The sequence below is a fragment of the Paenibacillus rhizolycopersici genome (genome assembly GCF_014947195.2).
Taxonomy (GTDB): Bacteria; Bacillota; Bacilli; order Paenibacillales; family Paenibacillaceae; genus Fontibacillus; species Fontibacillus rhizolycopersici.
On record NZ_JADCNN020000021.1, the window covers coordinates 1 to 57,671 of the forward strand.

The window sequence follows — 57,671 nt, forward strand, 5'->3', positions numbered from 1 at the left end:
TAAAACGCACGGCGTAACGAACAGTAACCAATCAGAAGGGCTCTCCTTGAGAGCTCTTCTTTTTGTTAATATGACATTGATATGTCTCATTTCTCGGGTATACTGATTTCAAAGGAGAGGGTACACGTGCAGATGAACCGGCTGTTCCAGATCGTATATTTGTTGCTGGAGCGCAAAACGATGACCGCCGCCGAACTGGCGCAGCGGTTCGAAGTATCCACCCGTACGATCTACCGCGACATCGATACGTTAAGCGGTGCGGGCATCCCGGTATACGCCAGCAAAGGAAAAGGCGGAGGAATCGGCTTGCTGCCCGACTTTGTGCTAAATAAATCGCTGCTGTCCGAAGACGAACAGAAGGAAATCCTGTTTGGTCTGCAGAGCCTGGAAGCGACGAACGCCCTGCAAACGAGCCAGGTGTTGTCCAAATTGAGCACTCTTTTTCGAAAGGACGAGGTCCATTGGATCGACGTCGATTTCTCCGGCTGGAACAGTGGGGAGGTGGAGCGCAGCAAATTTGGACAGTTGAAGACGGCCATTCTGGAGCAGAGGGTTGTGAAATTCGTTTACTATAGCTCTTACGGCAAGCGGACGGAGCGGCAAGTCGAGCCGATGAAGCTGCAGTTTAAGAACCGCTCGTGGTATTTGCAGTGCTATTGCCTGCAGAGCCGGGAATTACGCACGTTTAAAATCAGCCGGATTGAGGAGCTTGAGACCACCGATAGGTTGTATGAACTCCGGCGGGATATTCAACTAATGCCTGTGGATATCGCCGCGTCGGACGATCATTTCACCTATGTTGACCTTGAGCTCTTGTTTCCGCCGCATCTAGCATACAGAATCTTTGATGAGTTTGAGCGGACCCGCATTCGCAAGCAGGAGGACGGCCATTACCTCGTTACGGCCAGCTACCCGGAGGATGATTGGGTATATGGCTATCTGCTGTCTTTTGGCGAGGACGTTAAAGTCCTCTCACCGTCACATATCCGGGATATTTTAGGAAGCAAAGCAAAGAAAATAGCCGAAATGTATTCCGATCCTTCTTAATATGACAGACAGATGTCAAATTCACCTTGCTACAATGAGGGCATCTTAAGAAGGAGGGATTGATTATGAATATGAATCAGATGGGGAACGAAACGTTCTGCCAAAGCTGCGGGATGCCGCTCTCGAACGAAGAATTGCTGGGAACAAACGGGGATGGCAGCAAACATCAGGAGTATTGCGTTTATTGCTATGACGGTGGACAGTTTACGAGTGAGGTCACGATGGAGGAAATGATAGAGCAATGCTTGAAGTATGGCGGGGATTCCGGCATGTTTGCGGATAAAGCCAAGGCTAAGGAGACTATGTTGGCTTGGTTCCCGACGCTGAAGCGCTGGAAGCAAGACTAGGATGGAGCGTGGGATCATGGTAGATAAGCTGGATTTCAAAAAGAAATACAAGGACCTGTATCTACCGGGGACAGATCCGGTTTTGGTTGAGGTGCCGCCGATGCGGTTCCTCATGGTGGACGGTAAAGGTGATCCCGATGGAGAGAGCTATCCATTGGCTGTGCAGAAGTTATACACCTTATCGTATGGAATCAAAATGAGCAAAATGGGAGAAGACAAGCCGACCGGATACTTCGAATATGTCGTTCCTCCGCTGGAGGGATTATGGGATTCGGAAGAGGTCGGGTTTGATCCGAATCGGGACAAGTGGGTTTGGACCTCGATGATCCGGCAGCCCGATTTTGTTACTGAGGAACTGCTGGACCGGGTGAAGGAACGGACGGCAAAGAAGAAACCCGAGCTCGATTTAAATGACGTAAGATTAGCCGTCTTCGAGGAGGGGCTTTGCGTCCAAATGATGCATATCGGCCCTTTTAAGACCGAACCGGAATCGGTGGCCCGGATGACTTCGTTTCTTGAGGCGAATGGTTTAACCGAGAATTTCAATGACCTTCGCAAACATCACGAAATCTATTTGTCGGACCCGCGCAAAACCGCGCCGGAGAAGCTGAAAACCGTGCTGAGGCATCCGGTAAAGCGGCTATAGCTTTATCGCCGCCTTGCCTATTCGGTTTGGCCCGGGAGGATGGTTTTCACCCGGCCCACCTGACCGTCCTGCAACCGGACCTTGATGCCATGCGGATGGGTAGCGGAATTGGTCAGGATATCCTTGACCACGCCGCGGGTCAGCTTGCCGGTGGGCTGATCTTTTTTTAATACGATGTCCACGGTGAGTCCAGGCGCGATGTTCTTTCGTTCGTTGCCGTTCATAGGTGTGTTCCTCCTTGGCGTTTAAGTTGATGATCCAAATAACCTCTTTAAGATACCATAATTTCACGGCGGCTTGCCAACGGCAGCCGGTTTAGCATATAATAGCAGATAATTATGACATGAAATGCGTTGATGAAGAAGAGTAAGCAGAGAACCGACCAACAGGGAAGGGACGCCAAAGATTGAGAGCGTCGCTAGGGAGACGGTGCTGCTGAAGTTCGCTTCGGAGCAGTTCCTTGAACTGTCGCTGCAAACGGTAACGCCGCAAGGTTTATCGGGCTGGTCGGCACATTAGGGGATACCGGTTACGAGCCGTTATTTCGTTCAAGTGAGAGCGGCGTACAATCTATGTGCCTTGAAGCTGAGGAAGGTTATGCGGCGCGCTAACAAGGGTGGTACCACGGTCTTTTCGTCCCTTACGGGAGAGAAGGCCTTTTTATTTTGTCTTAAGAGGTTGTTCAAAAGTCATCTTTTGTTCACCTGACTTTTTGAACTGACGCTTGGGACTCGGAGCGGGTTTGAAACCGAATCGAGAAGCAGCGCTCACAACATTTTTAGGAGGAGCTATTCATGAAAGAACGTCTTGAAGCACTTAAAGCAGAGGCGCTCAAAGAGCTGGCGGGAACAACGGACGCTGGGCATTTGAACGACCTGCGGGTCAAATATTTGGGCAAAAAGGGTGCGTTGACCGAAATTCTGCGCGGGATGGGAGCTTTAAGCGCGGAGGAGCGTCCGGTGATCGGCCAAGTAGGTAATGAGGTAAGAGGCGCCATCGAAGCGGTGATCGAAGAGAAGCAGTCTTTCTTCCAGCGTCAAGAGACCGAAGCGCGGCTGGCTGCCGAGAAAGTGGACGTGACGCTGCCCGGCCGTCCGCTCAAGCAAGGGAGCATTCATCCACTCAACCAGGTGATCCAGGAGATCGAGGATATTTTCATCGGCATGGGTTATCGGATTGCGGAAGGCCCCGAGGTGGAAACCGACTACCACAATTTCGAAGCGCTGAATTTGCCGAAGGACCATCCGGCCCGCGATATGCAGGACTCTTTCTACCTGACAGAGGAGCTGTTGATGCGCACGCAAACGTCACCGGTGCAGGTACGGACGATGGAAGCGATGCAAGGCGAGGTGCCGGTCAAGATTATTTGCCCGGGACGCGTATTCCGGCGGGACGACGACGATGCGACCCACTCGTTCCAGTTCCATCAAATCGAAGGGCTGGTTGTTGGGAAAAGAATCCGGATGAGCGACCTGAAGGGTACCTTATTGGAGTTCACACGCAAAATGTTCGGACCAAACACACAAATCCGTCTGCGTCCAAGCTTCTTCCCGTTCACCGAGCCAAGCGTCGAAGTTGACGTGACATGCATGAAATGCGGCGGCGACGGCTGCCGGGTGTGCAAACAGTCCGGCTGGCTGGAGATTCTCGGCAGCGGGATGGTGCATCCGCGCGTGCTGGAGATGAGCGGCTACGATCCCGAGGAATACAGCGGCTTCGCGTTTGGGATGGGCGTAGAACGGATCGCCATGCTGAAGTACGGCGTCGACGATATCCGCTACTTCTACAATAACGATCTGCGTTTCCTGCAGCAGTTTGCCAGAGTTTAATTTATCGTAAAGAGGGAAGGGAACTGACAATGAAAGTATCAACCGAATGGTTGTCCGACTATATTTCCCTGGACGGGGTTAACATTGAAGAGCTGGCTGAGCAAATCACCCGTTCCGGGATCGAAATCGATTCGATCGAGAACCGTAATCAAGGCGTCACCAATGTCGTGGTTGGTTTTGTAAAGAGCAAAGAGAAGCATCCTGATGCCGACAAGCTGAACATTTGCCTTGTCGACGCCGGGCAGGAGGAAGAGCTGCAAATCGTTTGCGGCGCGAAGAACGTAGCCGCTGGCCAGAAGGTCCCCGTAGCGCTGGTTGGCGCGAAGCTGCCGGGCGGGCTGGAAATCAAGAAAGCCAAGCTGCGCGGCGTTTTGTCGCAAGGGATGATCTGTTCGGCCAAGGAGCTTGGTATGAACGACAAGCTGTTGCCGAAGGAACAGCAGGAGGGAATTCTCGTGTTGCCCGAGGACGCGGAGATCGGCGCACCGATCACTGGCCTGCTGGGTTTGGACGACAAGGTGCTGGACTTTGACCTCACGCCGAACCGTTCCGACTGCTTGAGCATGCTCGGGGCCGCTTATGAAGTTGGGGCGATTTTGAGCCGCGACGTGAAGCTGCCGCAGCCGGAGCTTGCTGGCTCAGGCGAATCGGCCAAGGAGCGGATTCAAGTGAAGATTGACGCGCCTGAACTGTGCAGTCGTTATGCGGTGCGCTACATCGCTGGCGTGAAGATCGGCCCTTCGCCGCTTTGGATGCAAAATCGGCTGATGGCGGCGGGGATTCGTCCGATCAGCAACATCGTCGACATCACGAACTACGTGATGCTCGAGTATGGGCAACCGCTGCACGCGTTCGATGCCGACAAGATTGCGGGCGGTACGCTCGGTGTGCGCCAGGCTAAAGCCGGCGAGAAGCTGGTGACGCTGGACGGCCAGGAGCGTGAGTTGGAAGCAGGCGCCTTGTTGATCGTAGACGGTGAGGATCGTCCGGTTGCTTTGGCCGGCGTGATGGGCGGACTGGATACGGAAGTGACGGATCAAACGGTCAATATCGTGCTGGAATCGGCGAAATTCGCCGGTGGGAGCGTCCGCAGAACATCGCGGATATTGGGGCTTCGCTCGGAGGCTTCGCAGCGATTCGAGAAAGAGGTGGATCCGGCGGCCGTTCTCCCGGCACTGGATCGTGCGGCTGCGCTGATGGCTGCCCATGCCGGAGGCCATGTGGCCCAAGGGATCGTGGAAGTCGTTCATCGCGAGCCAGAAGAGAAGGTCATCGCCCTATCCCTTGCAAAGCTGAACGATTACCTGGGCACGAGCATCTCCTCGCTGGAAGCCAAAGCCATTTTGACCCGACTTCGCTTCGAAAGCGCAGGCTCCGAAGAGGTGATCGAGGTTCGCGTGCCGACACGCCGTGGCGATATTACGCGCGACGTTGATTTGATCGAAGAGGTGGCTCGGCTGTACGGCTACGACAACATTCCGACGACGATGATCGAAGGAGTCACAACGGTCGGCGGCTATACGAAGCCGCAGGCGTTGCGCCGTACCATTCGCGGTCTGCTCGGACATGGCGGATGGCAGGAAGTGATGGGCTACTCCTTCATCCGTGAAGGTGTGAGCGCGAGCTTCCCGCAACTAGGTGAAGGGGATCGGGAAATCCGATTGGCCATGCCGATGAGCGAGGACCGCAGCGTGCTGCGCGGCAGCCTCCTTCCGGGGATGATCGACATCGCTGTTTACAATCGCAACCGCAAGCAGGACAATCTGGCGTTGTTTGAAATCGGCGGTGTTTTTCGGACCTCGGAAGAGAAACTGACCCAACAGCCAAGCGAGCTGCCTGTGCTTTCTTTGCTGCTGACAGGCGATCGGGCGGAGAAACGCTGGAATGCACCGGCGGAGAAAGTCGATTTCTTTGACCTCAAAGGCACGCTGGAGAGCCTGCTCCAATACCTCGGCTTAGCTGATCGAGTTTCGTTTGAAGCGGATCGGCCGCAAGGCTACCATCCGGGTCGATCGGCTTCGGTCTTCTTGAACGGGACAGCCGGGAAGGAGCTTATCGGGACGCTGGGTCAGCTTCATCCGGAGCTGCAGCGTGAGATGGATCTCGATGATACCTATGTTGCCGAGCTCCGGCTTGAACCGCTGTATCGTTACGCCGGTGAAGCTTACGTCTACCAAGAACTGCCGCGTTATCCGGCAATGCAGCGCGACATCGCCGTCGTCGTCGGCTCTGAAGTGGAATCGGGCTCGTTGATCGGGGTGATCCGCGAAACGGCGGGCGAGCTGCTGGAGTCGGTGGAGGTATTCGATGTGTTTACCGGATCCAAATTAGGCGAAGGAAAGAAGAGCGTGGCTTTATCGCTCGTGTATCGTCACATGGAACGGACGCTGACGGACGAAGAAGTGGCTGCGGTTCACGACCGGGTGGTCGATGGATTGTCGCAAACTTTTGCGGCTGAGCTTAGAAAATAGCAGGAATTACGCGAAGTCACATCGAATCATTTGAAAGACGACCGATTCGATGTGACTTTCGTGTAATTTTCAGCATCTTAGAGACGACACACAGGACCGAAGGAGGCACATAGCGTTGAATAACCAAGGCCGAATTAGCGTAAACGTGGAAATCTACGGAACTTCCTATAAAATCGTCGGCAGCAGCTCGGAGTATATGAAACAGGTGGCGCGCCGCGTGGATGAACATATGCGCAGCATCTCCCAGGCCTACCCCCATTTGGACACGCCGCGGCTTGCCGTACTGGCGGCCGTGCGCATGGCCGAGGAAGCGATCCGGGTGGACCAGCTGCAGAACGATTTGCAGAACGCCAAACAGGAAAAAACGGTGCTGCTTCAGGAAAATTCCGTCCTGCAGGATTTACATGCGAAACAGGAAAACATGTATAAGGCATTACAGGAGGAACAGCAACAGCTAAAGAACGAAAAACGCGAGCTTGCTGGACAAACGGAAAAGCTGGAAGCCTCTTTGCTGGGGCAGGAGGAAGAATCCCGCAAGCTGCGTACCCGGTTGCAGGAGCTGGAGCGCCAATTGACGGAGCAGCGTGGCAGCAACTCGCAGCTCCAGACCAAACTGCGCCAGGTCGAGCAACAGACGGCGAAGGAGAAGGAGGAAGCCGCTAAGCTGCAGAAGCAGGTGAGCGAGTTGCAGCGGCGAGAGCAAGACGCCAAGGCGGCCGAGCAGCGGGCGCTGCAGCAAAGCGGCAAACTTCAGGAGCAGACGAAGCAGCTTCAGGGTTCGCTCCAGACCGCGGAAGCGGAGACGAAGCAGCTGCAGCAGAAGCTGCAGGAAGCCGAGGAGCGGGAGGACAAGCTCCGGGCCGATGTATCTGCGGCGCAGCAGAACGAGAAGTCGTGGCAGAAGCTGGCCGAGAAACGCAACGAGGAATTAAGCCGCGTGGAAATCAGCTTGCTCGAGGCCGCCGACAAGAGCGAACGGCTCGCCGAGCAGCAGGCAGCCGAAGCAAGCCGGCTGGAGGAAGCAAGAGGCGAGCTGCAGGCCGAGCGAGACCGGGCCAACGCATTGGCCGCTGAGCTGGATTCGTTGCGTTCCCGATTGGAGCGGGCCTCCGATGAGCGGGAACAAGCCCGTCTTGCGGTAGAGACCGCCGGAGAAGAGAAGCGGCAGCTGGAGCAAGAACGGGACGAGTTGACTCTGCGATTGCAGGAGCTCGAAGACGGTCGCAAGACGGTTGCTGAGTTGGAAGCCGAGCTGGATCGCTACAGCGAGGCAGCGGAGAAGCGGGAACAGGAGTGGCGGAAGCAGTGGGCTTCGGCCGAACGCGAGCTCAGCTCCTGGCGCGAGAAAGAAGCCGAGCTCCAGCGGCAGCTGGAAGAATGGCAACAGGAAAGCGCAGCCGGCAGCGAACGGGTATTGACGATGGCCGGCGATGTAGAGGCCATCGAGGAAGATAAACGCCGATTAGCGGAGCAACTGCAGGAGGTCACGGACAGCTATGAGCTGATTTCCCATCAATTCCGTCTCCTACAGCTCGAACGGGAGAAAGAGCAGGAGCAGCAGGCTGAGCGGGACGAGGAATATCGACGCCTGAAGGACGATTATGCGAAGCTCCAATCGGAATATAACGAATGGATTGAATTGCTTGAACAGGATCCATCGTAAACATGGTTCAAGGATCGCTTCATGCACAAGAGCCCCCGGCAGGCGCCGAGGGCTCTTGTTGCTTGAGTGATTCGCTTATTCGACGATAATTTTAGAAATCATGCCGCTGTGGCCGGAGCCGCACATCACGGAGCAGGACATTTCGAATTCGCCCGTTTCGGTGGGGACGATCACGGCGGAGTCGTTCTTGCGGTCGAGCTGCACCTTCAGGCCCGGAATGAGGACACCATGATTGCCTGAGGCATTCTTAAAGACGATTTTAACCGGAACATCTTTCTTTAAATGGTATTCGGTTTGATCAAATTGATAATTGCTGGCTTCGATGACCAATTCGGCTTCCGGTTTGAGATTACTTTCGGCAGCAGACCCGCCGGACTCCGTCGCATTCCCGCTGCTGCAAGCGGTAACAAGAAGCAATAATACGGAACTTGCGACGATGGCTATGCTTTTTTTCACAATCATCCCTCGCGATACAGTATATTTGTGACAATTTTAAGAATATCATACCGTATTTTGCGGAGGGCGGAATGCCCAAGGTTTGAAGAATTGTTGAACTTCCGCAAGAACAGTTGTCGTGAGCAACCCGCCGTCAGATGGTTTCGTGTCCGTGTCAATGAGAAAGAGACCGTTCCTCCGCAGGGTTGTATCTGCGAAAGAAAGGCCTCTTGCCTGGAGCACCGCCATTAACGGTTAGCTTTGTCTTTACCTGCGTCAAAGGGTGTTGCCACAGGGATGAACAGGTCGATAATCCCGATCACCAATGCGGCAAGCAAAGCGCCGATAACGGACACGGATACGCCGGAAATGATGAACTGGGCGAGCCAGATCACGAGCGCACTCGTAAGGAAACCGACAATTCCGCGCCCGAACGGGGTAACCCTCGTTCCGAAAATGCCCTCAATGGCCCAGCCTAACAGGGCGATGACCAAGGCGAGCAGCAAAGCGCTGCCGAATCCGCCGACGCTGAATTGCGGTACAAGCCACCCCACAACCAGCAGAACCAGGGCGGAGACGATGAATCGCACGACGTGTCCCAGAAAATGCATGGTACATAGCCTCCTTTTCAGAAGTAAGTACGTTTGGCTATACGCAATTAGCATGTTCCGCGACTCGCATTCTTATGTGTCCGGTGGGGCAAATGGCGAAAAATGAATGGTTTCGTTATAATGAGATCATAGCCCGAGGGGAGTTGTGAACGTACTTGGACGAGAAAATTTTTAAAACCATGGAATATCGAAAAATTATAGATCAATTGACAGCCTATTCCCAAACGGCGCTCGGGAAAAAAACGGCGGAAGCGCTGCAGCCCGTCACCGATTTGGAAGACGTTAAGCGGCTGCTGCAAGCCACCGACGAAGCTTTTAAGGTGGATCGCCTCAAAGGCGCGCCCGGATTCGGAGGGATTGTGGACATCACTCCGGCGGTCAAACGGGCACGGATCGGCGGGACGCTGAATCCGCACGAGCTGCTGGGCATTGCGACCACGTTGGAAGGGGCGCGCCGGATCAAACGGTATATCGCTTCGATGCATGAAGAGCACGAAGTCCCGCTGCTGTTCAACTTAAGCGACACTTTAAGTGAACAGAAGCCTTTGGAAGACGCGATCAAACGCTGCATTGATGAAAGCGCGGAGGTGCTGGATTCGGCTAGTTCTGAACTTGCCAGCATCCGCCGTGAGCTGCGGGGCGGGGAAGTGCGGATCCGGGAGAAGCTTGACGCGATGATTCGTTCGTCGTCAGTATCGAAGATGCTGCAAGATCAACTGATTACGATTCGCGGCGACCGCTTCGTGATTCCTGTCAAAGCGGAATACCGCGCCCATTTCGGCGGGATCGTGCATGACCAATCTGGATCTGGCGCTACGTTGTTCATTGAGCCGGAATCGATCGTGGCGATGAACAATAAGCTGCGCGAGACGCGGCTGCGCGAGGAACGCGAAATCGAGGTCATCTTGCAGAAGCTTACCGCCCTCGTCGGCGAGCAAGCCGAACTGCTGTTGTATGACGGCGATGTGCTGGGCCAACTGGATTTTGTGTTCGCCAAAGCCCGACTGGCCCGGGAGTTGAAGGGAACGCTTCCGCGCATGAACGACCGCGGCTACCTCAAGTTGAAGAAGGGCCGTCATCCGCTGATTCCGGCGGAACAGGTTGTACCCATCGACGTAGAGCTGGGGAATCAATACACGACGATTATCGTAACCGGTCCGAACACCGGCGGGAAGACCGTCACCTTGAAAACGATCGGTCTGCTTAGCCTGATGGCGATGTCCGGGTTGTTCGTTCCCGCCGAAGACGGCAGCCAGCTTTGCGTTTTTGACGCGATTTACGCCGATATCGGGGATGAGCAAAGCATCGAACAGAGCTTGAGTACGTTTTCCAGCCATATGACGAACATCATCTCGATTTTGAGCCGGATGACGCCTAAGAGCCTTGTATTACTGGATGAACTTGGCGCGGGAACCGACCCGGCCGAAGGATCGGCGCTCGCCATCGCGATTCTGGAGCATATCCATTCGCTCGGGAGCCGGATGGTCGCGACGACCCATTTCAGCGAATTGAAAGCCTATGCCTACGAACGGAAAGGCGTCATCAACGCCAGCATGGAGTTCGACGTTGCAACGTTAAGTCCGACCTACCGCCTGATGGTGGGAGTTCCCGGACGAAGCAATGCGTTCGCCATTGCCGAGCGGCTGGGCCTGTCGGAGCGAATCCTGGAGTATGCCCGCGGCGAAGTGACCGAAGAGGATATGCGCGTCGAGAATATGATCGCCTCGCTAGAGCAGAACCGCCTCGGTGCGGAGCAGGAGCGGGAAACGGCCGAGCAGCTGCGGCGGGAAATGGAAGAGCTCCGCAAACGTCACGAGACGGAGCTGGAGAAGCTGGAGCAGCAGCGGGATAAACGCCTCGAGAAAGCGGAGGAGGAAGCATCGGCGATCATCGCCAAGGCACGGCAGGAGGCCGAGCGGATCATCGCGGATCTGCGTCGACTGGCGCTGGAGGAAGGGGCGGCCGTTAAGGAGCATAAGTTGATCGCTGCCCGTAAGGAGCTGGATGAAGCCGAGCCGCAACGTCGCAAGAAAGCCGGGGCAGCACGCAAGGCCGCGAAACCGCCGCGTCAGATCGAATCGGGCGACGAGGTGATGGTGTACAGCTTGAATCAGAAAGGCCACGTCGTGGAGCTTTCCGGCAGCAAAGAAGCGGTTGTGCAGCTCGGCATCATGAAGATGAAGGTGAGCCTGGACGACATGGAGCTGATCGCTGCGGCCCCGGCCAGCAAGCCGGTCCAACGGACGGTAGCCAACGTCAAGCGTACGCGCGACGAGAACGTTCGCAGCGAGCTGGATTTACGCGGAGCCAACCTGGAGGAGGCGTTAATCGAGGTCGACCGCTTCATCGACGAAGCTTACTTAAGTAATTTAGGCCAAATTTATATCATACATGGGAAAGGCACAGGGATCTTGCGGACGGGGATCTCCGATTATCTTCGCAAGCATAAGCATATCAAGAGCTATCGCCTAGGGAATTACGGAGAAGGCGGTACCGGTGTGACGGTAGCCGAGCTGAAGTAAGAACGAATAGCCTCATGGCAAAGGGGAGAGGGCGCTATGAAGGAAAGCATTGATCCGCTCTTGGAGCAACCGCTGGGGCTGATGATCGGATATTTTTCCGTAGCGGTGTTGGAATTGATTGTGTTTCTTTCCTGCTTCGAACTGTTTGCAAGGTACCGTTGTTGGCAGGAGATCAAGCGCGGCAACATGGCCGCATCGCTGGCAACCGGCGGCAAAATATTCGGGTTAGCCAACATCATCCGTTATGCGGCGGCACATCCGTCCATCTACGATTTCATGATTTGGTCATCGGTCGGTGCCTTGCTGCTGTTTGCTGCCTATTTGTTATTCGAGTTCTTAACGCCGGTATTCCGCATCGATGAAGAAATCGCGGCGGGGAACTCGAGCGTCGGTTTTATCGCCATGGCCGTTTCGGTGGCGGTGTCTTTTTTGATCGGCGCTTGTATCGGTTAGGGATCTAAATTGAAGGAGTAGAAACGACGTGAAAAACCTGGTCAAGGTGTTATTTATCGCCTCTATTCTGTTTTTGGCCGCGGGCATTATTTATTTGTGGAATGCTTAATATTTTGATAACGAAAGGACGAACATGGTATGGAAACGACGATTTGCCCATGGTGCCAAACGGAAATCGTTTGGGACGAAGAGCTGGGGCCGGAGGAAGAGTGTCCTCACTGCCAGAACGAATTGAAGGGCTATCGGACGGTCAACATCTCGCTTGGCCAAGATGATGAGTTCGAGGAGAATGATCATCCCTTTCAAGATCGGAAGCATCGTCACGACGAAGATGACGAGGAAATGGATGGCGATTCGCTTTGGGAGGAAGAAGGGGAAGTGCATCTAGGCGCCGTCCGCCGAATCGAGGCGTTTACGGCTTCAGGCGGGGATTTGCTGAAGTACGAAACCGGCGTCGAGAAGCTGCTTGACGGACAGGATGAGGTACCCGAATGCCCGCATTGTCGGGAATATATGGTTTATGCCGGGAAGCAGAAATTGACCGCGCTGGATGGCGGGTTTGTAGCAGCTATCCCAGCCGGAGGCGACCGCCCGCTCCTATCGGAGGATGCTGAGATGAACGTATATGTATGCTCCGCCTGCTTCCACGTCAGCCGGTTTTTGAATGAAGCCTCTCGGATCGCCATGATCCGCACCATCTCCGGCGAGGAAGACAATGAGTAAGCTATAAATAATTGGCAGTGATACGCCCTGTCCTTTACGGACGGGGCTTTTTGGCTTCCAAGGGTCCTCGGGCTTCCCGGGAACGTCTCATGCTTCGGCCATTTTTGGGTATCTTACAGTTGCACAACCTCTTACAGGGGGAAACTCGAAGTTTGGCGGGGGAGCAAATTCATGAAAAAACAGCTGAACAGCCAATCCATCCTTCTGTTGGCAGTGAACGGTCTGTTCGTGCTTGCCGGCGCCTTGTCGGGCACGTTCCTGAACGTCTACATCTGGAAAGTCAAACCGGATTTTAACTTGATCGCCTGGTTTACGTTCAGCCAACAGCTGGCACTGGGACTTGTCTTCTGGATTGCCGGGAAATGGGTGAAGGAACGCGATAAAATGATCTTTCTGCGGCTCGGGATCATCGTTTCAGGCATCTTCTATTTGCTGGTGCTTTGGACAGGCAAGCAGACAGTGGACTACATATGGCCGCTTGGTTTATTGTTCGGGACCGGTTCGGGATTGTTTTGGTTGTCCTTCAACGTCGTTTATTTCGAAGTCACCGATGTCGAGACTCGGGATCGTTTTAATGGCTGGGTAGGAATTCTGGGTTCGGTGATCGGGATCTTCGGCCCGTGGGTATCCGGTTGGCTCATCTCCATGAAACAGGGTGAAGCCGGATACCGACTCATCTTCACGATTTCTTTGATTGTTTATGGGGTCGGGATCCTGCTGAGCTTTTGGTTGAAAAAAAGAAAAACAGGCGGGCCATACAGCTGGTTAGCCCCGGTCTATTACATGAAGAAGGGCAGCCCCTGGCGCCAGGCTGCTCCGGCCTCGGCAGCTCATGGTTTACGCGAGGGCGTGTTTTCATTCCTGATCAATCTGTTGATCTTTATCAGTACTTCGGCAGAGTGGCGGATCGGGCAATTTTCCCTAGTCACGTCCTTGGTTTCTCTGGTCAGCTTCTGGGCGGTGGGGAAATGGTTGAAGATCCGTGCACGCTACCACGGGATGTTGGTCGGAGCCTTGCTGATCACCGTGGTGATCATTCCGTTGCTCTGGAAAGTCAATTACACCACCCTCATGGTGATGGGGGTAGGGACGTCATTGTTTTTGCCGCTTTACCTGATACCGGTCATCTCCTCGGTCTTCGACTTGATTGGCAATAGTCCAGAAAGCGTCGAGGGGCGGGTTGAGCTGATCGTGTTGCGCGAGCTTAGCATGACCGTTGGCCGTTTGGGGGGCACGTTGTTGTTTATTACCGTCTATTCCATGATTCCGCGAATGCCAACGATCACCTGGCTAATGTTCGCTTTGGGAGCTACGCCGGTGCTAAGCTGGTTAGCCTTGCGTCGGCTGTTAAAACGAGGGACCAAGGCCGCCTAAAGGACCTACTGCAGCCGTGCAGGCACGGGCTTGGGTTTCGAACTTCGCATTAGCGAAAACATGGCCATGTCCTCCCGCCGGATTCCGGTCAGTTCATCCACGATCATCTCCGCTGCGATCATGCTGCAGACCGTCCCGTTTCCGCCGTAACCCTCCAGAAAATAAAAGTTCGGATAATTCGGGTGTGGCCCGATAAAAGGAAGGCCGTCCCGGGATTCCCCGAATACGGCGCCCCAGCCAAAGCGAGCGGTCAAGCCCTCCTGATCCGGGAACCGCCGATGAATCTCTGTCAGCAGCCTTTCGCATTGACGGATCTCTCGACCCTCTGGCAGCTTACCGCCAGGCAGAAGCTCATCCAGCCCGCCGGCGATGATCCGTCCGTCGGTTGTTGTCCTCATATAGAGATACGGCCTGGCCGTCTCCCAGATCAGGCACTGTTCGAACCAACCGTTCAGAGAAGCCGCCGGCTCCGTAACGGTCACGTAAGAGGCGCGTAAATGAGCGCCACTCTCCTTCTTAAATTGTTGGGTCTCATAACCGGTTGCCCAAATGACGTGCCTAGCCGTCACCCTCCCTTTGCCGCAGCGGCAGAGGATCCGTCCGTCGTCAGTTCGCTCGCTGCCGTTCATGTTGCTCCGTTCAAAAATTCTCACCCCTAGCTGTGCCGCCTTCTGCACCAAGCCATGAACGAAGGCATAGGGGTTCATCTCCGCATCTCCTCCCGCGTATATCGCGCCGGGGTAACGAAACGGAAATCTTTCCTCGAGATCGGCAGCCGACCACCATATAGCGGGAAGCCCGAAGCGTTGCAACGTGACGCATTCCTCCCGAAGCGCTTTAACGTCCTGCTCGGAGCTCGCCAAGTAAAGGCTGCTGCGTTCCGTCAAACGTGCTGAGCCTTCAAGTCTGTTGGAGATCTCCTTTAACCGTTCCAGAGCCGTTTGGCTGAGCCGGTAAAAATGAACGGCCGGTTCCTCTCCAAAGGTTCGGATCATCGAAGCCAGTGTTTTGTCACTGGCATATTGCAGTAAGCCCGTGCTAGCCATCGTGCTTCCTTCGGCGATCCGGTCCCGTTCCACCAGGATCGCATCGATTCCTCGCTCTGCCAGTAAGTGAGCGCAGAGCGCACCGCTGACACCGCCGCCCACAATGAGCACTTCGCAGTGAAGATCACAGTCAAGCACGGGATATTCAGCCACAACAGGCAGCGTAGAAGGCCAAAAAAGTTTGCCGGTATGAAGTTTCATTGATGCCGGTTCATCCTTTCAATCGTTAGGGATTCCATCATTATATCCAACCGCCATGAACTAAAAACGGCGAATCCTCCTCTATAAGCGCATGTTCAAAAAGTCAGGTTTTCATCTATAACATATCCTCACGGCGGCAGGGCATAATACCGTGAGTAGGATCATTCACCAGGAGGGAAACCCGATGATGTACTCTCAGATGCAACCGTTGTCCATGAAAGAACTGGACTATATCGCCGATTCGATCTCTAATGAGGAAATGCTAAGCAAGCTCTGCGCGGCGGCCGCCGCCGTTTCGCAAAACTTTGAAATCGAGCAGGCGATGCTGGAGCACATTCGCGTACATGAGCATCATCTCCACCAATTGACGGATTCGCTGCGCCAACATCAAATGGCGGCTCCGACGCCAAACCATTAACCACTTGTCTTTAGGAGGAACAGCCCGATGAATCAGACGGACAATCAAGAGCTTCTACCTCAGAACGATTTGTTGAAATCTATCTTGGCCGATTTACGGCGTACGGTCCGGGAATACACAACAGCAACAACGGAGTCTTCGTGTCCAGCCGTCCGGCAGCTGTTTACGGAGTTGACGAATAGCACCTTGAGATTGCAAGGGACGCTATATGAGCTGATGAAACATCAAGGCATCTATACGGCACCGGCCCCAGCGCCGCGTCAATTATTGGACAGCAAGCTGCAGGAAGCAGAAAAAACACAGCAGGAACTGCGTCAGTTTACCGAGCGCCGAACTTCCCGATGGACGCCCCATGCGCATCCGGCTAACGTGGAAGCGCATCGGCCTAATGTGCAGGCGCCCTACTATATTTAACCGCAGAACCGTCCATTCCCAAAGCTCACCTGGAGTGGACGGTTTTTCTATGCAGACGCACAAAATTCATGTAATATAAGTATTAAATTTGTTCTGCAGGCCCCTTGGATTTCAGGGGCTTGTGGAAGCATCGCTGGAGGATGAGGGATGAAACAACTAAGCGAATTGAAGCTCAAACTGCTGGACCTCCTCAAAGAGGACGCCCGCCGGGATGCGAACTTATTGGCGACACTTCTAGGCGTGTCTTCGGAAGAAGTGGCGGAAGCGATCCGGGAATTGGAAGAGGACCATGTGATCGTCAAATACGCGACGGTGGTGAATTCCAGCAAGCTGGATGACGAGAAGGTCACGGCGTTGATCGAAGTGCAAATTACGCCCGAACGCGGGCGCGGCTTTGAAGCGATCGCGGAGCGGGTATACCTGTTTCCCCAAGTCAAATCGGTATTTCTAATGTCCGGCGCGTACGATCTGCTGGTGGAAGTGGAAGGCCGCAACCTGAAGGAAGTAGCGAGTTTCGTCTCCGACAAATTGTCCACCCTGGAGTCGGTGTTGTCGACGAAAACTCATTTTATTTTGAAAAAATACAAGCAGGACGGTATCATTTTCGAGGATCCCGAGGAAGATCGCCGTTTGTTGATATCTCCGTAAAGGAAGTTATGTTATGAGCATTCAATCACAGCGTGCTGAGCAACCGGATAAAACGATGACGTCGTATTTGGCCCCGCGGGTCCGGGAGATTCAACCCTCCGGCATCCGCCGTTTCTTCGACCTGGCAAGCGGAAGCAAGGATATTATCACGTTAGGCGTAGGAGAACCGGATTTTATTACGCCATGGCATGTGCGGGAGGCCTGCGTGTACTCGCTGGAACGCGGATATACGAGCTACACGTCTAACGCGGGAACGCCTGAGCTTCGGGAAGCGATCGCCGAATACTTGGATACGAGTTATCACGTGAAATACAATCCCAAAGATGAAATTCTCGTTACGGTTGGCGGCAGCGAGGCAATCGATCTTGCGCTGCGGGCGTTGATCGAACCGGGCGACGAAATTCTCGTTCCGGTGCCTTGCTATATCTCCTATTCGCCGATCGCTTCGATCGGGGGAGGAGTGCCGGTTGAAATCGAGACTTATGCCCGCCACGAATTCAAGCTGCAAGCTGAAGACCTTAAGGCGAAAATCACGCCCAAGTCGAAGGTTCTTATTTTAAATTATCCGAGCAACCCGACAGGCGGTATTATGACCTACGAGGATTGGCTGCCGATCGCCAAACTCGTGGAGGAGCATGATCTAATCGTCATTTCGGACGAAATCTATTCGGAACTAACCTACGGGCAGAAGCATGTCTGCTTCGCTTCGATTCCGGGGATGAGAGACCGGACGATTCTCGTCAACGGTTTTTCCAAGGCATTTGCCATGACCGGTTGGCGAATGGGGTATGCCTGCGGCCATCCTGATCTGATCTATGCGATGCTGAAAATTCACCAATACACGGTGATGTGCGCTCCGGTTATGGGGCAAGTCGCCGCACTCGAAGCGCTTAAGAACGGGCTTCCGGATAAAGACCAGATGGTAGAGTCCTATAACCAGCGCCGTCGGTTGATCGTCCAGGGCTTGCGCGATATCGGGCTCGAATGCCATGAACCGCAAGGGGCGTTCTACGCTTTCCCGAGCATCGCCTCAACGGGACTGAGCTCGGAGGAATTCGCCCAACGTTTACTGCTTGAGGCCAAGGTCGCAGCGGTTCCGGGCAACGTCTTCGGCGCCGGCGGGGAAGGTTTCCTTCGCTGCTCCTATGCGACGGGAGTGAACCAACTGAACGAAGCCCTTAATCGTATGGAGCAATTTGTCCATAAATTGAAACAAGGCTGATTCGCTGACGATAAAACTCGAAAACCCTCGGAATTTGGAGTTAATTAACATTTCTTTCATTTTCTAATTGATTTAAGTTTTATATACATGGTATAATTTGATTTTGGAAGAAGGTTTTAGTTTCTCAGGGAGGGATTTCTTTTGCGCGGTGAGTACAACTTGCCATACGATAATGCTCTAATCGCTGAAGGCCGCGACATGCACCCATGGATGGATCAAGAGGATCGGCCGCATTCACCGCAAGCCGTAACGCTGGAGGACGAAATTCACTTGCTGCGCAGCAAGATGGAACGGCTCTTCCTGCAGGAAAAATCCTTTACATCGGATATTGTGATTGAAATCAGCAGCTTATTGGACCTAAAGATCAATGAATTCATGAAAACGATGAAATCCAATCCAAAATCAAATAGACGATAACCTGTCTTTATCACTTGGAAGGGGACCCGCATGCGGGTCCCCTTTTGCGGTTCCAGTAGTTCCATGACCAGCCGGGCTGCGATTTATGGTAAGATGGTACGAGAGTATGCCACGGGGAGGAATTTGAATGTCGATATATACGCGCTCCGGTGATCAGGGTCAGACCTCGGTCATCGGCGGTAGAGTGACTAAAGACGATGCGCAGGTGGAGGCTTACGGTACGATCGATGAGCTCAATAGTTTTGTTGGCCAAGCGGTCTGTTTGTCGGACGAGGAAACCTTTGGTGAGCTTCACGAGCAGTTGCTGCAAATTCAACAGGAATTGTTCGACTGCGGCTCCGATCTTGCGTACGTGAAGTTGTCGGAAAGCCGCTATAAGGTCACGTCGGAGTTGGCGGAGCAATTGGAGGCCTGGATCGATCGGTATGAGTTGGAGAATCCGCCGCTGGAGAAGTTTATTTTGCCGGGCGGAACACCGTTGGCTGCGGTCCTTCACATTTGTCGAACGGTATGTCGCCGCGCGGAACGGGGGGTGGTCACGCTGGGTAAGAGCAAGGAGATCAATGCCGAGGTACTGAAATATCTGAATCGCTTATCGGACTATTTCTTCGCAGCGGCCCGTAACGCCAATCACCATGCCAAGGTTGCGGATATCGAATACGTGCGGAGCGGGAAGGTGTTTGGCAACAAGTGAGATCCGAGTATTATGATCCGATTGAATATCAAGTGCCTGCCACGGAAGAAGGGTGGACGGTCAAAACCGTACTCCAGCGCCGGTTAGGCGTATCTCGGAAGCTGCTGTCCCGGATTAAGTTGACGGAGCGCGGAGTGATGCTGAATGGGGAGCGGGTATTCATCAGCGTCCCGGTCAAAGCCGGAGACACAGTGAGCGTATCGCTGGAGAAGGAAACGTCCACCGATATCCTGCCAGAGCCAATCCCGTTTGACATCGTGTACGAAGACGAAGCGCTGCTCATCGTGGATAAGGCGGCAGGAGTGATCGTGCATCCAACGCATGGCCACTATACGGGTACGTTGGCGAACGGCGTCGTGCACTATTGGCAGGAGAAAGGCGCGAAGTTCCGGTTTCGTCCGGTGCATCGGCTGGATCAGGAGACAAGCGGCTTGATCGCCATTGCCAAAAATGCGTATGTGCACCAACATATTTCCGAGCAGTTGATCGCCGGTGAGGTAACCAAGAAATATACGGCACTGGTGCATGGCTGTCCGTCGGTGCCGGAAGGGATGATCGACGGTCCGATTGACCGCGATCCGGAGGAACCTCATCGCCGGATCGTGACCCCGTCGGGTTATCCGGCGCTGACCTATTATAAGGTGGCGGAATCGTATGCGGAGGGAGCACGGGCCGAGCTACGCCTCGGCACCGGTCGGACGCATCAGATCCGCGTGCATATGACGTCGATCGGCCATCCGCTGATCGGCGATAAATTCTACGGGCTGCCGGGCCTCGCAGAACTGCCGGAGCCTGCGCGCGAGGCGATCGCACGTTTAGACGGAGCCATCGGACGGCAGGCGCTGCATGCCTCGGAGCTAGGCTTTCGCCATCCGCTTACCGGTGAAGCGTTGACCTTTGAGTCGAAGCTGCCCGCGGATATGCGGAAGCTCGAGGAGCTTCTGCGCGGAGACAGATTATTTTTTTCTGCAAATGATTAGGAGGAATACCAACGTGAGCAAGTTGACTGTATATCATTATCCGCCATGCGGGACTTGCCGAAATGCGATTAAATCGCTACAGTCCAAAGGGCATGAATTGGAGTTACATCATATCAAGGAAACGCCGCCTAGCGCCTCTGAATTGGATGATTTGGTGAAGCAGAGCGGGTTGGAATTGAAGAAGTTTTTTAATACCAGCGGCGAGGTTTACAAGGAATTAGGCTTGAAGGACAAGCTGGCGGGGATGACGCGGGAAGAACAGCTTGCGCTGCTGTCCTCGAACGGGATGCTGATTAAACGCCCGATCGTGACTGATGGCCAGAATGTGACCGTCGGGTACAAGGAAGAAACCTACGAGCAGGTTTGGAGCAAATAAATTCTGAAGAGAAAGGTGGCTTGGGATTATCGTGAATTTGGTGCAAAGCAGTAAAGATACGATTCTGCTGGTGGACGGCATGGCGCTGATGTTCCGTGCTTTTTACGCTTCGGCTGCCACAGGGTATATCCGCCGTACGAAGGCGGGTGTTCCAACCAATGCGGTGTATGGGTTTATGCGGTATTTTTGGGATGCCGTACAGAAGTTTGGGCCGACGCATATCGCCTGCTGCTGGGATCTGGGGAGCAAAACGTTCCGGACGGAGCAATTCACCGACTACAAGGGCAATCGTTCGGATGCCCCGGAAGAGTTGATCCCGCAGTTTTCGATGATCCGCGAGGTGATGGACAGCTTGGGCATTCCGAATGTCAGCTCGCCGGGCTTCGAGGCGGATGATTGCATCGGGACGTTGTCTTCCCGCTTTGGTCAGGAGATGGACGTGCTGGTGCTGACGGGCGATCACGACATGCTGCAGCTGGTTAGTGACCGGACGAGCGTGATCATCATGAAGAAAGGCCACGGCAATTACATGGTGTATACGCCGGAGGCCTTGATGGAGGAGAAGCAGTTAACGCCCGGACAGATCGTAGATCTGAAGGGCTTGATGGGCGATACGAGCGACAACTATCCGGGCGTGCGCGGCATCGGCGAGAAAACAGCCCTGAAGCTGGTGCAGGAGCACGGCTCGGTGGAAGGGATCCTGGCCAACCTGGACCAGCTGTCCAAGTCGGTCCGCGCCAAAATCGAAGCCGATCTGGACATGCTCCATCTCTCCCGGCAACTGGCCACCATCCGCTGCGACATCGAGTTGGAGTGTGCGGTAGAAGCTTGCCGGCTCGAGTTGAACGCAGCTCAAGTGGTCTCCAAGTTCGAGGAGTTGGAGATGGCCAGCGTCAGCGCCTGGATGGGCGTTGTATAGGGAGGTTTCATCCAAACTTCTCGGTGCTGAAAAGCAGTTTTTTGAACTTTTATTAAATGGAATTTCATTGCTTAATCGGTGAAGTAAGGTTCACCTAGGACTTGGTACAGGAACGTGCGCAGCTCGGAACCTTCCTCTTCGTTCAGGTTATAAATATGCTCGAGGTAACCTTCCTCGTCCAAATCGTCGGTGCCAAGAATGGCCGTGCGTCCGTTATGCAGGTCGGTGACCAGCTTCTTGCCATAAAAACGATTGGTGGTCGTGACCGCGAGGTCAAAGCGTTTCAGGGATCCGCCGATAAAGGTAACGAATCGGGTCGAGGTGCTTTCGGTGCTGTCGGACAGGAAATCGAGTTCTTGATGCGGGTCGCTCATTCTGTATGCCTCCTTGAATTGGGAATGTCTCTCGCTATTATACCGGAAAACGTGAAGCGATGGGACAATGAAAAAATCCGCATTGACAGCTTGGTTAAACATGGTATTATTAGGGATAACAGGTTACGTTTGGGGGAAGCACCTCTTTTGCGAAATTCGCGGAAGAGGTGCTTTTTGCGTTTGCGGTTCATGTAAGATACTCCTTCGTAGCTGAAATTTTAAGGAGGCGACAGGTTGATGCGAATCGTATTTTTAAACAGTTTGGAGAAGAAGGATAGCGGGGCCATGATCCAGGGGGCGCAGGTGTGGATTGGAGAGGAGGAAGGCGTTTGGCGGATGGGCTGGAATGAGCTGTTGGCTGACGGCCAGAGTGAAGATCTGTGGTATGAAGGGTCATCCTGGTCGGAGATGCTGCATGTTTATCGCCATCGATTAGCCGCTAAGCTGGGCGAGGGATTTCGCCCCGTGATGGAAGGTATTTGGGATGAGAAGGAAGGGGTGACCGGGCGCGGCATGGCGGCGCAGAAGCTGTTTTGCTATAGCGAGTTAAACGGTAACGAGCCGGTTTACAACGAATTGACGGCATGGCGCCGGAAGAAAGCTTCAGCGGAACGCAAAGCGCCTTATCTGATTGCCAGCAACCGATTGTTGCGGATGATCAGCGTATTTTTGCCGCAAACGGCGGATGAACTGCTGCAGTTGCCGGGCGTCGGGGAGAACAAAGCCGGCGAATACGGAGCTGAGCTGCTCGAAATCACGAAAGCGGTGGAGCGAAAGCGGACGTTCCCGCTGGATTGGGTCGAGCAGGAGATTGATGGCGAGGTATTCCGTACCTGGCTGTATAAACAGAAGGAAGTCAAATACCGGGCCGAGATGGAGAAGTTCAGCATCCGACGGGCTGCGCTGCAGGCGTTGGCGGAAGGGCTAAAGGTGGAGGATATTTGCATGCGAACGGGCATTGAGCGGCGGGATGCGGTCGAGTTACTGGAGAATTTGGAGAAGGAAGGCTACAACACCGATGATTTGGTGAGTGCAGAGCTGGAAGAGATGTCTGAAGCTGAGCAACAGGCCGTTTGGCATGCTTACGAAGAGCTGGGTGATGCACTCCTGAAGCCGGTCTTGCACAAAGTGTACGGGACCGAAGTCGCAGAAGGCAGCAGTCTCGATACGTTATATGAACGATTGCGCCTGATTCGCATCCGGTACCGCCGCCAGCGGGAGAGCGCTCGGCACGCGGGGTAAAACGGCGGAAACAGCAGTAACGCCAGTAACAGCAGTAAAAGTAGCTGGAACAGTAAGAACGGAGTATAGCAGTAGAGACGGTAAAGGCAGTAAAGGCAACTGTCTGAGGACCTACTCGAGCTTCAGCCGGAGGGTTGAGCCCTCCTTCGGCCGAATGAACTGTAAAAGTGCAGTTCGTTCGGCCGTTTTTGTCGCTAAAACACAAATGAACTGCAAAAATGCAGTTCATTTGTGGGGGATATAAGGAAAAATACATATTTATCCCGAAATCAACTGTACGTCCACTCATCCATCGAAAAAGGCCAACGAGGACTTATCGTCCAAGTTGGCCTCATGGTTCAAATGTGTACGTTCCTCTAAATCCAATCCCTTTTCCGGAATATATAAAACATCCCTAAACCCAAGGCAAGCATGATGCCGAGGACGATAAAGTAGCCGTACTGCGAATGCAGCTCCGGCATATGGTCGAAGTTCATACCGTAGATGCCGGTAATCAGAGTTAACGGGATGAAGATTGTCGTAATCGCGGTAAACACGCGCATGATTTCGTTGGCTCGGTTAGCGATGGCGGCCTGGTAGGCCTCGCGTAAGTTGCCGACGAGCTCGCGGAACGTATCGAAGTTCTCGGAGATCTTCACGGCGTTTTCGTAAATGTCGCTGAAATATTTTTGCAACTGGTCGTCGATCAGCCGGAGGTCTTTCTTGTTCAGAATGTTGATGACTTCCTTCTGCGGCCCAAGCACTTTCTTCAGCCACAGGATTTCGCTTCGCAGCCCGATGATTTCGTTCAGATGCGAACGTTTGGTATGCATCAGGATATCTTCTTCCAGCTTCTCGATCTTTACTTCGATCCGGTCGCCGACGGTAAAGTAGTTATCGACCACCAGGTCGACCAGCAGGTACAGGAACCGGTCGGGCTCGCTGACCTCCTGTTCCCACAGAATCGGCTTCACGGCGCGAAGCTCGTTAATTTTTTGCTTAGTAACCGTAATGATATAATGCCGTCCCAAAAAGAGGTTTAACGCGCGCAGAAAAATTTCTTCATCATCATACCGAATGCTGTTCACCACGATAAAATAGTGGTTATCGTAGGTTTCGATCTTCGGACGTTGTTCTTCCTCGCTCAAGCAGTCTTCTACAGCCAGATCGTGCAGCGAAAATAAGGGCTGCAGCAGGGCGAGATCATCGACGTCGGCATCGATCCAGTAGAAGCCTTCTTCCGGAGCGGTGGTCGTCAGTTCCACATCTTCTACAGGGGTAAATACGCCGGCTTGGACATGACGAATTTTCATAAGCTTTCACTCCCTTTCCCCGGGCCTGCCGGCCTGGGATGCTCTTGGTTGAAGCATAGGAAAGGGACCAACCGTGGCTTGCCCGGAACGATGAAAAAGGCGTTTATGCAAACACCGGGAAAAGAAAGTGCCCTAAGCGTTCCGCAGGCATCCAGCGGGTCGGTTTCCTATGCGATTGGTATTCCTGGGTTGTCCTCTGCGGACTCGGGTCGCCTTCCATTCTCGGTTTCACCTCGCTATTTTCAGGTTGTTTGAACATTCGTCAAACCCTAGGGCCGTCTGGGCCTAAAGGCACTTGTCTAGTATAACGCCAGCGAATGAAATGTTTCAACCCAAAAGTATACTATGTGAGCCGGTTCAAAGCGGTCCATGAATATTCGTGTGATTTTTCTCGCAGGTTCTTGACGGAATGCCGCCAGATCCTTTAAAGTGAATGTCAAGGAGTAGGCGCGAAGCCGAGGTCCTTAACTAAACTAAATATAGCGAAATCTTATCAAGAGCAGGTGGAGGGACTAGCCCGATGATACCCGGCAACCGGCGATTTTCCTAAAAAATCGCAGCGGTGCTAATTCTTGCAGAACTGTCAGCTTCGAACGCTGAGCGGCTTCTGAGAGATGAGAGAGGCGCATACCGGATACGTAATGACCTTTCTCCCCGTGAGAGAGGTCATTCTGTTTACATGGCCCCTCAAACGGATGTTGATTTCTTAATGACGCTACGATAAAAGGAGTGAAACCACATGCCGATTAAAGTACCGGATCATTTGCCGGCAAAGGATGTACTGGCCAGCGAAAACATCTTTGTTATGGATGAGAGCCGCGCTTATCATCAGGATATCCGTCCTTTGCGGATTGCCATTCTCAACCTGATGCCAACCAAAGAAACGACGGAATCGCAAATCCTTCGTTTACTTGGAAATACGCCGCTCCAGGTTGAAATCGTCCTGCTCCACCCCAGTTCCCACACCTCGAAGAATACGCCAGCTGAGCATTTGGAGATGTTCTACAAAACGTTCGACGAGATCCGGAACCGCCGCTTTGACGGCATGATCGTGACCGGAGCCCCCGTGGAACAGCTGGACTTCGAAGAAGTGAATTATTGGGAAGAGCTGAAGGAAATCTTCGAATGGACCAAAACCCATGTGACCTCGACCATGCATATCTGTTGGGGCTCGCAGGCAGGCTTATATTACCATTACGGGGTTCGTAAAGTACCGCTCGCGAAAAAATGCTTTGGCGTATTCTCCCACACGGTAAACGATCCGAAGGTGAAGCTTCTGCGAGGGTTTGATGAAGTGTTCCAGGTGCCGCATTCCCGCCATACCGACGTGGAGCGGTCGGACATCGATCGGGTGCCGGAGTTGCAAATTCTGGCGGAATCGGACGAAGCCGGAATTTATTTGGTGGCCACTCGGGATGGTAGACATATTTTCGTAACCGGCCATTCGGAATACGATCCGGAATCGTTGAAATGGGAATATGATCGAGATGTTGCCAAAGGCATGGAGATCGAGTTGCCGGTGAATTATTATCCGAATGACGATCCGACCCGAGCGCCGCGTTCTTCCTGGCGGGCCCATGCAAACTTATTATTTTCCAATTGGCTAAACTACTATGTGTATCAAGAAACGCCGTACGATATCGATCTAACGGCCGACTTTGTATATGAGATCTAAAGTGGAGGGGTTGCAGGTGGGGGAGCAGAACAAGGAATGGCGGATCGAGAGCAGACTGGCGCAAATCGGATCGATGGAGGAACCGGTTACGGGTGCGGTGAACTACCCGATTTATCAAGCAACGGCGTTTCGCCACCCGCGCCTTGGGCAAAGCACGGGGTTTGACTACGCTCGAACGAAGAGCCCTACCCGCAAAGTGCTGGAAGACGCGGCGGCCACCCTGGAATCCGGTGACGCGGGGTTTGCCTGTAGTTCTGGAATGGCGGCGCTGCAGACGGTGTTTACGTTGTTTTCGCAAGGGGATCACCTCATCGTGTCGTTGGATCTCTATGGGGGGACCTACCGTTTGCTGGAGCGGATCATGTCCAAATATGGCGTAACCGCTTCTTATGTCGATACGAATGATTTGGATGCACTGGAAAAGACCCGCCAAGTCAACACGAAAGCGGTGATCATCGAAACGCCAACCAATCCGTTGATGATGATCACCGATCTTGAGGCGGTATCGAAATGGGCGCGCACTCACGGGTTGCTAACGGTCGTAGATAATACGCTGATGACCCCGTATTTTCAGCGGCCGATCGAGCTTGGCGCGGATATCGTTGTGCACAGCGCGACGAAATATTTAGGTGGCCATAACGATGTCCTGGCCGGATTGATCGTAACTAAAGGGGAAGAACTGTCGCAGGAAATGGCGATCCTGCACAATTCGATTGGCGCGGTACTAAGCCCCTCCGATTCCTACCAATTGATGCGTGGAATGAAGACATTGGCGCTTCGGATGGAACGGCATGAAAGCAATGCACTCGCCATCGCGAAATTCCTGCAGTCGCATCCGCAGGTAGCGGAAGTGTTTCACCCGGGCTTGGAAGATCATCCGGGGTACGCGACGCAACGGAAGCAATCGAGCGGGAACACGGGGATTTTTGCCTTTAAGGTCACGGATGCCCGTTACGTGGAGCCGGTGCTGCGCCATCTGAACTTGATCGCGTTCGCTGAAAGCCTTGGCGGCGTGGAGTCGCTCATGACGTATCCGGCGGTCCAGACGCATGCGGACATTCCCGAGGAGATTCGAAAAGCGGTTGGCGTGGACGACCGGTTACTGCGATTCTCTGTTGGCATCGAGCATGTTGATGATTTGATTGCCGACTTGAGCGGAGCACTGGAAGCGGCGCGACAGGAAGTCGAAGGGGGACAAGGCGCATGAGCGGGCAGGAGAAACGGGAAAACAAATTCGAAACGAAGCTAATCCATTTCGGCAGTGAGGTAGACGAAGCGACGGGCGCATCCAGCGTACCGATCTATCAGGCGTCGACGTTTCATCACCACGATATTTTTAATCCGCCGCAGCATGATTATAGCCGTTCCGGCAATCCGACACGGCAAGCGCTTGAGGATTATATTGCGGTGCTGGAAGGCGGGGTGCAGGGCTTTGCCTTCGCAAGTGGGATGGCGGCCATTTCAACGACGCTGATGCTGCTCTCTGCCGGCGACCATATTATCGTGACGGAAGATGTGTACGGGGGTACATACCGGTTGCTGTCGAATATTTTGACTCGGATGAATATCGAGACGACGTTTGTGGACATGACGCAGCCGGAGTTGGTGAAGGCCGCATTAAAAGCCAATACGAAAGCTGTTTATATGGAGACGCCGTCCAACCCAACGCTGAAAATCACTGACATCGCGGAAATCTCCGCCTGGGCGCGGGAAAAGGGATTGCTCAGCATCGTGGACAATACGTTTATGACGCCGTATTATCAGCGCCCGATCGAGCTTGGAACGGATATCGTCCTGCATAGCGCGACCAAATTCCTTGGCGGTCACAGCGACGTGCTGGCCGGTTTAGCGGTGGCGCGGACGGACGAGTTGGCCCGTCAGCTGAAATACGTGCAGAACGGACTGGGCACCGTCCTGGGTGCGCAAGATTCATGGCTGCTGATGCGCGGCATGAAAACGCTGGGAGCCCGGATGGCGCATAGTGAGATCAGCGCCCGCAAGCTGGCTGATTGGCTGAGCCGCCGCGGCGATATCGACGCGGTGTTCTACCCCGGCCTAGCGAACCATCCTGGCCGCGAGGTCCAGGAGAAGCAATCGACCGGCTATGGCGCGGTCGTCTCCTTCGACGTCGGCTCGGGCGAGCGGGCGAAGCGTTTGCTGAACTTCGTGAAGCTGCCGCTCGTCGCAGTCAGCTTAGGCGCAGTCGAGAGCATCCTCTCCTATCCGGCAATGATGTCACACGCCTCGATGCCGCCGGAGGTTCGCGCGGAACGGGGCATTACCGACGGTCTGCTGCGTTTCTCCGTCGGACTCGAGGATATCGACGATTTGCTCGCCGATTTGGACGAGGCGCTTCGGAATAGTTAATGATTTCTACCTGAATCAACTCGGGCCGCATTTGCGGCCTTTTGTCATTTGTACCTGCAAATCGGGTGCTGTTTTTCTGGGCGTACCTGTGTTACGATTGAACTATCATTTCAATTTTCAGGTATTCTTAGGTATTCATTTATTGTTCTAAGGAGGCAGTGATTATGACTGCAATCGACGATATATTAAACAAGGCGCTGCAGGGTGGACGCCTCGATCTGGAAGATACCATACGGCTGTACGAGTCCGATGAAGTCGAGAAGATGGGACATACCGCGAACATTCTGATGGAGCGCAAGCATCCCGAACCGATTACGACGTTCGTCATCGGGCGAAATGTCAACTATACCAACGTATGCGACGTATACTGTCGGTTCTGTGCTTTTTACCGCCAACCGGGTTCGGATGAGGGATATGTGCTTCCGGACGAAGTGATTTTCCAAAAAATTCAGGAAACGATCGATGTAGGCGGAACGGAAATTCTGATGCAGGGCGGGACGAACCCTAACCTGCCATTTAGCTATTATACGAACTTGCTTAAAGCAATCAAGCAGCGGTTCCCGGACATTACGATGCACTCGTTTTCTCCTGCGGAGATTATGAAAATGAAGGAAGTGTCGGAAGGTCTTTCGCTGGAGGAAGTGGTACGCGAAATTCACGCGGCGGGCCTCGATTCGCTGCCGGGCGGCGGAGCGGAGATCCTGGACGATCGGACACGCCGGAAAATCAGTCGACTGAAAGGTTCCTGGAGAGACTGGATGGATGTAATGCAAACCGCGCACAAAATCGGCATGAACACGACGGCCACGATGGTTATCGGGTTCGGCGAGTCGATGGAAGAGCGGGCGCTTCATTTGCTGCGCGTGCGTGAAGCGCAAGATGAATGCATCCAAAACGGCTATGCCTCGGAAGGGTTCCTGGCTTTCATTCCATGGACTTTCCAACCGGATAATACGAATCTGAAAGCCGAACGCCAGACGCCGGAATCTTATTTAAAAACCGTGGCGATCAGCCGAATTGTATTGGATAACATCAAGAACTTGCAATCCTCCTGGGTGACCATGGGACCGGAAGTCGGCAAGCTGTCGCTGCAGTACGGCTGCAACGACTTCGGCAGCACGATGATCGAGGAGAACGTCGTATCGTCCGCCGGAGCGACGCATAAGGTCAATATCGAATCGATTCTCTCCATCATTCGCGCGGCAGGTAAAATCCCGGCTCAGCGCAATACGAAATATGAAATTTTGCGTGTCTTCGACGAAGAAGCTACGGTCGAACGCGATTTTATTATGCAAAACTAACAGGATTTTGTTGGCAATTTATTGGAAGAACTACCTTTCATTCCATGAACGGTTCCCGTATATCCGTTTCCTTCCCACCATATACTTGGAGAAGGAAGCGGAAGGGGGCCAGGTTCATGGATTTTTTTACCGTACGCGTTAAATGCGGTTCCGCCGAATCGGAGGAACGGTTCAAAAGCATGATACAAGATGCCGTTAACAGCTTACATAACCGCGAGTTTCAGCTTACTTTTCAAGCGGCTGGAGGCGGAATGCTGGAGGCTGTCATAGTTGGTCGGTCGGATAAGGACGGCGGACAAGATCACCCGGAACAACTGATCGATCTGTTATCGCTCGAATTCGCGGAATACCTCGTGGACGTGAAGGAAGAAGAGTTGGCTGCTCGAGTCATGAAACGGGACTACAGCTTCGAATCCCGGGAAGAAGCGCTTCAGGTGCAGCAGATGGTGAACCGGATGCTGGCGGAGGGCACGGAAACCGGGGGCTCGCGAGAGGAACGAAAAGCGTTGGTCCAAAAGGCGCTTCGCGGGTATATGCAGGCTTCCTCCGATCTTCATCTGGATGGATTCGCCTTGTTTCGCCTTAAGACATACGAGGACAAGCTGCGGGAAATCGTGGATTTTGCCGTGGATGAATACTTGCTTGATAAGCAGTATGAAGAGTTTATTGGGCTGCTGCAGTATTTCGTATATTTTCAGGAGCCCTTAACGCCATTGGTTCATTTGATGCATAAGCAGGGCCATGAATTCGCGATTTTGAACGAGCAGTTTACACCGGTCCACGTACCAGCTTCCGGCGGGGTCGTTGCCCGGATAGCCGATCAGGAGATGCAGATGGAAGACGTGATCGTCAGCACCTTGATCTCCTTGTCCCCGGATAAAATCCTGATCCATACGCAGGACCCCGATGCTCAGGTGATTACGACCATCTCGCGGATTTTCGGAGAGCGTGTGGAGTTGTGTTTGCTTTGTCCGCATTGCAAGCCATTCCATCAGGAGTTTCGCCGCCTGGATCAAGGCAGATAAGCTTTGGTTTCTTGACGGCTCGAAAGGTTAGCATTATAATTACTTGCAAGTTAAAGATTCGAAGTCGAATTCGTATCAGGATGAGCTTCGTGATCCAAAGCTGATTATTGAACAACCTTAATAGCGTCGACAAAGACATGAGCCAGATGGCCTGAGCCGTACAGAGAAAGGGAACTTGGCTGGAATTCCCTTCGGTTTCGCTTTTGGTTTACCCCTTTGTAGCTGTATTCCCGAACCTTCATGAAGTAGGGAATACCGGTTCATTCCCGTTATCGAATGCCGAATTAAGGGTCATATCCGAATGCAATGCGCTGTTGGTGTTGCGGAGAGGCCGAATGAGGGTGGAACCACGGGTATATGACGCTCGTCCCTTTCCGGGACGGGCGTTTTTTGATTTGTCCGCACCGGTAAATCCAACAACATTTTGACTAGGGAGGAACAAAAAGTGGCAGTATCGGTTATTTTGCCGGACGGTTCGGTTCGGGAGTATGCGGAAGGCAGCAGCTTGGAGGATGTGGCGGCTTCAATCAGCAGTGGTTTGCGCAAAAATGCGTTGGCCGGGAAGATCAACGGCGTTACGGTTGATTTGAACGCGAAGCTGGTGGATGGCGCCAAAGTTGAGATTATTACGGGGGATTCCCAGGACGGCCTGGAAGTCATGCGCCATAGCAGCGCCCACTTGATGGCTCAAGCGGTGAAGCGCCTGTTTGGCAACAAGGAAGTGAAGCTGGGGATCGGTCCGGTGATCGAAGACGGATTCTACTATGACATGGATCTGGAACACCCGCTGAATCCGGAAGATCTGCAAAAGATCGAAAAAGAAATGGAACGCATCATCGGCGAAAACCTGCCGATTACCCGCCGGGAAGTGAGCCGCGAGGAAGCGGTGGCGATCTTTACCGAGCTAGGCGATCCGTACAAGTTGGAGCTCATTCGCGATTTGCCGGAGGACAGCGTCATTTCGATTTATGATCAAGGCGAATTTTTCGACTTGTGCCGCGGGCCTCATGTGCCCTCCACCGGGAAGATTAAAGTATTTAAGCTCTTGAACGTGGCAGGCGCATACTGGCGCGGCAATAGCAACAATAAAATGCTGCAGCGGATTTACGGTACCGCGTTTATGAAGAAAGCCGATCTGGATGAGCATCTGCATATGTTGGAAGAAGCCAAGAAGCGTGACCACCGTAAGCTGGGTAAGGAACTGAATATTTTCACGTTCAATAACCTGGTAGGTCAAGGTTTGCCGATCTGGCTGCCAAAGGGAGCTACGGTTCGCCGGACGCTGGAACGTTATATCGTTGATATCGAGGAACGTTTGGGTTATCAGCATGTATACACGCCAGTGCTTGGTAATGTGGATTTGTACAAGACGTCGGGACACTGGGATCATTATCAGGATGATATTTTCCCTAAAATGGCAATTGATACGGAAGAATTTATTCTTCGTCCGATGAACTGCCCGCACCATATGATGGTATATAAAAGCGATATGAGAAGCTACCGGGATCTGCCGATCCGGATCGCCGAGCTAGGAATGCAGCATCGCTACGAAATGTCCGGCGCCTTGACTGGCTTGCACCGCGTTCGTTCCATGACATTAAACGATGCCCATATCTTCTGCCGCTTCGATCAAATCAAGGAAGAATTTACGCGTGTGCTGGAGCTGATCAAGCAGGTTTACAATGACTTCGGCATACATGAGTATCGGTTCCGGTTGTCTTATCGCGATCCGCAGGATACGGAGAAATACTACCAAAACGATGAGATGTGGAATAAAGCACAGCGGATTCTCCGCGAAGTTGTAGAGGAAGCGGGTCTGCCGTTCTTCGAAGCGGAAGGCGAAGCGGCGTTCTACGGACCGAAGCTTGACGTGCAGATTAAAACGGCGCTGGGCAAAGAAGAAACGCTGTCGACCGTTCAGATCGACTTCTTGTTGCCGGAACGCTTCGAGTTGGAATATGTCGGCGACGACGGCGCAAAACACCGTCCGGTCGTATTACACCGCGGGATCCTCGGCACAATGGAACGCTTCACCGCCTTCCTGCTCGAGAACTTCGCGGGTAACTTGCCGCTGTGGCTGGCTCCGGTTCAGGCGAAGGTCATTCCGGTTTCCGGTAACTTCGATGCTTATGCGCGTCAAGTGGAAGACAAGCTGCGCGCTGCCGGCATTCGCGCCGAAAGCGATCTGCGCAACGAGAAGCTCGGCTATAAAATCCGTGAAGCTCAACTCGAGAAGCTGCCGTACATGTTCGTCGTCGGCGAAAGCGAGCAAAGTGCCGGCACCGTCTCCGTGCGTAAGCGTGGCGAGGGCGATCTTGGCGCTAAACCGGTGGATGAAGTGGTCGCTCAGTTGCAGGAAGAAATTCGTAATCACGTGATTTAGTTTGGCGCGCGACGCTATAAATCCCGTGATCCGCTGCGGAGCAAATGTTGCCTTTTATGCAACATTTTGCACGTGAGCGACGCAGAGTAAGCCTCCTCGATGGAACTTCGTGCTGCTTGCTACTTTGGCTTTTCAGCACCAAGAAGGTTGGATGAAGATGGGATCGAGTAGCGGAGCGTAGCTGGAGGCTACGTGAGCAACGGAGAGGGCAGCTGAATTCAAGATTCGACGCCGACCCCCGCTTCTCGAGTTAACTTCGTGCTGCTTGCTACTTTGGCTTTTCAGCACCAAGAAGGTTGGATGAAGATGGGATCGAGTAGCGGAGCGTAGCTGGAGGCTACGTGAGCAACGGAGAGCGCAGCTGAATTCAAGATTCGACGCCGATCCCCGCTTCTCGAGTTAACTTCGTGCTGGAAAGCCAATAGGTATAGAATTGGGCGGATGTGGAAAACCTTTCGGATAAGGGGGAGGTTTTCTCATGCGCCAATTTCATTTCTGGCAAAAGATAAGCAAACGCTGTTTGCTTGCAGGACTGCTTGTTTTTACGATGGCAGCGGATCTGCCGGCCAGCGGCATTCATTCGCAACAGTTAAACGCGAACCGGCAAGCCCGGAATTTAGCTGAATGGTTGGACCTTAAGCAGTTGCAGCAAATGCAGGCAGAAAGGGCTGCACGGCAAACCCAATATCAGCGGGTCAACGTTATGAACCCGGAACATAAACAGGCCCAGCCTGAACGCAAGAAAGTCGAAACCGTCAAAGTCTTAGCGACCGGTTATACGGCCGGTTACGAGTCAACCGGCAAAAAGCCCAGCCATCCGCAATACGGCATAACTTATTCGGGCGTGAAGGTGAGACGGAACAAAGACACCGTCTCGACGATCGCCGCCGATTTGAAGATCTTTCCGCTCGGCACCATCCTTTATATCCCCGGATACGGTTACGGAGTCGTCGCCGATAAAGGCTCGGCAATTCGCGGCCACAAAATCGATCTTTATTTTGACACCATTAAGCAGGTTTATAAGGAGTGGGGGAAAAAAGAGGTCGAGGTACAGGTGGTCCGTAAAGGAGACGGCAAGTTGACCGAAGCGATGCTGCGGGAGCTTGGCAAAGTGATGGAAGTGAGCAAGGAAATTCCCGAAAACCTGTGGGAAAAGGCGATTTGAAGTTCGGTTTAACCCTTCGCATAATTCGCCTTCCCGGTTCGCATAATAAGCTTCGTGGTCAACAACGAGAGGGCCACGTGAAACGCCGGTGATTCACGATTCGGCGTATGCGAGAGGGAGGTGAAATTCATGGCAAATCAAAAGAAAGCCGCTTCTCCAGGTTACAAAACACCTAATGAGAAGTTTAATGAGGAATTTGCTGAGGAAAGCACGGCTACCGTTGCTCAGAAAGCGAAAGCTTCTCGCAATGCAACGACTCCTGTGAACAAACAACAATAATGATAGCGTGAAGCGCAAAGAGCGTCCCTCAGGGACGCTTTTTTACATATATCTCCAAACGTCTCGGTCTCGGGACCGAGCTCCCTTTCCATCCCGCGCCGCTGTTCATCAGCTCTGGCTTCAGGTAAACTGACATTAGAAAGAGGCAGTCCATTGGAGGTAACGACATGAGAAACGGCTTATTTGGTAGGTTTATAGGCGGGATGGTGCTGATTGGTATCGGGGGGGTTTTTCTTCTGAACCAGTTCGGTGTGACCGATTTCAGCATCGGCGAGATGTTCTCTACGTACTGGCCCGTGTTTTTAATTCTGGGGGGATTGGTGAACCTCAGCAACAGCGGCTTGCGGGGCGGTAACTTTATCGGCAGTGCCATATTAATTCTAATCGGCGGTTATTTCCTGGGCCGCAACTTGAATTTGATCGATTTAAGTCCAGGTGAATTTTTCCGATTCTTCTTCCCGATGATGCTGATCATCGGCGGGTTATACGTATTGTTCAAACCACGCGATCCGCACCGACGGAAGCGGCATGAGGATTTTCCACCTCCTCCGATGCCGCCGCTTGATCCGCCGCCTCCTCCGCCAACGTTCCATCCGGAGATGGAGTCGCCGCTCGATTCGATTTTCGGTTCGATGGAGAAGGAGAAAGGGAAGGAGCGGGAGCAGCAGGCAAAACAGGAGAAGTCGTATTATGAACACCCGAAATTTAACCCGTATCACGGGGGAAGCGTTCCGGGAGATCATGGATCCGTGATTCAAAAGTCGGGATTTATTGGCGACGTGCATTTGGGCCAGGACTATTTTCAGTTGAAACCGATGAATATCTCACATTTTATCGGCGATACGATCATCGACTTGACCAAGGCGCAAATTCCGTACGGCGAAACGAAAATTAACGTATCGTCATTCATTGGCGACGTTAAGGTGTTCGTCCCTGAAGATATGGATATCGGCATCGTGGCCACCTCAAGTGCGTTCATCGGCGACCTGAAAGTATTGACGCAGAAGCAAGGCGGATTTATGAGCAGCGTCACGGCCGAATCTCCGTATTACGGCGAAGCAAACAAACGGGTTAAGCTGATCGTCAGCGTATTTGTAGGTGACGTCAAAGTAAACATGGTAGGTTGATCCCATGATCGTGCAGCGGATATTGAAGAATACGAAGTGGGAGTTGCTGTGCTACTTTTTGCTTACCGGCAGCCTAACGGCGGTTGCCTTCTATATCGGAACCAATACCGGGGTGATCGTTGTCAGCGATCCCTGGGTGTGGATTTACGATATGGCGGGCATCGTCGTTTTGGCGCTGATTATCGGGTATATTGCCGGTCGGCGCATTCAGGGGAAGATCGATCATTTGCACTTGAACATGCTCCAAGTGGCGAAAGGCAATTTATCGGTACGGATGCCGGAGACGGCAGACCAGACGTTTAACGGGTTGTACCAGGAATTCAATAACATGATTGATGCGATGGAGAAAAAGATGCAGCTCCTTCAACAGCTTGGCGAGCAGGAGGTTATCGAGAAGGAGCAGGCGACGGAAAAAGCGGTGCTTGAGGAGCGCAGACGGCTCGCCCGCGATCTGCACGATACCGTCAGTCAGCAGTTGTTCGCCATACATATGGCGGCTTCGTCCTTGCCAAAGGTGCTGGAGGTTAACGAGGCCCAGGCGGAAACGGTGCTGAATCAACTGATTCAGATGTCGAATACCGCGCAAAAGCAGATGCGGGCATTGATCGCCCAATTGCGCCCGATGGAGCTGGTGGGCAAATCCTTAGCAGAGGCATTGGATCAGTGGTTTCCCGATTATTGCCGGCAAAATGGGCTGAAGGGGATCAAGGACATGGATATCCAAGGGGACATGTCGGAAGCGAAGGAGCATCAGCTATTCCTGATCATCCAGGAAGCGATGGCAAATATCGTGAAGCATGCCGGAGCCGGCATGGTTAGCTTGTCATTGCGGGAAGGCCCGCGCCAGGTTGTGCTTAGCATCAGCGATGACGGACAAGGCTTCAGCAGCACGTACCAGAAGCAGGGTTCTTACGGTTTAACGACGATGAAGGAGCGAGCCGAGAAACTAGGCGGCAACGCAGAAATCATCAGTAAGCCGGGAGCGGGAACGACGATTCGGGTGCATATTCCGAAGTTCGAGGAAGGTAAAGGGGGAAGCCGCGAATGAGCAAAATCAAGGTGATGATCGTCGACGACCATGACATGGTGCGAATGGGATTAAAGACATATTTAATGCTGGATCCGGGGTTCGAGGTGATCGGTGAAGCCGGAGACGGACGCGAGGCGGTGGAAATCTTGGAACGCGGGCTTCCGGAGGGGCCGCCGGATATCATACTGATGGACTTGATGATGCCGAACATGAACGGGGCGGAGGCAACCAAGGAAGTGTTGAGTCGGTTTCCGGGCATGAAAATCGTGATCTTGACCAGCTTTTTGGAGGATGATCTCGTAGTCCAGGCAGTTGAAGCCGGTGCGGTCAGTTATGTGCTCAAGACGGTCTCCGCCGAAGAACTGATTTATGCGCTTCAAGGCGCTTTCCGTGGGATGCCGGTGATGACGGGCGACGTCGCCCAGGCGCTCACGCGAGGCCTCAGACAACGAACCGTAAAAGGTGATGACTCGGGAATGACCGAGCGGGAGAAGGAAGTCTTGCTTTTGATTGCCGAAGGCAAAAGTAACAAGGATATTGCCGAGGAGCTGCATATCAGCATCAAAACGGTCAAAACCCATGTCAGCAACCTGCTGATGAAATGCGAACTGGAAGACCGTACACAGCTGGCAATTTATGCACACCGACAAGGCTGGGTGACGCGTTAATAGGGGAACTCTAGCTTTTATCTCCTTTTTAATTGTTTTTAATGTACGTTTAAGGTTTCTGGTACAGAATAAAAACAAGAAAACAAGTTACCCCTGAATCACGCAGGGGAAGGAGGTCAATCATACCATGGACGATCAAAAGAACAAATCGGGCCAACCCTTTGACGAAGACGCAAACGATTCGAAGCGTCAGGAATCTTCGGAGTCAGGCTCTTCCTATTATTACTCTTACGGACCTTTTCAATCCTATGGAAAAACAAACGAGGAACCAGGCCAAGGTGCAGACTACGAACGCAGCCAGCCCGAAGAGGTGGAAGTGACGAAACCGCAGCCGCTTAAACCGTTTCCTTCTTCCTACGATGTGATTCGCAGCACGGTTGAACCTACCAACGGCTCTAGTGGGGACGGGCGCAACAACTTGCCGGCGGCAAAAAGCAGCAATTGGCAATACAATAGCAAACCGACGAAAAAATCTTCGGTACGTTCGGTGATTGCCGGTGTATTGGCCGGTATGTTGATCATGACCGGAGCTATGGTCTTTGCGGACCGCGCCAATCTGTTTACGTCAGATCAGGCGGCTTCCGCATCGGTGCCAGCATCGGGAAGCGCGTCGAATAGCGGCGGCGTCGAATCGACGGGCAAAGCGACAACCGCGTTGTACCCGGTAACGGATTCCGGAGAAGTGACCAAAGTCGTCAGCCAAGCCGGACCGGCCGTCGTCAAAATCGAAACATTGACGGATGCCAGCAAGCAAAACAGCAACAATCCGTACAGCAGCGATCCGTTCTACCGCTATTTCTTCGGCGATGATGCGTTTGGCTCTGGCGGGAACAACGGCAGCGAGGACGGAAGTAACGGTTCGTCCTCCGGTTCGAGCCAACTGGTACCGACGGGGATTGGGTCCGGGTTTATTTTCGATAAAACGGGTTACATTCTAACCAATGAGCATGTCGTTCATAATGCCGATGTGGTGCAGGTCACGGTGCAAGGGACAGAAAAACCTTATGAAGCTAAGGTGCTAGGTAAGAGTTATGAGCTTGACCTGGCTGTCCTGAAAATCGAAGGCGACAGCAACTTCCCGTCGATTCCGCTCGGCAACTCCGATAACACGCAAGTCGGGGAATGGATGGTAGCGATCGGCAATCCGCAGGGCTTTGACCATACGGTTACGGCTGGCGTATTAAGCGCGAAGGAACGCGACATCACGATTGCCGGCGAGAATGGCGAGAAAAATCGTGAGTATGAGCATTTACTGCAAACGGACGCTTCGATCAATCCCGGCAACTCGGGCGGCCCGCTATTGAATCTGAACGGCGAAGTGATCGGGATTAACGTGGCCGTCAGCTCGGATTCACAGGGTATCGGGTTTGCGATTCCGACCAGTACAATCAGCGAAGTGCTCGACAAGTTGAAGAACAATGAGAAAATTCCGCAAAAACCGGTACCGTTCATCGGAGCTACTTTGATGACAATGACGGAAGAAGTGGCGAAGCAAATGCAAACCGACGTGAAGGAAGGTTCGATCGTCACGGATATCGTCTTTAAATCGCCGGCTTACAATGCCGACCTTCGACCTTACGATATCATCACTGGGGCGAACGGCACCAAATTTGCCACCAAGGAGAAATTGATTGAATTCATTCAGAAGCAACAGGTGGGAACGAAAGTGACGATGAACATCGTGCGCGACGGGAAGAACCTCGACCTCGAGGTCACGGTTGGCGACAAAAATGAGTTCTCTAACGTGAACTAATACGCACGGGTAGTAACCAGGGCGGCGAAGGCGGCAGGAATAGAGCCTGCCGCCTTTTTTGGTACCCGGATGCGGGTGGGATATCCGTTTTGGTACAATGGAGACAGTGGAGCTTGCCTGAGGCAAGCGCAAGGCAAAGGAGAGATTGTTCGTGAGATCGGCAATTTTGGTCATAGATGATGATGAGAAAATCACGTCGATGCTACGACGCGGCCTGGCGTTCGAGGGGTATGACGTTTATACGGCCCAAAATGGGGCGGAAGGATTGTCGATGATGATGAGCGCCGACCCGGATCTGATCATTTTAGACGTCATGATGCCTAAAGTAGACGGGTTCGAAGTATGCCGGCGATTGCGCGAAGGCGGAAGCACTGTTCCGGTTCTAATGTTGACCGCGAAGGATGAGGTCGAGAACCGGGTGAAGGGTCTGGATCTAGGTGCGGACGATTATCTCGTCAAGCCGTTTGCCCTGGAGGAGCTGCTAGCCCGGGTTCGAGCATTGCTCCGGCGCAAGGATTCGGCGGGAGACGCGGGCAACCAGCGCCTCATTTTTGAGGACATCGTCATGGATCTCGATTCCCGCGAGGTCACGCGGGCGGGGCAGCGTTTGGAGCTAACGGCCAAGGAGTTCGAGCTGCTCCATCTGTTCCTGCAAAATCCGAAACGGCTGCTGACCCGCGATCTAATCATGGATAAGATTTGGGGTTACGACTACAGCGGGGAGTCGAACGTGCTGGAGGTTTATATTGCCATGCTTCGGCAAAAAACGGAGGAGCACGGCGGCAAGCGTATCATTCAGACGATCCGCGGGGCCGGTTACATCCTGAGAGGAGAGGCTTAAGCATGTCGATCCGGCTGCGGCTAACTGCATGGTATACCGGGATTTTGGCCGTTACGCTGATCTTGTTCAGCGCTTCGATCTATGCCTTTGTTCGATACAACACCTATATGGAAGTGAAGAACCGGTTGGAGGATCAGGCCAATCGTATCAAAAACTCCCAAAGCTACAGCATCACCCAGGGACTGGATTTGTATCTGGATCCGATGCAGGCGAACCGGTTAGAGGATGCCCAACTGTTTGTGCAGATCCACAATTATACGGATGGAAACACGCGGTATTCGCAAAATCTGCTGAGTTGGAACATGAAGTTTCCCGTTCCTGACGCCGGATCGTTGAGCAAGATCGCGGGCTTCAAGAAGGTTCAGCTGTATAATCAGTCTTTCTTGCTGTATCAGCTTCCGATTACGCTCGATAACAATTTGATCGGCTTAATTCAACTAGCGGCCTATACCGGCGCAGAAGATAAGTTGATGAACCGAATGAGCACGGTCTTGTTATTCGGCTCGATCATCACGATTCTGGCCGCCAGCTCACTTGGCCTCTTTCTGGCGCGTAAATCGATGGCACCGATCGGAAAGGTCATTGAGGCGGCAAACGGGATTCAGACCGGAAACGACTTGAGCGTAAGGATTGATTACGAAGGGCCCAACGATGAAATCGGTCAATTAATCGGCACTGTCAACAACATGCTGGCACGTACCGAAGGCTTCTATAAAGAATTGGATGAAGCTTATTCGACCCAGCGCCGGTTCGTATCGGATGCCTCCCACGAACTGCGAACGCCGCTCACGACGATTCGCGGCAACGTTGACTTATTGAAGCGAATGTGGACGCAGGATGAAGCTCGGCGTGATCCCGGTGAAGAGGAACAGGTACGCAGCTTTTCGCTGGAGGCGGTGAGCGACATCGCTGCCGAGTCTGAGCGCATGAGCCGGTTGGTGAACGATATGCTGTCGCTGGCCCGGGCGGATGCCGGGCAAACGTTAACGAAGGAGCCGCTGCTGCTGGCTCCGGTCGTGGAGGAGGTGGCCCGCCGGGCGCACTTCTTGCCGCGAAAAGCGGAGTGGATCCAGGGCGATTTACAGGCGCTGGAGGGTGTGTCGGTTGTTGGCAGCAAGGATTATCTGCAGCAGATGCTGTTTATTTTTATTGAAAATGCGTTCAAATATACCGAACAGGGTAGCGTCACGATCGATGCCGTTCAATCGGCAGGGCAGATTGGCATTCGCATCGCCGATACGGGTATCGGGATGGACCGCAGCGAAGTCCCTCATATTTTTGAACGCTTCTATCGGGCCGACCCGTCCCGCGGAGTCATTCAGGGAACCGGACTGGGATTATCGATTGCCAAATGGATTATCGACGAGCATGAGGGGTCCGTGGAAGTGTTAACCAAGCGAGGCGAAGGGACGACTTTCATCATCTGGCTTCCCGCGATCTTTAACGCCCTCCCGGAATAGTTTATAATAGAGAGGCTCCCCTCCGTCAGGGAAAACTGGGGGACGAGAAAGCAGGGATACGATTCATGGAAGTGATTAAAATTTCGCCGCGCGGTTACTGCTACGGTGTCGTGGACGCGATGGTTCTGGCCCGGCAGGCGGCTAAGAACCTCGATCTGCCGCGGCCGATATATATACTCGGCATGATTGTGCACAACAGCCATGTCACGAATTCTTTCGAGGATGAAGGGATTATTACGCTGGACGGCCCGAATCGCCTGGATATTTTGAGCAAGGTGGAGAGCGGGACAGTCATCTTTACCGCGCATGGGGTATCTCCGGAGGTCCGTAAGCTGGCCCGTGACAAAGGGCTAACAACAGTGGATGCCACTTGCCCGGACGTCACCAAAACCCATGTACTCATCGAAGAGAAGGTTGCCGAAGGGTATGAGGTGATCTATATCGGGAAGAAAGGGCATCCCGAGCCGGAAGGCGCGGTAGGCGTTGCGCCAGGCAAGGTGCATCTGATCGAGAAAGAAGAGGAGATCGAGCAACTAAACCTCTCCGCCGACAAAATCGTAATCACCAACCAAACGACGATGAGTCAGTGGGATATTAAGCATATTATGAAAAAACTGCTGGAGAAGTATCCAGGTGCAGAGGTGCACAACGAGATTTGCCTAGCGACCCAGATGCGCCAGCAGGCAGTAGCGGAACAAGCTAGTCAGGCGGACCTCGTGATCGTCGTCGGCGATCCCCGGAGCAACAACTCTAACCGGTTAGCCCAGGTATCGGAAGAGATCGCTGGAGTTACAGCGTACCGGATCGCAGACGTTACGGAGCTCAAGCGTGAGTGGTTGGATGGCATCGGCAAAGTAGCGGTGACATCAGGCGCGTCGACGCCAACGCCAATTACGAAGGAAGTTATTCATTATCTTGAGCAATATGACCCGGAAGAACCGACAACCTGGGATATCATCCGAACGGTTAATCTAGCGAAATTATTGCCTCCGGTTAAAGTCGGAGCTAAAAGTAAAGAGGAATAAAAGCATAGATTCATAGGGAGAAAACCGCGCTGTGCCGCGGTTTTCGTCCATTTACCAACATTTGCGGGGTCCCCTACGATTCGATTCATGTTATACTCGTTGTAGAAAGGTTACAAAAATGTAACTAACCTATCAACTACAACAAGGAGATGACAGGATGAAATCGAATCGACTGAAACGTTTGGTGACGGGTGGACTAACCGCAATGTTAGCCGCAGCAATCGTTATACCGGCTTCGGCCTCGGCAGCCTCGAATACGACGACTTATAAAACTTATTCAACCTATAAGACTTATACAACCTATGGCGCGAACACTTGGACGAATTATTATACGATTCCATGGTATCAATACTATCAACCTCAGCAACCGGTACAAAGCGGCAGCCAAGGCACGACAGGCAACAAAGCGCAAACCGGGACGACACAAGGAACGACACAAGGAACTACGCAAGGAACTACGCAAAGCGCAACGACCGACAAGTCGCAATTTGCTACTCAGGTTATTACCCTGGTGAATCAGGAGCGTGCGAAACAGGGCCTCAAGCCGCTCACGGGTAATGCAGAGTTAAACAATATGGCTTGGGCTAAAGCGAAGGATATGAGCGATAATAACTATTTTAGCCATACCTCTCCAACCTATGGTTCGCCGTTTGACATGATGAAGAAGTTCGGCATTCAATTCGGTTATGCGGGCGAGAATATCGCGATGGGGCAGAAGACGCCAACTGAGGTCGTCAACGCCTGGATGAACAGCGAAGGCCACCGCGCCAATATCTTGAACGCCAATTACAATCTGATCGGTGTCGGCTATTATAACGGATATTGGGCACAGGAGTTTGTTGGAAGATAAATAGCTTCATAAACAGGAAAGGCCGGGGAGCACGATTCTCCGGTCTTTTTTTATTTGTTCGCTGTATAGAAAAGGCGGGGGTCAATGTTTGTACGGTCCGTTTCGCCATCATCCCTTTTGTTCAGGAGTTAGGTAGGAGGTGTGTTTCCAACTAGGTAACCTGCCATCTACGATCTGACTTAACGGGATAATCATGCAAACGTCCGGACAAGGCGTGATGGACCGAGCGTTCCGTCATTTAAGCACTAGCCTATGACCATTGGGGTTGACGGGAGAGACAAATTCAGCTATAGTTACTTTAGTGAATAAAAGCTTAAAAGCACACAAGCGTTCAAGCGAAATAGTGCCTGTACGTTCGAATAATGGTTTTTAGCCTGCATACAATCGTCATATTAAGAAAGGATGGAATCGGAATGATCGTTATTACATCAAACCAAACCCCTGAGGAGCGCGTTCAGGAAATTATCGCCGTGATTGAGAAGGAAGGAGTGCAGACCCATGTTTCCCGCGGGAAGGATCGTACCGTCATCGGTTTGATCGGCCTGATCGAACCGAAGCTCGCCGAACATCTTCGCCAAATGAAGGACGTCGAGAATGTCATTAAGATTTCGAAGTCCTATAAATTGGCTAGCCGAGATTTTCATCCGGAAGATACGGTCATTTCTATCGGTGACGTCAAGATCGGCGGCGGCGAGCTGGTTGTTATGGGCGGCCCTTGCGCAGTAGAATCGCCGGAACAAATCGACGAGATCGCTCGTTTGGTGAAGGCGGCCGGCGGGCAAGTATTGCGGGGAGGGGCGTTTAAGCCCCGTACCGGTCCGTACAGCTTCCAAGGCGTTGGCGTGGAAGGCCTTGTCATGATGGCGGAAGCGGGCAAGAAGCATGGCCTCCTGACCATTACAGAGGTGATGACGCCGGAGTACGTCGATGTCTGCGCCGAATACGCCGATATTTTGCAGGTTGGAACACGCAATATGCAGAACTTTGATTTGCTGCGCAAGCTGGGCACCTGCAACAAGCCGGTATTACTCAAACGAGGCTTTAGCGCCACCTACGATGAGTTCCTGAACGCGGCGGAATATATCCTGGCGGGAGGGAACCCGAACGTAATGCTGTGCGAACGCGGGATCCGAACATTCGAAACCTACACCCGTAATACGCTGGATCTGTCCGCGATTCCGGTGCTCCAGGGCTTAAGCCATCTGCCGGTCATTTCCGATCCGAGCCATGGCACGGGCCGTCGTGAGCTCGTGGAACCGATGACGAAGGCCTCCGTGGCCGCCGGGGCAGACGGTCTGATCATCGAGATGCACACCGATCCGGACAACTCGATGACCGGTGACGGCGTACAGTCTTTGTTCCCTGACCAATTCGCCACTTTATTGCAAGATTTGGAGAAATTGGCCCCACTGGTAGGGAAACGCTTTGATACCCCGAAGGCCGCACTTCACGTGTAACATAGAATGACTTAAAGTCCATTCGCCCTGCGGCGAGTGGGCTTTTATACTTTTTGTAGATAAATTTGTACTATGCGTAATAATACCTTATTTCGGATGTAAAAATACCTTACATAAGTATTGACGACTTCGCCCCCACAGTCCTATAATGACGACATAATCATACTAAAGGATGAACGTTAATCGCAAAAATAAGATTTAATGTTCGTGATTTGGGGAGGAAAGAGTATGTCAGCAGAGATCGTTTTAAAAACAATCAAGGAAAAGCAAATTGAGTGGGTAGACTTCCGTTTTGTTGATCTATCGGGACGGGCACATCATATTACCCTTCCGGCTAAAGAAGTGAATGAGGAAACTTTCGTGAACGGCGTAGCTTTCGACGGATCTTCGATCCCCGGGTTCCGCGGCATTGAAGAATCCGACATGGTCATGATGCCGGACCATGGTTCCGTATTCGTCGATCCGTTTACCGCGCATCCGACGTTGAACGTATTTTGCGACATTTATACGCCGGATGGCGACCGATATGAGCGTGATCCACGCAGCATTGCAGTGCGTGCAGAAGAATACCTGAAGCAAAGCGGTGTGGGCACGGCGGCATTCTTTGCCCCGGAATCCGAGTTCTTTATTTTCGACGATGTCCGCTTTGAAAGTGGCATGAACAAAACGTACTACTCGGTAGATTCCGAGGAAGCGGCATGGAATACGGGGCGTTCGGAAGAAGGCGGCAACCTGGGTTATAAAGTGCCGGTCAAAGGCGGCTACGTACCGGTAGCGCCAACCGACAAGCAACAGGATATCCGGAGCGAAATGTGCCGTTTGCTTGAAGAAGCCGGCATCCGCGTGGAGCGTCATCACCACGAAGTAGCGACTTCCGGTCAAGCGGAAATCAACTTCCGTTTCGACACGCTGTTGAAAACTGCGGATAACCTGATGGTTTACAAGTATATCGTGCACAACACCGCCGCTCAGTTCGGGAAAACGGCAACGTTTATGCCGAAACCCCTGTTTGGCGACAACGGTAGCGGGATGCACGTGCATCAATCCATCTTCAACGGCGACACTCCGCTGTTCTACGACAAAGGGGCTTACGCAAACCTGAGCGAAATCGCCTTGAACTATATCGGCGGCATCCTGTACCACGCTCCAGCGATCATTGCGTTTACGAATCCAAGCACGAACTCGTTTAAACGCTTGGTTCCTGGCTTCGAGGCTCCGGTAAACCTGGTTTACTCGAAGGGGAATCGCTCAGCTGCCGTCCGGATCCCGGTAGCCGCGGTAACACCAAAGGGCTGCCGCATTGAGTTCCGTACCCCGGACTCCACGGCGAACCCGTACCTGGCCTTCTCCGCCATGCTGATGGCAGGCCTTGACGGCATCAAGAACAAAATCGATCCGGTCAAACTGGGTTACGGACCGTTCGACAAGAACATCTATGAATTGTCCGATGAAGAGAAAGCGACGATTCGCAGTGTTCCGGGTTCCTTGGACGAAGCGCTAAGCGCTTTGGAAAACGATTATGAGTTCCTGACCCAAGGCGGTGTATTCACGAAGGCGTTCATCGACAACTTTGTAGAGTTGAAGCGCGCCGAAGCGAGAGCTGTCGCCGTGCGAGTACATCCTTACGAATTTGGCCTTTATTACGATCTGTAAGCTGAATTAGCTATCATACGACAAACTCCCCATCCAACGGATGGGGAGTTTTTTTTGATTTCACAATCTACTTAAGCGCTCCTGCTTCCGCATGAATCCCGCACAACCAGCTCAGGCTCAACGACGACGGAGCTGGCTACCGACTGGTTGTGAATCAGATCGAAGAGCAAAGAAGCAGCTAGACGACCTAACTTCTCCTTGTTTTGACGAATGGTCGTAAGGGAAGGACTTACGTAACGGCAGGCTTCAATATCATCGCAGCCGATTAAGGCAACCTCCTCAGGAACACGCAGCCCGTGTTCTCTCAGCGCTCGCAAAGCGCCGATGGCCAGCAAATCCGAGGCAGCAAAAATCGCCTTAGGCAATGAGCCGGCCTGGATCATGCGGGTCATGGCCTCGTAACCGCTGGCTTCATAGAAGCTGTCGCCGCCTGCGAACCATTCCTCACGGAGGGGGAGTCCGTAGCTCTCCAGGGCATTTCGATATCCCTGCTCCCGCTCCCTGGAGATATCGGACTCGACCGTGCTGCCGATGTACCCAAGCTCCCGATAACCCAGCAGATAGAAATGCTCCACCGCTTTTGCCGACATGTTGGCATGATCGGACATGAGATAGCCAGAGCTTCGCCCGTGCAACGGGATGTCGATGCCGATGCAAGGAATTTCGCTCTGATCCAGCGCACGGATCTCGGTACCCACCTCTTGCCCGCTGACGATAAAACATCCAGCCGTCCGATACTGTCGGCAACGCGTTAAATAATCGGCGTTTCCGCTGCTCTTATGATCGGGGTTAAGAAACAGCAAGTCGTAGCCGAACAACCCCACCTGCTTCTGAAATGCGTTTAATACCTCCGCAAAAAAAGGATGGGCAAAATCCGCATGCCGTCTCCCGGCGAAGACGATTCCGATGATCGGGGTTTGCTTCTGCGCCAGTGTCTTTGCCGTGTGGGCGGGAACATATCCGGTTTGCCGCATGACCTCAAGCACCTTGGCTCGAGTTTCCTCTGAAATATCGCTGTAATTGTGGACGATCTTGGACACGGTAGCCACCGATACGCCGGCTAATTCTGCAATCTGTTTCATATTCATACACTTCAGCCTTCCGTTTCTCTCTAGCGAAAATATTTTCGTGAACCTAGCATACCGATCTTTCACGTCATCGTCAATAACTCATCGGAAATCAAGAGTTGAAACCCTTTACAAACTGAAGGATAGCAAGGATAATGGAGTTACCGAAACCGGTTTCGGGTATTTGTCCTGGAATTGGTTTTTATCACAATAATGGTTTGAGTGGCCGAAAATTTTCGGAATATGCCAATACAATATGGAAAGGAAGTAGCTTTATGGCGACAAGTGGTTGGAAATTTCAGGGGAAAGAGGGCGTGTTTCGGCTTGAACAGCCCGAGTTGAGCAGTTATTTGTATTTTCCTTTGGTGAACGAAGCCGGAATGATGTCCTCGGTGTCCCCAACCCTGCATGGGCAATCGACAACGGGGCATAATTCGTTTCTGCTGGAGCCGATCTCGGTGGAGAGCCTGCATAACTCCAAAGCGGCGCGGAATTTTTGGGTCTACCTCGAAGGGTACGGGGCTTGGTCCGCGACCGGAAACTCGGCGCGGCAAAACGCCGCGTTGTTTTCGGAGAAGAACGAGCATTCCTCGTTGGAGGCAGGGTTCTTGTGGCATAAGTTGACCCGGGAGAATAACCTTCTGAACCTGCGGGCAGAAACGACCAGCTTCGTACCCGTGACGGATGACAAAATCGAACTGATGAAGGTTCGGCTGACCAATACAGGTAACACGGAACTCATGTTCACGCCAACTGCCGCGATTCCGCTGTATGCGCGTTCGGCGGACGACCTGCGGGATCACCGGCATGTCACGTCCTTGCTTCACCGGATTTATACCTCCGTCCACGGCGTTGAGGTTCAACCGTCGCTGTCTTTCGATGAGCGCGGGCATCGTGTCAACCAAACAACTTACGGCGTTTTTGGTGCGGCGCAGGACGGTAAAGCCCCAGTCGGCTTCTTCCCGGTAACCGAGGATTTCATCGGCGAAGGCGGGGCCTTGGACTGGCCGCAGGCCGTGGTCGCCAATCGCCGCCCGGACGTCGAAGCGGGGGCTGTTGCAGAGGGATACGAGGCGGTTGGCGCGTTGCGGTTCGACACGGTCCGGCTGGCGCCGGGAGCATCGGTGTCCTATATTGTAGCCATGATCATCGCCGACGACCGTATGGATACCAAGCGTGTTGCCGCAGAGTATTTGTCAGAGCAGCGATTCAACGAGTTGCTGGAGCAAAACCAATCCTATTGGTTGGGTAAGCTGGATACGCTCTCCTTCCAATCCGGAGACGAACAACAGGATCTCTGGATGAAATGGGTCACGCTCCAGCCCATTTTGAGACGCATGTACGGGAATTCTTTCCTCCCGTATCACGACTATGGACGCGGCGGACGGGGCTGGCGAGATTTGTGGCAAGACTGTTTGGCATTGCTGGTTATGGAGCCGGACGAAGTTGGCCATTTACTCTACAATAACTATGCCGGTGTTCGGATCGACGGCAGCAACGCGACAATTATCGGTGCAAAGCCGGGTGAATTTATCGCCGACCGCAACAATATTCCACGGGTATGGATGGATCATGGTGCCTGGCCGCTGTTGACAACGCTGTTATACATCCATCAAAGCGGGGATCTGAGATTCTTGCTGAAACCGCAGACGTATTTCCGCGACGTTTTCACCAAACGATGCCGGGAGCGCGATCTCGCTTGGACACCGGATCAGGGAAACAAATTGCGCTCGAACGACGGACGCATTTACGAAGGGACCATTTTAGAGCATATCCTCCTCCAAAATATCGTGCCGTTCTTTAACGTTGGGGAACACGGCAATATTAAGCTGGAAGGTGCGGACTGGAACGACGGCCTTGATTTGGCGCCGGCGCATGGGGAGAGCGTCGCCTTTACGGCGTTCTACGCCAGCAATTTGCGAGAACTTTCCGAGTTGATCGCCCGATTGGAACATGCGCCAGGCGGAACGGACACGATTGAGATCGCCGAAGAAATCGCCGTTTTGTTGGATAGCCTAGAAACGCCAGTCGACTATGAGAGTATCCCTGCTAAACAGGAGCTGCTGGACCGTTACTTCGATTCTGTTGTCCCGGCCGTCAGCGGGCAGAAGCGGAAGTTAAACGTTCAACAGGTGTCCGAGGACCTTCGGCGGAAAGCGGATTGGGCGTTTGGACATTTGCGGAAGCAGGAATGGATTCGCAGCGAGGAAGGGTTCGAGTGGTTTAACGGATATTACAACAACGATGCCGTGCGGGTGGAAGGGGATCATCCAAACGGAGTACGCATGACGTTAACCGGTCAAGTGTTTACGATCATGGGCGGCATTGCGACGGAGGAGCAAGTCGGAAAAATCACGGCTGCGGTTGATCGGTACCTCAAGGATGAGCAAATCGGTTACCGCCTGAACTCACGGTTTGGCGAGATCCAACAAAACCTGGGGCGGGCGTTCGGATTTGCCTTCGGCCATAAAGAAAACGGGGCGATGTTCAGTCACATGACCGTGATGTACGCCAACGCGCTGTATAAACGCGGATTTGTTCAGGCCGGCAAGCAGGTGCTGGATTCCGTCTACCGCTTGTCCGCCGATTTCGAACGGAGCCGGATGTATCCAGGGGTTCCGGAATATATTAACGAACGGGGCCGCGGCATGTATACTTATTTAACGGGATCGGCTAGCTGGCTGCTGTTGACTTTGTTGACAGAAGTATACGGGGTGAAAGGCGATTACGGTGATCTGCGTCTGGAGCCGAAGTTGACTTTGGAGCAATTCGATGCGGAAGGAGAAGCTTCCGTGATCACCAGTTTCGCCGGGCGGAAGCTGCAGATCGTTTACCGAAACCTGCAGCATACCGAATATGGACAGTATCGAATCGGAGAAGTTGCCTTAAACGACAAGGCGCTGGATTGCCCCTCTCATCGTGAGGTCTGCCTCATTCCGCGTCAGGCGATCGAGACACTGCCGGAAGGAGTCGTTCACCGCATAGAAATTACGCTGAAAGCGTAACGGATAGGAAGGAATTGTCGATGGCTTATCATTTACAAAACGACCGATTGAGCGTGAAAATTGCCGAACTCGGCGAAGCGTACCGCGGGACCCGGTTCGACGGGTCCGGAATTATTACCGGTATCGAGCTGAACGGACGGCACCAGTTCTGCGTGCCGGAAAGCCTGACGCCGGGTACAGGTACAGGCGGGATCGGGTTGTGCAGCGAATTTGGCATTAAAGAAGCAATCGGGTATGAGGATGCCCGTGTAGGCGAGCTTTTTCCCAAGCTGGGCGTGGGTTTGCTGACCCGACCGGACGAAGCGGAATACCGGTTCTACCGGGAATATGCCTGTAGACAGTTTGAGACGGAAATAGAGCAAAAGAGTGCGCAGCAGATCTGCTTTACGACCCAACCGGCAGAATGCCGGGGATATGCCGTGCGCATGCTCAAGAATATTGAAATTTCGGGTAACCAGTTGTTTGTCACCTATACAGTGGAGAACACTGGAAACCGAGCGATTTTGACTGACGAATACAGTCATAACTTTTTAGGTATCGATGGATATGCGGTTGGGCCGGATTACGTGCTGAAGCTGCCGTTTGTTCCGGAAATTTGGAGCGACGAACCAGAGACGCTAGAGGGCATAGAGTTTAAAGGGGATCACGTAACCTGGGAGCGGCGTCCGGAGAAGGATTTTTATTTCCGGATGGACCATTTTGACGGACGTGCGGTTCCGTGGTTGTGGGAATTGACGCACCATCCCAGTGGCCTGATAGTACGCGAGTTGAGCAAGCTTCCGTTAAGCTCGGCTGCCGTTTGGGGACACGGACATGTCATTTCCCCGGAAATGTTCTTCGCGGTTCATGTGGCGCCGGGAGAACGACAAAGCTGGACACGGATCTATGAATTTAGCATTGAATAAACCCATTACTCCTTTCCCTTAATGAAGCGTTAATGTGTCAATTCTGCAAAATAGTGAATTTTTGCGAAATAACGGCTTGCTGGGAGATCGAATAGTTGCTATGATAATCGTTAATTATATTCGAAACCAGACATGGATTGTAAAGGGAAGGGATGGGGAGAAATGAGTAACAGAGCTTATAACTTTAACGCGGGCCCAGCCGCGTTGCCGCTGGAGGTCCTGGAACGGGCGCAGGCGGAGTTTGTTGATTTTCACGGGACAGGCATGTCGATTATGGAGATGTCTCATCGGGGCGCCGTTTATGAAGCGGTCCATAATGAAGCGGCCAGCCGGCTGCTGAAGCTGTTCGGCACTCCATCCGGTTATCAGGTGTTGTTCCTGCAGGGCGGGGCTTCCACTCAATTTGCCATGCTGCCGATGAACCTGCTTACGGAAGGCAAGACGGCTGGATACGTGAAATCGGGCAGTTGGGCTACGAAAGCGTTAAAAGAAGCTAAACTCATCGGTGAAACATTCGTAGCGGCCTCCTCGGAAGAAGACAAGTACATGTCGCTCCCGGACGTCAGCAGCCTACGTCTGCCGGATAACACCGCTTATCTGCATGTAACCTCGAATGAAACGATAGAAGGCACGCAGTTCCGCGATTTCCCGGACACCGGCAGCATTCCGCTGATCGCGGATATGTCCAGCGATATTTTGTGCCGTCCGTTTGATTTGACCCAGTTCGGAATGGTTTATGCCGGCGCACAGAAGAATCTGGGACCATCGGGGGTAACCGTGGTGATCGCCCGCGAGGAGCTGCTGCGCGAGTCGCCGAAACATCTGCCGACGATGTTCCGGTACGATACGCATGCCGAGAACAACTCGCTGTACAATACTCCGCCATCCTTCTCGATTTATATGGTGAATGAAGTGCTGAAATGGATCGAAGAGCAAGGGGCGCTTGAAGGCATCGAGAAGAAGAACCAAGATAAAGCTGATGTGCTGTATCAAGCGATTGATGGAAGCGGCGGATTCTACCGGGGTTGCGTACGTCCAGAAAGCCGTTCGACGATGAACGTCACTTTCCGTCTCGCGAGCGAGGAGCTGGAGAAACTGTTCGTGAAGGAATCCGAGAAGGAAGGCTTCGTTGGGCTCAAAGGCCATCGCAGCGTTGGCGGCCTGCGCGCATCGATTTACAACGCGGTACCGAAGGCGAATATTCAAGCGCTTGTCGATTTCATGAATCAATTTCAAAAAACGCACGGATAAAGTGTATAGCAGGGCTTCCCTCGGAACGCTCCGTTACGCCGCAACCTCCAAACCCGCCTGTTGCTAGGTGAGGGTTGGAGGTTTTTTGCGGACAAAATTTGCTATAATGGAACAAGTACGGTCTCTGATGGGCCGATTTTATTATTTAGGACGAGGAGTTCGATCATCATGGCCTTACATATTGTGCTGGTGGAGCCGGAAATTCCGGCCAATACGGGAAATATCGCCAGAACCTGCGCAGCGACGGGCATCCATCTGCACCTGGTGCGTCCGCTTGGTTTTCGGACAGACGACGCTACGATGAAGCGGGCTGGTTTGGATTATTGGTATGCGGTGCATATCGAATACCACGATTCATTTCAGGAAGTAGAGGAGAAGTATGCGGGTAGCCGGTTCTTCTTTGCTACAACAAAGGCGGACAAGCGTTATACGGATTTTCAGTTCCAGGACGGAGATTTCTTCGTGTTTGGTAAAGAAACCAAAGGCTTGGCACCTGAAATTTTGGCCGCCCATCCCGAAACGGTCATGCGCATGCCGATGACCGACAAGGTCCGATCGCTCAATTTGTCGAACTCTGCGGCTATCATTGTGTACGAGGCACTGCGGCAGCTTGATTTTCCGGGGATGCAGTAAGTTTTAGTGACGAAAGAGAGAGGACCTTGGACGTGTGCGAGGTGCGGATCGGGGAATATTGCTTTATGGCGCCAAGGGTACACATTTATACCGCAACCCATCCGCTGGATCCGGCTGAACGCAACTCCGGGGCCGAATATGGCAAACCGGTGAACATCGGTAACAACGTATGGATTGGCGGTCGGGCTGTGATCGTTCCCGGGGTAACCATCGGTGATAACGCGGTAATTTCCGCGGGTGCGGTCGTGACGAAAGATGTGCCCAATGGAGCCGTTGTTGGGGGCAATCCTGCGAAAATAATTAAAAACGTGGAAATGTAGCAGGAATCCTGAAAAAAATAGCGAAATATAATAGATTAGGTATTTGGTTCTATTTTTACATAACTATTTTTCAGGAGAGGTGTACAATTTTATGAAACCTGCTGGTGTGGTCCGTAAAGTGGATCAACTCGGGAGAATCGTGTTACCCAAGTCGCTTCGCAAGAGATATCAAATGAACGAGGGAGATCCCGTCGAGATTTTGGTGCAAGGCGATCACATCATTTTGGAGCGTTACCGGCCGAAATGTGTTTTCTGCGGATCGATGGAAGGCGTGAGCGATTTCAAAGAGCGTTCCATTTGCAATCAATGCCTGGTCGAAATGAGCCAACTGTCCTAGATCCATTTCAGGACGTTTGATACGTTTAGCAGCACCAGAGCACAACAATAAATAGGCTTCCCTCGCGGGAAGCTTATTTATTTTGTCGGATTGCGTCGATTTCTGTCTGACGCATGCGCTAAGCGCAGGGGAGGATGATGGTTAGTCGGCCGATGCGTCGCAGAATGATTCTAGTGGAAGATGCCACCGACTGTGGCAGAACGTCTTTGTTGAGGGCCTCGAGGTTGAAGAATGCAGCAGAGCCGCAGTCAGCGCTAACGGACCGTAGCGACCTTATTTGCCGATTTCCCGGTTATTTCCCGCTGTAACGGACTCCAGAGACCTTATCGGCACCTTCGAGCGGCGTTTGAGCCCTTTTTGTGCGAAATAAGGTCTCCTGGGTCCGTTCGAGTTTGGCGGATCCCAGAATGCGTGTAATAGCATCTCTGGTGTCCGTTAGCTTAGGGACGGAGTAGCGGAGCGTAGCTAGGGGCTACGAGAGCAACGGAAGGCCCGGCTGAATCCTAAGATTCGACGCCGAGCCTTCTACATTGAACTACTTCGTGATGGGAAGCCGCCTTTTTGACTAACCTATTAAAGGCCTTTGGTTTTATCTTCGTTATAGGCTGCAGTCAAAATCCCGCACAAAAACATAGCCAAAACGATAGTAATAATCCAGAACGTTAAAGAGAATGACAAAGCCGAACACCTCCACGTTGTACTCCTTATCCTATTATACCCGGCGATGGCCCAAAAATAAATCCAAAATGTGAAATATTTCATAGACAAATCGATCGCGTGGAGGCGCAATGCTTATTTGAAAAACAAGAAATGAGTGGGCACTGGGCGAAGTGCGCCATCAGATGGTTTATTGATCACTCGGCCATTGACGACCAGGGTAGAAGAGCCACCCCCGTCCAAATTATAGGCATCCTGTACCCCCATCTTCCACAGCTTGTTCTGCAATTCTTCCAGTGTAGCACCGGAACGTCCCTTTTCGTTATCGCCGTCGACAACTAGCACAAGCAACTGATCATCCTTGTAATTCCCGATCACCGTACGCGGTGCGCGCAGCGGGGACGTCTTCCATTTTTGGGGGATCGGGAGTTTCACACCGTTCTGCAGCAGGATCGGCACGAAGGAGGCGCCGAACTTGGGCTGCAGCTTGTCGAGGCTCGCCTTGCTCTGAAACTTGCCGCCGACCAGTTGGCCCGACCGATTCATTCCAACAAAAAACAAATCCTTATATGTCGGCTCGAAGCCGTTAACGTACTGACCGTTCATGATCGTGGTGCTCAAAGGGTAGCGTTCCCCGCGGGAATCTGCAAATCCACCGGCATTAATACCAGCGACCGCGCCATGTCGCTGCACGGCTTGCTTCGTCGTCTCCGCCCCACCCACACGGTCCTTCCCTAACGTCATTTTCATGGCGTCCGGCGACTTGAGTCGGATCTTCATCGCATACCCTCGATAAGTGCCAGGGTTAACCTTGTACAATTCGATGCGAATCATGTCACTTTGAATGGTCTCAAAGGGGGAACCTAACTTGGACGTAATACGTCGGTTATAAATGGATTCAGGACGAGTTGCCGTCGTTTTTGCCGTTTTGACGATGGTGCTCATCGTTTGGGTTGTTTTCTGGTAAAGTTCGGCCGTTTGGCGGATGGAGGAGATCGTCGTTTTGGCATCTTTCTCCGCCTTGGTTAATCCTTCCAAAATCGAAGCCGTGGTTTGGAAAACTTCAGCGTCATGCGTGATGGGATGGGGAGCTCGGTTCCATTCGATGGCGGCTCCGCTGATGAAGAGTGCAATCAGCATTCCGATCAACGGGCCGGTAGTCAGCAGAAAAAAACGGTTGATTTGTTTGACCGGCGTAATCATTTGAGCAGGTCCATTTTTTTCTGAAGCGCGGCTAGCTGCTGCTTGACCTCGCTCAATTGCGAATACAATTTGTTGCTGTTATCCGTTTTTTCGCTGCTGTTGTCTTTCGTGAATTCAAGCAATTCGTTGAACGCTTCCACCTTGCTTTGCAAATCCTTCACCTCGCCGGACAAAGCCGTTAGCTGAGCTGTATAATCCGCCTTCATTTGTTCGGCTTCACTTTGCCATTTGATGTCCAACTGGTCGATCATCGATTGCTTCAAATGATTGCTATACATGTAGGCCGCGGTAACCCCGGCGCCGATCAATAGGACCCAAATCAACAAGATCATGGCTACGGAAGGCCGCCGTGACTTCCTGCTGCGACTCGTTTCGGTGACGGTTGCAGGTTCCGTAGAGTAAGACATGGTAAATCACCTCATAAGTAATATTAAAAGTTGTCATGATGCAGTTTTCATTCTATCATGACGACACTAGGTTCGCAAAAATGATAGATTTGCCAATGATTCGTCAAAATCAGGCATGACGCGCAGTTAGGTCCCCATTGTCTGGGAAATTTGTCCTGAGGTACAATCGCTTATACAAGATGAAAGCGGGGTGTGCTTGTGGATACGGGTCTGGATATGTTGAAGCGCCGACTGCCGCCGGCTTTCGCCCGGGAAATCGAAGATCGGTTGCGGGAAGGGAACCTGATTTCGCTGGCTGGGCCGCATGGGAACGGAGTCGGAGCACGCCTGGATCGGGAATATAGCGTGGACAACAATGGGCAAGAGGGGGAGCCGGCGGAGCGCAGGGGGATTCGCACTCTGCTGGATTGGTTGGCTTCGGCATACGAAGAAGCCGAAGGCATTAGCAAGGAACCGCAGCAATGGATACTGGCCGAAAGCGCCGATGGGGCGCTTGACCTGCTGCTGCGGGCGTTGGTTCCCGGCGGCGGCACGGTGCTCGTTGAGACGCCGGCTGCACCGGAGGCGCTGGAGCTGATGCGCCGCCGCGGCATCCGGGCGGTCCCGGTGGACTGCGACCGGGATGGCATGCTGCCGGACGACCTGCGGCGGAAATGCGAGGCGGCCGGGGGGCGCCCGGCTATGGCGTATGTAACGCCGCATTACTCGAACCCGTCCGGCCGGGTGTGGAGCCGGCAGCGCAAGCTGGCACTGCTGGAGCTCAGCGAGCGGCTGGGCCTGCCGATCGTTATGGATGATACGGCGAGCTTGGTGCCGTTCGCCGAAGTGGGAGATCTGGTAACCGATAGGGAAGAGAAGGGAAGCAAGGATTTACTGGAGCAGACGGCGGGGACAGAGTGTGAAGGTACGGCTAAGGAGATGGCGGGAACAGAAGTAGAGGACCTATCCAAGGATCTGAAAGAAAACGGGGGACAAGGGGACACGACGTCGCTGGATGTGCTGCGCCAGCAAGCGGGCCTATGGGGAGCCGAGATCGTCAGCCTCGGCTCTCTGGAACGGACGCTGACGCCGCAGCTGCCGCTGGCCTGGCTGCGCGGCGATGCGAAAACGATGGAACGGCTGCGCCGCGTTCCATCGCCGGGCAGCTCCAGCGCCGCGGGGGCGGCCGTGGCCGAGCGAGCCGGGCGGCTCCACGCCTGGCTCGCCCAGCCGCCGGGGCGCGGGAGCGCCGCCGTCGCCGAGGCTGCGGCGGCGTATGCCGCGCGGCGCGCGCTCGCGCTGGAGCTGCTGCAGGCGCCCGCTTGGCGCGGCGCCTGCGTAGAAGACCCCGGCGGCGGGCTGTACCTCTGGCTGCGCCTGCCCGCCGGGGTCTCCAGCGAAGCGCTGCTGCGCGCTTCGCTGCTGGAAGACACAGCGTTCCTGCCGGGGACGCTGTGCTATGCCAAAGAGCCGGATGATCACTT

Annotated in this window: 53 protein-coding genes, 1 pseudogene and 1 riboswitch (1 of these 55 running past the window's edge); of the genes and pseudogenes, 45 read left to right on the plus strand and 9 right to left on the minus strand. The window is 53.2% G+C overall.

What is annotated here, in order from left to right; all coding sequences use genetic code 11:
- The first annotated feature begins 132 nt into the window (after positions 1-132).
- From IM700_RS18410 to IM700_RS18420, 3 genes are all read left to right on the plus strand, one after another.
- Positions 133-1,047: a helix-turn-helix transcriptional regulator gene (locus IM700_RS18410; protein WP_239484053.1), complete on the plus strand. Its 915-nt coding sequence runs from the start codon at positions 133-135 to the stop codon at positions 1,045-1,047.
- 65 nt (positions 1,048-1,112) lie between these two features.
- Positions 1,113-1,394 carry a zinc ribbon domain-containing protein gene (locus IM700_RS18415; protein WP_239484046.1) on the plus strand — a complete coding sequence of 94 codons (282 nt, stop codon included), beginning with the start codon at positions 1,113-1,115 and terminating at the stop codon, positions 1,392-1,394.
- Positions 1,395-1,407: 13 nt separating this feature from the next.
- Complete coding sequence (locus IM700_RS18420) at positions 1,408-2,040, plus strand: GyrI-like domain-containing protein (protein ID WP_204801183.1); 633 nt, start codon at positions 1,408-1,410, stop codon at positions 2,038-2,040.
- A 17-nt stretch (positions 2,041-2,057) separates the two neighbouring features.
- On the opposite strand, the gene IM700_RS18425 is transcribed toward IM700_RS18420, so the two are convergent.
- Positions 2,058-2,264, minus strand: a complete 207-nt coding sequence (locus IM700_RS18425; protein ID WP_155607054.1) for a YwbE family protein — start codon at positions 2,262-2,264, stop codon at positions 2,058-2,060.
- A 570-nt stretch (positions 2,265-2,834) separates the two neighbouring features.
- Here IM700_RS18425 and pheS point away from each other — a divergent pair.
- From pheS to zapA, 3 genes are all read left to right on the plus strand, one after another.
- The gene (gene pheS / locus IM700_RS18430; protein WP_155607055.1) at positions 2,835-3,869 is read left to right on the plus strand and encodes a phenylalanine--tRNA ligase subunit alpha; all 1,035 of its coding nucleotides are present in this window, start codon (positions 2,835-2,837) and stop codon (positions 3,867-3,869) included.
- Positions 3,870-3,898: 29 nt separating this feature from the next.
- A complete protein-coding gene (gene pheT, locus IM700_RS18435; RefSeq protein WP_193418369.1) occupies positions 3,899-6,340 on the plus strand; it encodes a phenylalanine--tRNA ligase subunit beta in 2,442 nt (813 codons plus the stop codon).
- A 115-nt stretch (positions 6,341-6,455) separates the two neighbouring features.
- Positions 6,456-8,003 (plus strand): cell division protein ZapA, encoded by a 1,548-nt coding sequence (gene zapA, locus IM700_RS18440; protein ID WP_193418367.1) that lies wholly within the window; start codon positions 6,456-6,458, stop codon positions 8,001-8,003.
- A 75-nt stretch (positions 8,004-8,078) separates the two neighbouring features.
- Here the strand turns inward: zapA and IM700_RS18445 are convergent, their stop codons facing one another.
- Both IM700_RS18445 and IM700_RS18450 read right to left on the minus strand, forming a co-directional pair.
- Positions 8,079-8,465: a cupredoxin domain-containing protein gene (locus tag IM700_RS18445; RefSeq protein ID WP_155607058.1), complete on the minus strand. Its 387-nt coding sequence runs from the start codon at positions 8,463-8,465 to the stop codon at positions 8,079-8,081.
- Between the two features lie 221 nt (positions 8,466-8,686).
- Positions 8,687-9,049 carry a phage holin family protein gene (locus IM700_RS18450; protein WP_155607059.1) on the minus strand — a complete coding sequence of 121 codons (363 nt, stop codon included), beginning with the start codon at positions 9,047-9,049 and terminating at the stop codon, positions 8,687-8,689.
- A 155-nt stretch (positions 9,050-9,204) separates the two neighbouring features.
- On the opposite strand from IM700_RS18450, the gene IM700_RS18455 reads away from it, so the two are divergent.
- The 4 genes from IM700_RS18455 to IM700_RS18470 all read left to right on the plus strand — a co-directional run bounded on the left by IM700_RS18455 (position 9,205) and on the right by IM700_RS18470 (position 14,121).
- Positions 9,205-11,571 carry an endonuclease MutS2 gene (locus tag IM700_RS18455; RefSeq protein ID WP_193418363.1) on the plus strand — a complete coding sequence of 789 codons (2,367 nt, stop codon included), beginning with the start codon at positions 9,205-9,207 and terminating at the stop codon, positions 11,569-11,571.
- A 36-nt stretch (positions 11,572-11,607) separates the two neighbouring features.
- Positions 11,608-12,024, plus strand: coding sequence for a DUF350 domain-containing protein (locus tag IM700_RS18460; RefSeq protein WP_155607061.1), 417 nt, complete (start codon positions 11,608-11,610; stop codon positions 12,022-12,024).
- Between the two features lie 138 nt (positions 12,025-12,162).
- Positions 12,163-12,747, plus strand: coding sequence for a hypothetical protein (locus IM700_RS18465; RefSeq protein ID WP_193418361.1), 585 nt, complete (start codon positions 12,163-12,165; stop codon positions 12,745-12,747).
- Positions 12,748-12,918: 171 nt separating this feature from the next.
- On the plus strand, positions 12,919-14,121 hold the full coding sequence (locus tag IM700_RS18470) for an MFS transporter (protein WP_193418359.1): 1,203 nt from the start codon (positions 12,919-12,921) through the stop codon (positions 14,119-14,121).
- Positions 14,122-14,126: 5 nt separating this feature from the next.
- Here the strand turns inward: IM700_RS18470 and IM700_RS18475 are convergent, their stop codons facing one another.
- Positions 14,127-15,368 carry an NAD(P)/FAD-dependent oxidoreductase gene (locus tag IM700_RS18475; protein WP_193418357.1) on the minus strand — a complete coding sequence of 414 codons (1,242 nt, stop codon included), beginning with the start codon at positions 15,366-15,368 and terminating at the stop codon, positions 14,127-14,129.
- A gap of 184 nt (positions 15,369-15,552) precedes the next feature.
- On the opposite strand from IM700_RS18475, the gene IM700_RS18480 reads away from it, so the two are divergent.
- The 9 genes from IM700_RS18480 to IM700_RS18520 all read left to right on the plus strand — a co-directional run bounded on the left by IM700_RS18480 (position 15,553) and on the right by IM700_RS18520 (position 21,456).
- Positions 15,553-15,786, plus strand: coding sequence for a hypothetical protein (locus IM700_RS18480; RefSeq protein ID WP_193418355.1), 234 nt, complete (start codon positions 15,553-15,555; stop codon positions 15,784-15,786).
- Positions 15,787-15,813: 27 nt separating this feature from the next.
- Positions 15,814-16,200 carry a spore coat protein gene (locus tag IM700_RS18485; protein WP_193418353.1) on the plus strand — a complete coding sequence of 129 codons (387 nt, stop codon included), beginning with the start codon at positions 15,814-15,816 and terminating at the stop codon, positions 16,198-16,200.
- Positions 16,201-16,347: 147 nt separating this feature from the next.
- Complete coding sequence (locus IM700_RS18490; protein WP_155607067.1) at positions 16,348-16,848, plus strand: Lrp/AsnC family transcriptional regulator; 501 nt, start codon at positions 16,348-16,350, stop codon at positions 16,846-16,848.
- Between the two features lie 13 nt (positions 16,849-16,861).
- A complete protein-coding gene (locus IM700_RS18495) occupies positions 16,862-18,070 on the plus strand; it encodes an aminotransferase class I/II-fold pyridoxal phosphate-dependent enzyme (protein ID WP_155607068.1) in 1,209 nt (402 codons plus the stop codon).
- A gap of 198 nt (positions 18,071-18,268) precedes the next feature.
- The gene (locus tag IM700_RS18500; protein WP_193418380.1) at positions 18,269-18,487 is read left to right on the plus strand and encodes an aspartyl-phosphate phosphatase Spo0E family protein; all 219 of its coding nucleotides are present in this window, start codon (positions 18,269-18,271) and stop codon (positions 18,485-18,487) included.
- 127 nt (positions 18,488-18,614) lie between these two features.
- Positions 18,615-19,181: a cob(I)yrinic acid a,c-diamide adenosyltransferase gene (locus IM700_RS18505; RefSeq protein ID WP_193418351.1), complete on the plus strand. Its 567-nt coding sequence runs from the start codon at positions 18,615-18,617 to the stop codon at positions 19,179-19,181.
- Positions 19,178-20,161, plus strand: coding sequence for an RluA family pseudouridine synthase (locus tag IM700_RS18510; protein ID WP_193418349.1), 984 nt, complete (start codon positions 19,178-19,180; stop codon positions 20,159-20,161). Before IM700_RS18505 ends, IM700_RS18510 begins: the two co-directional genes overlap by 4 nt.
- 13 nt (positions 20,162-20,174) lie before the next feature.
- Positions 20,175-20,537 carry an arsenate reductase family protein gene (locus tag IM700_RS18515; protein WP_193418347.1) on the plus strand — a complete coding sequence of 121 codons (363 nt, stop codon included), beginning with the start codon at positions 20,175-20,177 and terminating at the stop codon, positions 20,535-20,537.
- 37 nt (positions 20,538-20,574) lie between these two features.
- Positions 20,575-21,456: a 5'-3' exonuclease gene (locus IM700_RS18520; RefSeq protein WP_193418378.1), complete on the plus strand. Its 882-nt coding sequence runs from the start codon at positions 20,575-20,577 to the stop codon at positions 21,454-21,456.
- 71 nt (positions 21,457-21,527) lie between these two features.
- On the opposite strand, the gene IM700_RS18525 is transcribed toward IM700_RS18520, so the two are convergent.
- A complete protein-coding gene (locus tag IM700_RS18525; protein WP_193418345.1) occupies positions 21,528-21,830 on the minus strand; it encodes a DUF3055 domain-containing protein in 303 nt (100 codons plus the stop codon).
- A gap of 237 nt (positions 21,831-22,067) precedes the next feature.
- Between IM700_RS18525 and IM700_RS18530 the strand changes: the two genes are divergently transcribed.
- Positions 22,068-23,072 (plus strand): HRDC domain-containing protein, encoded by a 1,005-nt coding sequence (locus tag IM700_RS18530; RefSeq protein ID WP_193418343.1) that lies wholly within the window; start codon positions 22,068-22,070, stop codon positions 23,070-23,072.
- A 356-nt stretch (positions 23,073-23,428) separates the two neighbouring features.
- Here the strand turns inward: IM700_RS18530 and corA are convergent, their stop codons facing one another.
- Entirely contained in the window at positions 23,429-24,364 is a 936-nt protein-coding gene (gene corA / locus IM700_RS18535) for a magnesium/cobalt transporter CorA (protein WP_155607073.1), read from the minus strand.
- A gap of 487 nt (positions 24,365-24,851) precedes the next feature.
- A riboswitch (SAM riboswitch) is annotated at positions 24,852-24,985 on the plus strand.
- Between the two features lie 118 nt (positions 24,986-25,103).
- Here corA and metA point away from each other — a divergent pair.
- The 18 genes from metA to glnA all read left to right on the plus strand — a co-directional run bounded on the left by metA (position 25,104) and on the right by glnA (position 46,423).
- A complete protein-coding gene (gene metA, locus IM700_RS18540) occupies positions 25,104-26,039 on the plus strand; it encodes a homoserine O-acetyltransferase MetA (protein WP_155607074.1) in 936 nt (311 codons plus the stop codon).
- On the plus strand, positions 26,029-27,246 hold the full coding sequence (locus tag IM700_RS18545; protein ID WP_193418341.1) for an aminotransferase class I/II-fold pyridoxal phosphate-dependent enzyme: 1,218 nt from the start codon (positions 26,029-26,031) through the stop codon (positions 27,244-27,246). Before metA ends, IM700_RS18545 begins: the two co-directional genes overlap by 11 nt.
- Positions 27,243-28,406: a trans-sulfuration enzyme family protein gene (locus IM700_RS18550; RefSeq protein WP_193418339.1), complete on the plus strand. Its 1,164-nt coding sequence runs from the start codon at positions 27,243-27,245 to the stop codon at positions 28,404-28,406. Before IM700_RS18545 ends, IM700_RS18550 begins: the two co-directional genes overlap by 4 nt.
- A 164-nt stretch (positions 28,407-28,570) precedes the next feature.
- Positions 28,571-29,707, plus strand: a complete 1,137-nt coding sequence (gene mqnC, locus IM700_RS18555) for a cyclic dehypoxanthinyl futalosine synthase (RefSeq protein WP_193418337.1) — start codon at positions 28,571-28,573, stop codon at positions 29,705-29,707.
- 116 nt (positions 29,708-29,823) lie between these two features.
- A complete protein-coding gene (locus IM700_RS18560; RefSeq protein ID WP_193418335.1) occupies positions 29,824-30,732 on the plus strand; it encodes a putative sporulation protein YtxC in 909 nt (302 codons plus the stop codon).
- A gap of 445 nt (positions 30,733-31,177) precedes the next feature.
- Entirely contained in the window at positions 31,178-33,115 is a 1,938-nt protein-coding gene (gene thrS / locus IM700_RS18565; RefSeq protein ID WP_193418333.1) for a threonine--tRNA ligase, read from the plus strand.
- A 478-nt stretch (positions 33,116-33,593) separates the two neighbouring features.
- Positions 33,594-34,280, plus strand: coding sequence for a 3D domain-containing protein (locus IM700_RS18570; RefSeq protein ID WP_239484050.1), 687 nt, complete (start codon positions 33,594-33,596; stop codon positions 34,278-34,280).
- Positions 34,281-34,409: 129 nt separating this feature from the next.
- The gene (locus IM700_RS18575; protein WP_016312938.1) at positions 34,410-34,559 is read left to right on the plus strand and encodes a hypothetical protein; all 150 of its coding nucleotides are present in this window, start codon (positions 34,410-34,412) and stop codon (positions 34,557-34,559) included.
- 167 nt (positions 34,560-34,726) lie between these two features.
- Complete coding sequence (gene liaF, locus IM700_RS18580) at positions 34,727-35,686, plus strand: cell wall-active antibiotics response protein LiaF (protein ID WP_193418331.1); 960 nt, start codon at positions 34,727-34,729, stop codon at positions 35,684-35,686.
- 4 nt (positions 35,687-35,690) lie between these two features.
- Positions 35,691-36,734, plus strand: coding sequence for a HAMP domain-containing sensor histidine kinase (locus tag IM700_RS18585; protein ID WP_193418329.1), 1,044 nt, complete (start codon positions 35,691-35,693; stop codon positions 36,732-36,734).
- Positions 36,731-37,384 (plus strand): response regulator, encoded by a 654-nt coding sequence (locus IM700_RS18590; RefSeq protein ID WP_193418327.1) that lies wholly within the window; start codon positions 36,731-36,733, stop codon positions 37,382-37,384. Before IM700_RS18585 ends, IM700_RS18590 begins: the two co-directional genes overlap by 4 nt.
- Positions 37,385-37,511: 127 nt before the next feature.
- Positions 37,512-39,137 carry a S1C family serine protease gene (locus tag IM700_RS18595; protein WP_155607083.1) on the plus strand — a complete coding sequence of 542 codons (1,626 nt, stop codon included), beginning with the start codon at positions 37,512-37,514 and terminating at the stop codon, positions 39,135-39,137.
- Between the two features lie 151 nt (positions 39,138-39,288).
- Positions 39,289-39,978, plus strand: a complete 690-nt coding sequence (locus IM700_RS18600; RefSeq protein ID WP_193418325.1) for a response regulator transcription factor — start codon at positions 39,289-39,291, stop codon at positions 39,976-39,978.
- Positions 39,979-39,980: 2 nt separating this feature from the next.
- Positions 39,981-41,438, plus strand: a complete 1,458-nt coding sequence (locus IM700_RS18605) for a sensor histidine kinase (RefSeq protein WP_155607084.1) — start codon at positions 39,981-39,983, stop codon at positions 41,436-41,438.
- Between the two features lie 65 nt (positions 41,439-41,503).
- Positions 41,504-42,463, plus strand: a complete 960-nt coding sequence (locus IM700_RS18610; RefSeq protein WP_155607085.1) for a 4-hydroxy-3-methylbut-2-enyl diphosphate reductase — start codon at positions 41,504-41,506, stop codon at positions 42,461-42,463.
- 157 nt (positions 42,464-42,620) lie between these two features.
- Positions 42,621-43,313, plus strand: coding sequence for a CAP domain-containing protein (locus IM700_RS18615; protein WP_193418323.1), 693 nt, complete (start codon positions 42,621-42,623; stop codon positions 43,311-43,313).
- A gap of 413 nt (positions 43,314-43,726) precedes the next feature.
- Positions 43,727-44,770 carry a 3-deoxy-7-phosphoheptulonate synthase gene (gene aroF, locus IM700_RS18620; RefSeq protein WP_193418321.1) on the plus strand — a complete coding sequence of 348 codons (1,044 nt, stop codon included), beginning with the start codon at positions 43,727-43,729 and terminating at the stop codon, positions 44,768-44,770.
- A 228-nt stretch (positions 44,771-44,998) separates the two neighbouring features.
- The gene (gene glnA / locus IM700_RS18625; RefSeq protein ID WP_193418319.1) at positions 44,999-46,423 is read left to right on the plus strand and encodes a type I glutamate--ammonia ligase; all 1,425 of its coding nucleotides are present in this window, start codon (positions 44,999-45,001) and stop codon (positions 46,421-46,423) included.
- A 71-nt stretch (positions 46,424-46,494) separates the two neighbouring features.
- Here the strand turns inward: glnA and IM700_RS18630 are convergent, their stop codons facing one another.
- Positions 46,495-47,511, minus strand: coding sequence for a LacI family DNA-binding transcriptional regulator (locus IM700_RS18630; protein WP_193418317.1), 1,017 nt, complete (start codon positions 47,509-47,511; stop codon positions 46,495-46,497).
- A 254-nt stretch (positions 47,512-47,765) separates the two neighbouring features.
- On the opposite strand from IM700_RS18630, the gene IM700_RS18635 reads away from it, so the two are divergent.
- The 6 genes and pseudogenes from IM700_RS18635 (at position 47,766) to IM700_RS18660 (ending at position 53,941) form a co-directional block, all read left to right on the plus strand.
- A complete protein-coding gene (locus IM700_RS18635; protein ID WP_193418315.1) occupies positions 47,766-50,495 on the plus strand; it encodes a GH36-type glycosyl hydrolase domain-containing protein in 2,730 nt (909 codons plus the stop codon).
- A 20-nt stretch (positions 50,496-50,515) separates the two neighbouring features.
- The gene (locus IM700_RS18640; RefSeq protein WP_193418313.1) at positions 50,516-51,400 is read left to right on the plus strand and encodes a hypothetical protein; all 885 of its coding nucleotides are present in this window, start codon (positions 50,516-50,518) and stop codon (positions 51,398-51,400) included.
- Between the two features lie 162 nt (positions 51,401-51,562).
- A complete protein-coding gene (gene serC / locus IM700_RS18645) occupies positions 51,563-52,651 on the plus strand; it encodes a 3-phosphoserine/phosphohydroxythreonine transaminase (RefSeq protein WP_155607092.1) in 1,089 nt (362 codons plus the stop codon).
- A gap of 168 nt (positions 52,652-52,819) precedes the next feature.
- A complete protein-coding gene (gene trmL / locus IM700_RS18650) occupies positions 52,820-53,284 on the plus strand; it encodes a tRNA (uridine(34)/cytosine(34)/5-carboxymethylaminomethyluridine(34)-2'-O)-methyltransferase TrmL (protein WP_155607093.1) in 465 nt (154 codons plus the stop codon).
- A 155-nt stretch (positions 53,285-53,439) separates the two neighbouring features.
- A pseudogene (locus tag IM700_RS23520) lies at positions 53,440-53,604 on the plus strand (DapH/DapD/GlmU-related protein); the annotation flags it as partial.
- Positions 53,605-53,695: 91 nt separating this feature from the next.
- A complete protein-coding gene (locus IM700_RS18660; RefSeq protein WP_155607094.1) occupies positions 53,696-53,941 on the plus strand; it encodes an AbrB/MazE/SpoVT family DNA-binding domain-containing protein in 246 nt (81 codons plus the stop codon).
- Between the two features lie 792 nt (positions 53,942-54,733).
- Here the strand turns inward: IM700_RS18660 and IM700_RS18665 are convergent.
- Complete coding sequence (locus IM700_RS18665) at positions 54,734-55,801, minus strand: phosphodiester glycosidase family protein (protein ID WP_193418311.1); 1,068 nt, start codon at positions 55,799-55,801, stop codon at positions 54,734-54,736.
- A complete protein-coding gene (locus tag IM700_RS18670; RefSeq protein ID WP_193418309.1) occupies positions 55,798-56,208 on the minus strand; it encodes a hypothetical protein in 411 nt (136 codons plus the stop codon). Before IM700_RS18670 ends, IM700_RS18665 begins: the two co-directional genes overlap by 4 nt.
- 192 nt (positions 56,209-56,400) lie before the next feature.
- Here IM700_RS18670 and IM700_RS23460 point away from each other — a divergent pair, with 192 nt between their 5' ends.
- Positions 56,401-57,671: the 5' portion of an aminotransferase class I/II-fold pyridoxal phosphate-dependent enzyme gene (locus IM700_RS23460; protein WP_193418307.1), read on the plus strand. The gene runs 106 nt beyond the window's last position; only the first 1,271 of its 1,377 coding nucleotides appear in the window; its start codon is at positions 56,401-56,403; its stop codon lies off the right edge, out of view.

Excerpts from the sequence above, each read along its gene's own strand:
- corA (WP_155607073.1), bottom strand. The coding sequence starts at position 24,364 with ATGAAAATTCGTCATGTCCAAGCCGGCGTATTTACCCCTGTAGAAGAT.
- IM700_RS18660 (WP_155607094.1), top strand. The coding sequence starts at position 53,696 with ATGAAACCTGCTGGTGTGGTCCGTAAAGTGGATCAACTCGGGAGAATC.
- IM700_RS18530 (WP_193418343.1), top strand. The coding sequence starts at position 22,068 with ATGCGAATCGTATTTTTAAACAGTTTGGAGAAGAAGGATAGCGGGGCC.
- aroF (WP_193418321.1), top strand. The coding sequence starts at position 43,727 with ATGATCGTTATTACATCAAACCAAACCCCTGAGGAGCGCGTTCAGGAA.
- IM700_RS18615 (WP_193418323.1), top strand. The coding sequence starts at position 42,621 with ATGAAATCGAATCGACTGAAACGTTTGGTGACGGGTGGACTAACCGCA.
- IM700_RS18630 (WP_193418317.1), bottom strand. The coding sequence starts at position 47,511 with ATGAATATGAAACAGATTGCAGAATTAGCCGGCGTATCGGTGGCTACC.
- IM700_RS18485 (WP_193418353.1), top strand. The coding sequence starts at position 15,814 with ATGAATCAGACGGACAATCAAGAGCTTCTACCTCAGAACGATTTGTTG.
- IM700_RS18560 (WP_193418335.1), top strand. The coding sequence starts at position 29,824 with ATGGATTTTTTTACCGTACGCGTTAAATGCGGTTCCGCCGAATCGGAG.
- metA (WP_155607074.1), top strand. The coding sequence starts at position 25,104 with ATGCCGATTAAAGTACCGGATCATTTGCCGGCAAAGGATGTACTGGCC.
- IM700_RS18505 (WP_193418351.1), top strand. The coding sequence starts at position 18,615 with ATGTCGATATATACGCGCTCCGGTGATCAGGGTCAGACCTCGGTCATC.
- mqnC (WP_193418337.1), top strand. The coding sequence starts at position 28,571 with ATGACTGCAATCGACGATATATTAAACAAGGCGCTGCAGGGTGGACGC.
- trmL (WP_155607093.1), top strand. The coding sequence starts at position 52,820 with ATGGCCTTACATATTGTGCTGGTGGAGCCGGAAATTCCGGCCAATACG.
- IM700_RS18465 (WP_193418361.1), top strand. The coding sequence starts at position 12,163 with ATGGAAACGACGATTTGCCCATGGTGCCAAACGGAAATCGTTTGGGAC.
- IM700_RS18665 (WP_193418311.1), bottom strand. The coding sequence starts at position 55,801 with ATGATTACGCCGGTCAAACAAATCAACCGTTTTTTTCTGCTGACTACC.
- IM700_RS18500 (WP_193418380.1), top strand. The coding sequence starts at position 18,269 with ATGCACCCATGGATGGATCAAGAGGATCGGCCGCATTCACCGCAAGCC.
- IM700_RS18450 (WP_155607059.1), bottom strand. The coding sequence starts at position 9,049 with ATGCATTTTCTGGGACACGTCGTGCGATTCATCGTCTCCGCCCTGGTT.
- IM700_RS18595 (WP_155607083.1), top strand. The coding sequence starts at position 37,512 with ATGGACGATCAAAAGAACAAATCGGGCCAACCCTTTGACGAAGACGCA.
- IM700_RS18610 (WP_155607085.1), top strand. The coding sequence starts at position 41,504 with ATGGAAGTGATTAAAATTTCGCCGCGCGGTTACTGCTACGGTGTCGTG.
- liaF (WP_193418331.1), top strand. The coding sequence starts at position 34,727 with ATGAGAAACGGCTTATTTGGTAGGTTTATAGGCGGGATGGTGCTGATT.
- IM700_RS18470 (WP_193418359.1), top strand. The coding sequence starts at position 12,919 with ATGAAAAAACAGCTGAACAGCCAATCCATCCTTCTGTTGGCAGTGAAC.
- pheS (WP_155607055.1), top strand. The coding sequence starts at position 2,835 with ATGAAAGAACGTCTTGAAGCACTTAAAGCAGAGGCGCTCAAAGAGCTG.
- IM700_RS18590 (WP_193418327.1), top strand. The coding sequence starts at position 36,731 with ATGAGCAAAATCAAGGTGATGATCGTCGACGACCATGACATGGTGCGA.
- IM700_RS18415 (WP_239484046.1), top strand. The coding sequence starts at position 1,113 with ATGAATATGAATCAGATGGGGAACGAAACGTTCTGCCAAAGCTGCGGG.
- IM700_RS18635 (WP_193418315.1), top strand. The coding sequence starts at position 47,766 with ATGGCGACAAGTGGTTGGAAATTTCAGGGGAAAGAGGGCGTGTTTCGG.
- IM700_RS18575 (WP_016312938.1), top strand. The coding sequence starts at position 34,410 with ATGGCAAATCAAAAGAAAGCCGCTTCTCCAGGTTACAAAACACCTAAT.
- IM700_RS18570 (WP_239484050.1), top strand. The coding sequence starts at position 33,594 with ATGCGCCAATTTCATTTCTGGCAAAAGATAAGCAAACGCTGTTTGCTT.
- IM700_RS18495 (WP_155607068.1), top strand. The coding sequence starts at position 16,862 with ATGAGCATTCAATCACAGCGTGCTGAGCAACCGGATAAAACGATGACG.
- pheT (WP_193418369.1), top strand. The coding sequence starts at position 3,899 with ATGAAAGTATCAACCGAATGGTTGTCCGACTATATTTCCCTGGACGGG.
- serC (WP_155607092.1), top strand. The coding sequence starts at position 51,563 with ATGAGTAACAGAGCTTATAACTTTAACGCGGGCCCAGCCGCGTTGCCG.
- glnA (WP_193418319.1), top strand. The coding sequence starts at position 44,999 with ATGTCAGCAGAGATCGTTTTAAAAACAATCAAGGAAAAGCAAATTGAG.
- IM700_RS18670 (WP_193418309.1), bottom strand. The coding sequence starts at position 56,208 with ATGTCTTACTCTACGGAACCTGCAACCGTCACCGAAACGAGTCGCAGC.
- IM700_RS18425 (WP_155607054.1), bottom strand. The coding sequence starts at position 2,264 with ATGAACGGCAACGAACGAAAGAACATCGCGCCTGGACTCACCGTGGAC.
- IM700_RS18585 (WP_193418329.1), top strand. The coding sequence starts at position 35,691 with ATGATCGTGCAGCGGATATTGAAGAATACGAAGTGGGAGTTGCTGTGC.
- IM700_RS18460 (WP_155607061.1), top strand. The coding sequence starts at position 11,608 with ATGAAGGAAAGCATTGATCCGCTCTTGGAGCAACCGCTGGGGCTGATG.
- IM700_RS18545 (WP_193418341.1), top strand. The coding sequence starts at position 26,029 with ATGAGATCTAAAGTGGAGGGGTTGCAGGTGGGGGAGCAGAACAAGGAA.
- IM700_RS18445 (WP_155607058.1), bottom strand. The coding sequence starts at position 8,465 with ATGATTGTGAAAAAAAGCATAGCCATCGTCGCAAGTTCCGTATTATTG.
- IM700_RS18480 (WP_193418355.1), top strand. The coding sequence starts at position 15,553 with ATGATGTACTCTCAGATGCAACCGTTGTCCATGAAAGAACTGGACTAT.
- IM700_RS18490 (WP_155607067.1), top strand. The coding sequence starts at position 16,348 with ATGAAACAACTAAGCGAATTGAAGCTCAAACTGCTGGACCTCCTCAAA.
- IM700_RS18410 (WP_239484053.1), top strand. The coding sequence starts at position 133 with ATGAACCGGCTGTTCCAGATCGTATATTTGTTGCTGGAGCGCAAAACG.
- IM700_RS18605 (WP_155607084.1), top strand. The coding sequence starts at position 39,981 with ATGTCGATCCGGCTGCGGCTAACTGCATGGTATACCGGGATTTTGGCC.
- IM700_RS18475 (WP_193418357.1), bottom strand. The coding sequence starts at position 15,368 with ATGAAACTTCATACCGGCAAACTTTTTTGGCCTTCTACGCTGCCTGTT.
- IM700_RS18525 (WP_193418345.1), bottom strand. The coding sequence starts at position 21,830 with ATGAGCGACCCGCATCAAGAACTCGATTTCCTGTCCGACAGCACCGAA.
- IM700_RS18640 (WP_193418313.1), top strand. The coding sequence starts at position 50,516 with ATGGCTTATCATTTACAAAACGACCGATTGAGCGTGAAAATTGCCGAA.
- IM700_RS18550 (WP_193418339.1), top strand. The coding sequence starts at position 27,243 with ATGAGCGGGCAGGAGAAACGGGAAAACAAATTCGAAACGAAGCTAATC.